53 protein-coding genes, 1 tRNA gene and 1 pseudogene (2 of these 55 cut by a window edge) are annotated in these 57,671 nt (G+C 45.0%); 6 read left to right on the plus strand and 49 right to left on the minus strand.

All coding sequences use genetic code 11. From position 1 onward, the window contains the following. The 4 genes from ACTHPM_RS14065 to ACTHPM_RS14080 form a co-directional block, all read right to left on the minus strand. Positions 1–1,460, minus strand: partial view of an Ig-like domain-containing protein gene (locus ACTHPM_RS14065; RefSeq protein WP_440395734.1) — the start only. Its footprint begins 3,049 nt before the window's first position; 1,460 of the gene's 4,509 nt are visible here — the first part of the coding sequence; it begins with the start codon at positions 1,458–1,460; its stop codon lies beyond the left edge, outside the window. Between the two features lie 52 nt (positions 1,461–1,512). Further along, entirely contained in the window at positions 1,513–2,382 is an 870-nt protein-coding gene (locus ACTHPM_RS14070; protein ID WP_440395733.1) for a carbohydrate ABC transporter permease, read from the minus strand. A gap of 19 nt (positions 2,383–2,401) precedes the next feature. Further along, complete coding sequence (locus ACTHPM_RS14075; RefSeq protein ID WP_440395732.1) at positions 2,402–3,301, minus strand: ABC transporter permease; 900 nt, start codon at positions 3,299–3,301, stop codon at positions 2,402–2,404. 84 nt (positions 3,302–3,385) lie between these two features. Beyond that, positions 3,386–4,948 (minus strand): extracellular solute-binding protein, encoded by a 1,563-nt coding sequence (locus ACTHPM_RS14080; protein ID WP_440395731.1) that lies wholly within the window; start codon positions 4,946–4,948, stop codon positions 3,386–3,388. 335 nt (positions 4,949–5,283) lie between these two features. On the opposite strand from ACTHPM_RS14080, the gene ACTHPM_RS14085 reads away from it, so the two are divergent. Then, positions 5,284–7,632: a helix-turn-helix domain-containing protein gene (locus ACTHPM_RS14085; RefSeq protein WP_440395730.1), complete on the plus strand. Its 2,349-nt coding sequence runs from the start codon at positions 5,284–5,286 to the stop codon at positions 7,630–7,632. An 84-nt stretch (positions 7,633–7,716) separates the two neighbouring features. Here the strand turns inward: ACTHPM_RS14085 and ACTHPM_RS14090 are convergent, their stop codons facing one another. The 7 genes from ACTHPM_RS14090 to ACTHPM_RS14120 all read right to left on the minus strand — a co-directional run bounded on the left by ACTHPM_RS14090 (position 7,717) and on the right by ACTHPM_RS14120 (position 18,571). After that, the gene (locus tag ACTHPM_RS14090) at positions 7,717–12,459 is read right to left on the minus strand and encodes a CehA/McbA family metallohydrolase (RefSeq protein WP_440395729.1); all 4,743 of its coding nucleotides are present in this window, start codon (positions 12,457–12,459) and stop codon (positions 7,717–7,719) included. A gap of 119 nt (positions 12,460–12,578) precedes the next feature. After that, positions 12,579–13,685, minus strand: coding sequence for an SGNH/GDSL hydrolase family protein (locus tag ACTHPM_RS14095; RefSeq protein ID WP_440395728.1), 1,107 nt, complete (start codon positions 13,683–13,685; stop codon positions 12,579–12,581). 45 nt (positions 13,686–13,730) lie between these two features. Next, positions 13,731–14,495 (minus strand): Cof-type HAD-IIB family hydrolase, encoded by a 765-nt coding sequence (locus ACTHPM_RS14100; RefSeq protein ID WP_440395727.1) that lies wholly within the window; start codon positions 14,493–14,495, stop codon positions 13,731–13,733. Beyond that, entirely contained in the window at positions 14,492–15,328 is an 837-nt protein-coding gene (locus tag ACTHPM_RS14105; protein WP_440395726.1) for a carbohydrate ABC transporter permease, read from the minus strand. Before ACTHPM_RS14105 ends, ACTHPM_RS14100 begins: the two co-directional genes overlap by 4 nt. A gap of 30 nt (positions 15,329–15,358) precedes the next feature. Further along, positions 15,359–16,318: a carbohydrate ABC transporter permease gene (locus ACTHPM_RS14110; RefSeq protein WP_440421575.1), complete on the minus strand. Its 960-nt coding sequence runs from the start codon at positions 16,316–16,318 to the stop codon at positions 15,359–15,361. A 111-nt stretch (positions 16,319–16,429) separates the two neighbouring features. After that, on the minus strand, positions 16,430–17,893 hold the full coding sequence (locus ACTHPM_RS14115) for an ABC transporter substrate-binding protein (RefSeq protein ID WP_440395724.1): 1,464 nt from the start codon (positions 17,891–17,893) through the stop codon (positions 16,430–16,432). Between the two features lie 168 nt (positions 17,894–18,061). Then, a complete protein-coding gene (locus ACTHPM_RS14120; protein WP_440421577.1) occupies positions 18,062–18,571 on the minus strand; it encodes a YdcF family protein in 510 nt (169 codons plus the stop codon). A gap of 407 nt (positions 18,572–18,978) precedes the next feature. On the opposite strand from ACTHPM_RS14120, the gene ACTHPM_RS14125 reads away from it, so the two are divergent. After that, positions 18,979–20,142, plus strand: coding sequence for an ROK family protein (locus tag ACTHPM_RS14125; RefSeq protein ID WP_440395722.1), 1,164 nt, complete (start codon positions 18,979–18,981; stop codon positions 20,140–20,142). Positions 20,143–20,310: 168 nt separating this feature from the next. Here ACTHPM_RS14125 and ACTHPM_RS14130 read toward each other — a convergent pair whose 3' ends face one another. The 7 genes from ACTHPM_RS14130 to ACTHPM_RS14160 form a co-directional block, all read right to left on the minus strand. Continuing rightward, positions 20,311–21,042: a HEAT repeat domain-containing protein gene (locus tag ACTHPM_RS14130; protein WP_440395721.1), complete on the minus strand. Its 732-nt coding sequence runs from the start codon at positions 21,040–21,042 to the stop codon at positions 20,311–20,313. A gap of 41 nt (positions 21,043–21,083) precedes the next feature. Then, positions 21,084–22,139 (minus strand): ankyrin repeat domain-containing protein, encoded by a 1,056-nt coding sequence (locus tag ACTHPM_RS14135; protein ID WP_440395720.1) that lies wholly within the window; start codon positions 22,137–22,139, stop codon positions 21,084–21,086. A gap of 364 nt (positions 22,140–22,503) precedes the next feature. Beyond that, a complete protein-coding gene (locus ACTHPM_RS14140; RefSeq protein ID WP_440396242.1) occupies positions 22,504–23,064 on the minus strand; it encodes a GNAT family N-acetyltransferase in 561 nt (186 codons plus the stop codon). A gap of 162 nt (positions 23,065–23,226) precedes the next feature. Next, positions 23,227–23,784, minus strand: a complete 558-nt coding sequence (locus ACTHPM_RS14145; protein WP_440396241.1) for an AAA family ATPase — start codon at positions 23,782–23,784, stop codon at positions 23,227–23,229. Positions 23,785–23,911: 127 nt separating this feature from the next. Further along, entirely contained in the window at positions 23,912–24,466 is a 555-nt protein-coding gene (locus tag ACTHPM_RS14150) for a GNAT family N-acetyltransferase (protein ID WP_440395719.1), read from the minus strand. A gap of 2 nt (positions 24,467–24,468) precedes the next feature. Further along, positions 24,469–25,068 (minus strand): class I SAM-dependent methyltransferase, encoded by a 600-nt coding sequence (locus ACTHPM_RS14155; RefSeq protein WP_440395718.1) that lies wholly within the window; start codon positions 25,066–25,068, stop codon positions 24,469–24,471. A 105-nt stretch (positions 25,069–25,173) separates the two neighbouring features. Further along, positions 25,174–25,641 (minus strand): VOC family protein, encoded by a 468-nt coding sequence (locus tag ACTHPM_RS14160; RefSeq protein ID WP_440395717.1) that lies wholly within the window; start codon positions 25,639–25,641, stop codon positions 25,174–25,176. 268 nt (positions 25,642–25,909) lie between these two features. Here ACTHPM_RS14160 and ACTHPM_RS14165 point away from each other — a divergent pair, with 268 nt between their 5' ends. Beyond that, positions 25,910–25,987, plus strand: a complete 78-nt coding sequence (locus ACTHPM_RS14165) for a putative holin-like toxin (RefSeq protein ID WP_440396240.1) — start codon at positions 25,910–25,912, stop codon at positions 25,985–25,987. A gap of 327 nt (positions 25,988–26,314) precedes the next feature. Here ACTHPM_RS14165 and ACTHPM_RS14170 read toward each other — a convergent pair whose 3' ends face one another. The 12 genes from ACTHPM_RS14170 to ACTHPM_RS14225 form a co-directional block, all read right to left on the minus strand. Further along, entirely contained in the window at positions 26,315–26,989 is a 675-nt protein-coding gene (locus ACTHPM_RS14170; RefSeq protein WP_440395716.1) for a DUF4085 family protein, read from the minus strand. A gap of 170 nt (positions 26,990–27,159) precedes the next feature. Then, a complete protein-coding gene (locus ACTHPM_RS14175; protein ID WP_440395715.1) occupies positions 27,160–27,786 on the minus strand; it encodes a metallophosphoesterase family protein in 627 nt (208 codons plus the stop codon). A 67-nt stretch (positions 27,787–27,853) separates the two neighbouring features. Continuing rightward, entirely contained in the window at positions 27,854–28,012 is a 159-nt protein-coding gene (locus tag ACTHPM_RS14180) for a hypothetical protein (protein ID WP_440395714.1), read from the minus strand. 153 nt (positions 28,013–28,165) lie between these two features. Next, positions 28,166–28,549, minus strand: coding sequence for a nuclear transport factor 2 family protein (locus tag ACTHPM_RS14185; protein WP_440395713.1), 384 nt, complete (start codon positions 28,547–28,549; stop codon positions 28,166–28,168). 229 nt (positions 28,550–28,778) lie between these two features. Next, positions 28,779–29,450 (minus strand): cysteine hydrolase family protein, encoded by a 672-nt coding sequence (locus ACTHPM_RS14190; protein WP_440395712.1) that lies wholly within the window; start codon positions 29,448–29,450, stop codon positions 28,779–28,781. A 463-nt stretch (positions 29,451–29,913) separates the two neighbouring features. After that, positions 29,914–30,375 carry a DIP1984 family protein gene (locus ACTHPM_RS14195; RefSeq protein ID WP_440395711.1) on the minus strand — a complete coding sequence of 154 codons (462 nt, stop codon included), beginning with the start codon at positions 30,373–30,375 and terminating at the stop codon, positions 29,914–29,916. Positions 30,376–30,804: 429 nt separating this feature from the next. Beyond that, positions 30,805–31,431: a hypothetical protein gene (locus ACTHPM_RS14200; RefSeq protein ID WP_440395710.1), complete on the minus strand. Its 627-nt coding sequence runs from the start codon at positions 31,429–31,431 to the stop codon at positions 30,805–30,807. Between the two features lie 131 nt (positions 31,432–31,562). Further along, positions 31,563–31,817 carry a DUF3997 domain-containing protein gene (locus ACTHPM_RS14205; RefSeq protein WP_440395709.1) on the minus strand — a complete coding sequence of 85 codons (255 nt, stop codon included), beginning with the start codon at positions 31,815–31,817 and terminating at the stop codon, positions 31,563–31,565. Positions 31,818–31,864: 47 nt separating this feature from the next. Further along, entirely contained in the window at positions 31,865–32,632 is a 768-nt protein-coding gene (locus ACTHPM_RS14210) for a nucleotidyltransferase domain-containing protein (protein WP_440395708.1), read from the minus strand. A gap of 434 nt (positions 32,633–33,066) precedes the next feature. Further along, positions 33,067–34,143 carry a hypothetical protein gene (locus ACTHPM_RS14215; RefSeq protein WP_440395707.1) on the minus strand — a complete coding sequence of 359 codons (1,077 nt, stop codon included), beginning with the start codon at positions 34,141–34,143 and terminating at the stop codon, positions 33,067–33,069. A gap of 342 nt (positions 34,144–34,485) precedes the next feature. Continuing rightward, positions 34,486–35,304, minus strand: coding sequence for a hypothetical protein (locus tag ACTHPM_RS14220; protein ID WP_440421579.1), 819 nt, complete (start codon positions 35,302–35,304; stop codon positions 34,486–34,488). 55 nt (positions 35,305–35,359) lie between these two features. Beyond that, positions 35,360–35,452 (minus strand) — tRNA-OTHER (locus tag ACTHPM_RS14225). A gap of 591 nt (positions 35,453–36,043) precedes the next feature. On the opposite strand from ACTHPM_RS14225, the gene ACTHPM_RS14230 reads away from it, so the two are divergent. Next, on the plus strand, positions 36,044–36,127 hold the full coding sequence (locus tag ACTHPM_RS14230) for a putative holin-like toxin (protein ID WP_220687457.1): 84 nt from the start codon (positions 36,044–36,046) through the stop codon (positions 36,125–36,127). A 330-nt stretch (positions 36,128–36,457) separates the two neighbouring features. On the opposite strand, the gene ACTHPM_RS14235 is transcribed toward ACTHPM_RS14230, so the two are convergent. The 14 genes and pseudogenes from ACTHPM_RS14235 to ACTHPM_RS14300 all read right to left on the minus strand — a co-directional run bounded on the left by ACTHPM_RS14235 (position 36,458) and on the right by ACTHPM_RS14300 (position 49,934). Continuing rightward, positions 36,458–37,027 (minus strand): DUF1643 domain-containing protein, encoded by a 570-nt coding sequence (locus ACTHPM_RS14235; RefSeq protein WP_440395705.1) that lies wholly within the window; start codon positions 37,025–37,027, stop codon positions 36,458–36,460. A gap of 190 nt (positions 37,028–37,217) precedes the next feature. Then, positions 37,218–37,589, minus strand: a complete 372-nt coding sequence (locus ACTHPM_RS14240; protein ID WP_440395704.1) for a hypothetical protein — start codon at positions 37,587–37,589, stop codon at positions 37,218–37,220. 240 nt (positions 37,590–37,829) lie between these two features. Next, positions 37,830–38,174, minus strand: a complete 345-nt coding sequence (locus tag ACTHPM_RS14245) for a hypothetical protein (RefSeq protein WP_440421581.1) — start codon at positions 38,172–38,174, stop codon at positions 37,830–37,832. A gap of 20 nt (positions 38,175–38,194) precedes the next feature. Further along, on the minus strand, positions 38,195–38,476 hold the full coding sequence (locus tag ACTHPM_RS14250; protein WP_440395702.1) for a hypothetical protein: 282 nt from the start codon (positions 38,474–38,476) through the stop codon (positions 38,195–38,197). A gap of 273 nt (positions 38,477–38,749) precedes the next feature. Beyond that, positions 38,750–39,775 (minus strand): phosphotransferase enzyme family protein, encoded by a 1,026-nt coding sequence (locus ACTHPM_RS14255; protein ID WP_440395701.1) that lies wholly within the window; start codon positions 39,773–39,775, stop codon positions 38,750–38,752. A gap of 214 nt (positions 39,776–39,989) precedes the next feature. Beyond that, positions 39,990–40,691 (minus strand): DUF2711 family protein, encoded by a 702-nt coding sequence (locus ACTHPM_RS14260; protein WP_440395700.1) that lies wholly within the window; start codon positions 40,689–40,691, stop codon positions 39,990–39,992. Between the two features lie 80 nt (positions 40,692–40,771). Next, a complete protein-coding gene (locus ACTHPM_RS14265) occupies positions 40,772–40,909 on the minus strand; it encodes a hypothetical protein (protein ID WP_440395699.1) in 138 nt (45 codons plus the stop codon). After that, entirely contained in the window at positions 40,906–41,736 is an 831-nt protein-coding gene (locus ACTHPM_RS14270; protein WP_440395698.1) for a metallophosphoesterase family protein, read from the minus strand. Before ACTHPM_RS14270 ends, ACTHPM_RS14265 begins: the two co-directional genes overlap by 4 nt. A 219-nt stretch (positions 41,737–41,955) precedes the next feature. Further along, positions 41,956–42,672, minus strand: a pseudogene (locus tag ACTHPM_RS14275) (class I SAM-dependent methyltransferase). Between the two features lie 196 nt (positions 42,673–42,868). Further along, a complete protein-coding gene (locus ACTHPM_RS14280) occupies positions 42,869–43,534 on the minus strand; it encodes a hypothetical protein (protein WP_440395697.1) in 666 nt (221 codons plus the stop codon). 1,521 nt (positions 43,535–45,055) lie between these two features. Beyond that, the gene (locus tag ACTHPM_RS14285; protein WP_440395696.1) at positions 45,056–46,138 is read right to left on the minus strand and encodes a tyrosine-type recombinase/integrase; all 1,083 of its coding nucleotides are present in this window, start codon (positions 46,136–46,138) and stop codon (positions 45,056–45,058) included. Between the two features lie 185 nt (positions 46,139–46,323). Next, on the minus strand, positions 46,324–47,865 hold the full coding sequence (locus ACTHPM_RS14290) for a stalk domain-containing protein (protein WP_440395695.1): 1,542 nt from the start codon (positions 47,863–47,865) through the stop codon (positions 46,324–46,326). Between the two features lie 320 nt (positions 47,866–48,185). Then, complete coding sequence (locus tag ACTHPM_RS14295) at positions 48,186–48,701, minus strand: N-acetyltransferase family protein (protein ID WP_440395694.1); 516 nt, start codon at positions 48,699–48,701, stop codon at positions 48,186–48,188. Between the two features lie 354 nt (positions 48,702–49,055). Then, positions 49,056–49,934 (minus strand): SDR family oxidoreductase, encoded by an 879-nt coding sequence (locus tag ACTHPM_RS14300; protein WP_440395693.1) that lies wholly within the window; start codon positions 49,932–49,934, stop codon positions 49,056–49,058. Positions 49,935–50,113: 179 nt separating this feature from the next. On the opposite strand from ACTHPM_RS14300, the gene ACTHPM_RS14305 reads away from it, so the two are divergent. Together ACTHPM_RS14305 and ACTHPM_RS14310 are read left to right on the plus strand one after the other, a co-directional pair. Next, entirely contained in the window at positions 50,114–50,848 is a 735-nt protein-coding gene (locus tag ACTHPM_RS14305; protein WP_440395692.1) for an MBL fold metallo-hydrolase, read from the plus strand. 83 nt (positions 50,849–50,931) lie between these two features. Further along, positions 50,932–52,023: a M24 family metallopeptidase gene (locus tag ACTHPM_RS14310; protein ID WP_440395691.1), complete on the plus strand. Its 1,092-nt coding sequence runs from the start codon at positions 50,932–50,934 to the stop codon at positions 52,021–52,023. 120 nt (positions 52,024–52,143) lie between these two features. Here ACTHPM_RS14310 and ACTHPM_RS14315 read toward each other — a convergent pair whose 3' ends face one another. The 5 genes from ACTHPM_RS14315 to cobU all read right to left on the minus strand — a co-directional run. Then, a complete protein-coding gene (locus ACTHPM_RS14315) occupies positions 52,144–52,845 on the minus strand; it encodes a queuosine precursor transporter (RefSeq protein ID WP_440395690.1) in 702 nt (233 codons plus the stop codon). A gap of 222 nt (positions 52,846–53,067) precedes the next feature. Beyond that, positions 53,068–54,462 carry an L-cystine transporter gene (locus ACTHPM_RS14320; protein ID WP_440395689.1) on the minus strand — a complete coding sequence of 465 codons (1,395 nt, stop codon included), beginning with the start codon at positions 54,460–54,462 and terminating at the stop codon, positions 53,068–53,070. Between the two features lie 416 nt (positions 54,463–54,878). Then, complete coding sequence (locus ACTHPM_RS14325) at positions 54,879–56,465, minus strand: cobyric acid synthase (RefSeq protein ID WP_440395688.1); 1,587 nt, start codon at positions 56,463–56,465, stop codon at positions 54,879–54,881. Positions 56,466–56,539: 74 nt separating this feature from the next. Beyond that, positions 56,540–57,346 carry an adenosylcobinamide-GDP ribazoletransferase gene (gene cobS / locus ACTHPM_RS14330; RefSeq protein ID WP_440395687.1) on the minus strand — a complete coding sequence of 269 codons (807 nt, stop codon included), beginning with the start codon at positions 57,344–57,346 and terminating at the stop codon, positions 56,540–56,542. Beyond that, positions 57,343–57,671, minus strand: partial view of a bifunctional adenosylcobinamide kinase/adenosylcobinamide-phosphate guanylyltransferase gene (cobU, locus tag ACTHPM_RS14335; RefSeq protein ID WP_440395686.1) — the 3' portion only. It continues 229 nt past the right edge of the window; 329 of the gene's 558 nt are visible here — the last part of the coding sequence; its start codon lies beyond the right edge, outside the window; the stop codon is at positions 57,343–57,345. The genes cobS and cobU overlap by 4 nt, the downstream gene beginning before the upstream one ends.

Consider the following 57,671-nt stretch of genomic DNA (forward strand, 5'->3'; position numbering starts at 1 on the left):
AGATGATCATTGCCAAAAATCAGCATTCCCGGATGGGGGGCGTCATGAATTTCGTTATGGGAAACCTTGTTCCCCGCACCGGTCAGGAAAATGCTGGGGTTATAAGCTTTATGGTAGTAGGCAAAATCATGGATATGGCTGTTCTCCACCACATTGTTTCCTGGCTCAAGCGTCTTCTTATCTCCGCCGTTCAGGATGACGCCCGTGCCTCCAATATGATGAATATGGGAATTGGTTACCGCATGATTCACCCCGTCCACTTTCGCGAAGTCGTTATACAGCCAGCGGCTCTGCGTATTGATCAATACGCCGCCATTGGAGAAATTACGTATTTCGCAGTGGTCCAATGTGACGCCGTCCCCGCCCATAATGACTGCGGCCGAGTCCCGGCCATTCTCCAGGATCAGATCCTCAAAGGTCACATGCGAAACATTGACCGCATGGATCATCGGGGTTTTGAGCATGGTTACCGTAATCTCAGGTTGATCGCCTTCAAAGGCGGCTGTAGGCATGAAATAAAGCACGCCCTGCTTCCGGTCGATGTAGTACTCGCCTGGCATATCGATCTCCTCAAGCAGGTTCTGTGCAAAGTGGAAGTCCGGATACCAGTTGGTAAACAGACCGCTCATTTCCCCGTAGGCCAAGGTGATCGTCTTTTGACTTGTATCAATGGATGCCACTTTGTTGAACGACCATTCCCAGCTGTACCCGAAAATACCATCGAGCCAAATGTCATCCGCTTCTTTCCAGAGATCGGGTCTTTCATAATTGTAGGCAAAGGTCCCTCCGCGTGTCTGGAGGTCCGGATCACTCCGGGTAGGTCCGGGATCAACGATTGTGCCCATCTGCACCGTTCCGTTGTTGGGCCAGCGGGCAAGGGTCATGCCCTGACCTTCGACATACAGCTCCATCGGAGGGACCTGGCTGACATCGTTGGCTTTGTAATAGCCATGCCGGCTCATGACACCGTAGTCGGTGATGCCTTGAGCTTTTAAGTCCGCCTGCAGCACCTTTGTTCTGGCCTCCGGACTGATGATCCGGTTCAGGACCTTTGTGTCTGTTACCGGCGTAAACCAGTCCCTTTGCAGCTCCAGACCCCCGCTTAAGCGCACACTTTCTCCCGGATAGGCCTGATAGGTGATCCGCTTATCCTCCGTGCCGGAATCCTGTCCCTCCAGCTGAAAGCTTTCGCTCCGGTGATAAGTACCGCCTCTCAAATAGACCGTAACGCCGCCGTCTGGCAGCCCGGAGCTTTTCTTCAACAGCCGGATCGCGTCCCTGGCCTTTTCCAATGTACGAAAAGGAGCCGCTTCCGTTCCGGCATTCGAGTCATCCCCATCATTTGAAATATAAAAGACAGCACCAGGGTTCTTGATATCCTCCGCATACGTTCCCGTAACTGGCAGACAACCCAGCAACAAGACGATGATCAATGAAACAATGATCCGTCTTCTCATCATCGTTAACCATCCCTCCCCATAAAGTTCAATTGAAAGTCCTGCAGCTTGATCACTACCCTTTCACAGACCCAATCATGGTTCCTTTTTCAAAATATTTAAGCAAGAACGGATACAACACGAGCACCGGCAAGGAGCTGACAATGACAGCCGCCATTTTTAAGCTCTCCGGAGCAGGCGGTGTTGTAAGCGTTGCCGTCGTAAACGGGTCGAGCTTGCTCTCAATGAGAATCTGGCGGACAACCTGCTGCAGCACGAATTTGGATGAATCGGTGACGTACAGCAAATTATCCATAAACGCATTAATGTGATAAACCAGATTCCAAAGCCCGATCGTCACAAGGGACGGAATCGAAAGCGGGAGCAGAATACGGAACAGAATCCGCAAATCCCTCGCCCCGTCGATGCGGGCCGCTTCGATCAGCGCATCCGGAACCGAACGGAAAAACGAGATCATCACCAGCACATGAAAAGCGTTGGCTGCTGACGGGAGCACATAGACCCACAGCGAGTTCAGGAGATGCAGCTCTTTGATTAACAAATATTGCGGCACAATTCCGCCATCGAAAATCATTGTGAACAGCAGCAGCATAATGAGTACACGCTTCATCGGAAGATCGGGACGGGAGAGCGGGTAAGCGGCGCAGACGGTAACCAGCAGTGTTAACGTCGTCCCCACGACCATCCGGAACAGCGTATTGGCATATCCGGTCCAGATTAAAGGATAGTCCAGGAGCTCGCGGTATGCCTGCCATTCGAAATCCCGGGGGTAAAAGTGAAATCCGCTTCGAAGCGCTTCTCCCCTTCCGCTGAAAGAGACGGATAAAACATGAATGAACGGATATACGACGATGAGTGCCAGGATCGACAATATAAGGTAGATCATGGCGGGTGCAATCAGGTCTTGCCATCTTCTTGTTTTCATGACTGTCTTCCTCCTGCCTTTACCATAGACCGCTCTCGCCACGGCTCAATTTGCGCACGGTCAGATTCGCTCCCAGAATCAGCAGAAGCCCAACCAGCGATTTAAACAAGCCTATGGCCGCCGTATAACTGTACTGGAACTGCTGCAGACCGACCCGGTAGACATAAGTATCGATGACGTCGCCGGTTTCATAATTGACCGGGTTGAGCAGATTGATGATTTGCTCGAAATTGGCGCTTAAGAATCCACCCAGACTCAGGATGAACATGATCGCGATGGTCGGCATAATGGATGGAATGTTAATACGAATAATTCGCTGCCAACGATTGGCTCCATCGATAACGGCCGATTCATGCAGCTCCGGGTTGATCGCCGCGAGCGCTGCAAAGTAGATGATCGAGCCCCAGCCGATATCCTTCAGGATGGAGGAAATAACCACAATCGGGCGGAAATATTCCTTTTTCCCCATAAAAAAGACGGGTTCTCCTCCAAACCACTTCACGATTTCCCCTACTACGCCGGATGTTGGAGAGAGAAAATAAATAATCAGTCCGGACATGATGACCCAGGATACGAAATGGGGCAAATACATGGTCGTCTGGATAAACCTTTGGAAATACCTGGAGCGGACCTCGTTCAGCAGGATCGCTAGAATGATCGGTGCAGGAAACGAAAAGATTAGCTGATACAGGTTCAGCAGCAGCGTATTTTTCAGCAGCCGGTAAAAGTCGCCATTCTGAAATATTTCCTGAAAATGCTGAAATCCAACCCACGGACTTCCCCATATACCATCGACTACCTTGAAATCCTTGAAGGCAATGATGACTCCGTATAAAGGGCCGTATTTAAATACGAAGAAGAACGCGAAGGCGAATAGAAATAGTAAGAGCAGCTCTCCGTGTTTTTTTATCGTTTTCATGTCGCACTTCCTTGTAAACCGAACCGCCAGGCATCCCGTAAAGGCTGATTCAGCCCTTACGGCTGCCTTGAGGCCAGGTTCAGGTTATTTTTTGAATTGGGCTTGGTACATTTCATTGGCTTCCTTCGTTAACTCGTCGCCGCCTTTGGCCTTCCACTCCGTGACGAATTTATCGAAATCATCCAGAGGAATTTCGCCGCTGATGATTTGGGCGAAGTATTTTTGCATGAGAGACGTCAGGTCCTGTTTGTATTTTCCGTCCGAAGGAAGCGCAGAGAACAGCAGCGCATCGGTCCATCTTGGAGCCGAGGAATACGTTTTGACGGCCTCATTCAGCTTCGGATCGGAATATTTGTCCCGGTAAGCCTGCGTCGTAATGTTACCGAAGGAGAACAGACGGATGCCAAGCTGATCACGCTGCTCCTGCTTTTCGAAGCCTGGCAGGAATTTCGTGGCCCCTGAAGTAGCGCCGCTCTCGACAAAATCCCATTGCGTTCCCTTTACGCCAAGGCTGGTTCTATTGATGGTTTCTTCATCACTGCTCTGTGCCTTTAAGATTTCGAACAGCTTCTCAAGCTTCTCTGGCTGGTCCTTTACCTTATTGCCGATGACCATGAAATTGCTCTTGATTCCCCAATCCCAGGAGCCGTCACCGCCAGGACCCTTCGGATTCTTGGCAAATGCCATTTTGGCATCCGGATTCAATGACTGCATTTCCTTGACGGTAGCCGATTCCGGCAGTGCGCCTTTACTGATCTGCTCTTCAATAACGCCAATCCGGTTGTTGTACAGCTTCTTCCGGTACGAATCCTGCGTGTCGGTGATGAATTCCGGATCGATGACGCCGTCCGCATACCATTTCCGCAGCTTCGCCAAGGCTTCCTTCGTTTCCGGCATGACCGATCCGTTTACGATCTGGCCATTCTTCTCCATCCACATGGTCGGCTCCACGCCGAATGCCCCGAAGATGGAATAGAACCCGGAAGACCACGTGGACGTCGCCGTTCCTGTCAAACCGTACGTATCTTTCACACCGTTGCCGTCCGGATCCTTTTGTGCAAAGGCATAAACCGCCTGCTCGAATTCATCCAGAGTCTCAGGTACTTTGTTGATGCCAACCTTATCAAGCCAATCCTTACGCCACAGCATCGCCAGATCATAGGGCTTCAAATCGATAAACATCGGGATGGCCCACAGCTCGTTATTGACGGTGACGGTTTGGAACAGCTCTTTCTTCTTCTCGATATCTGCGTAATACTCCGGCATTTTCTCCTTCAGCATGTTCTGGTCAATGCTCATTAACACGCCTTGATTTTGGTAAGCGATTACATTTGCAGGGTCACCGAGCATGAAGATATCCGGTACATCCCCGGAAGCGATACTGGCATCCGTTACCTTCACCGGTTTGATCTTTACATTAAACTTCTGCTCCAGCCATTTCTGTACCTCCGAGTCGTTTACGACACCGTCGGCCGCGAAATGAATGCCCCACGAGATTTCGATCGGCTTCGACTTCGTTTCCGTCGTTCCTCCCGTACTTGGACTTGGGCTTGAGGTTTCTGTCTTGGAATTGCAACCGCTAAGCAAGCTTGCCGCTAAACTAACGGTCAATAAGATGGCGCTTACAAATTTGATTCTTTTACTCAAAAGAACCTACCCCCTGTGATTGGATTGTTACTATAATGATTACTTGGATTCGGAAATCCGCCCCCTCATGACGACCCGGCCGGGTATTGGAAACGGCTTTTTCATACCTCAAACTTTAAGCTTACATCATGCCGATGCACAATCCTCTCATTGCATTTTTTTTATGTTTTTGGCTTTTATAGCGGTTTTGAGCCTCTTACGTTATTCCGTTTTTTGTATGTTTTTCAATTTCTATCTGTTCTAATTCCGTTTATGTGATATATAATGGACTGCACACGTCCTTTAAAACGTCTGATTTGTAAGCGCTGCCACATATGCAGTAAGGGGGGATTGCCGTGAGAGGACTTCTGGCTATGAAAAACAATTCCATGTTCGTTAAACTACTCTTATCCATGACCGCCATCACGTTGATCACCGTTGTTCTCATTTCTTCGGTCACCTACATGATTTCGGCTGATAACAGCGTTCGCAACTCGATCGGATCCAATGAATCCGTCCTGACTCAGCAGCAGGAACTGATTCAGAAGGAGCTGACTACCATCAGAAATGCGGCCAACAGTCTGCTTATGGCTCAATCCTACTTGTACCAGACCATCGGAGGCAAGCTCTCCGTCAGTTCCTTAATCGATTTAACCACGCTTGTAGAGGAACAAAAAAAGCTCAGCCCCTACATCGATTCCATTTATTTGTACTATGCTCCGCTTGAGCTTGTCCTGACATCGCGTCCGGAGGTAAAAACATCTCCAATCATGAGCTTTGCCGATCAGTCGTGGCTGGATAGCTTAAATCAAGAATCTGGATCCCGTACAGTGTGGATAACCGGACGAAAGAACGGTTTTTCCCCGGATCATCCTGCGACAACCCTGCTTCAAAAGATGCCGCTCATCGGCCATGTGAATGGCGCCATCGTCATCAATTTGAATCTGGATCGGCTCTTCGCCGACTACTTAAGTCATTACAAGAGCAAAAAAGGCACGATCATGGTGATCGGTCCGCAAGGTGAGCTTCTCTATTCCGATGCTCCGGATGGAGAAACGCTTCTTCGGCAATTGGATGCAGAACAGATTACACCTGACAGCGGCTACTATATCGGCGATTCCGACCAGATCGTAACCTACACGGCATCGAACATGACGGGCTGGCGATTCGTCGATATCACCGAGCGATCCGTCCTCCTGCAGGGCATGGACCGTATTAAGATTATCGTTTGGACCGTCGCCATCCTTTATATAACGGCTGCGGTTGTCATTTCCTATTATGTATCGAGAAGATTGTATCGCCCGCTTCAGAGCGTCATTTCCTATATCGTGAACTCGGAAGAATCTGACCGGCGCGATAAATCCGGCGTTCCAAGCCGTACGGACGAAGCCGGCTTTATCCGGCATTCATTCGAGCAGATGACACATCACCGCGATATCTTGATGAAAGAGAAACGGAAAGTGGATGAACTCCTCACCGGCAACCGTACGGCCATCAAGGAAAAGTATTTGAACGATTTAATCCAGGGAAACGGGCGGGAAGAACCGGCAAGCGGATCCGACCATGCGGCCGAGCTGCTTGGACTACAGCTTGATTTCAACCGTTTTGCCATCCTGACGATCGAACTGGAAGATCAACATCCGTTAAAGGGATCGGAGGATATATTCCACTCCCACCTGCTCCAGTATGGTCTGGTGGAAGAGCTTGGAGAAGATATCGACGGGGAAATCTTCGTCAAAGACAGCAGGCATACTGTCATCCTTCTCTCCATACAGCCGGATGCCGAAGATACCTTTCCGTTAGAGCAAGCCGCGAGCCTCAAGCAATATTTTCTCAGTCGTTACGGGATCTCAGTGACCATTGCCGTCAGCCGTGTTCACTCCGGGGAGCCCTCTGTGCGTACGGCTTACAATGAAACGCAGGAAGCTCTAAATATGAAGATATACATCGGTAAGGGCGAAATTCTGCCTTATTCCATCCTGGATGAGTGGACATCGGAAGAAGGCTCCTACTATTATCCTTATGAGCTTGAGACGAAGCTCCAGCAATCCCTTTTGCAGACGGATAAAGAGGAATGTACGGCAGTGATTCGGGCAATCACCCGGGAGGTGCTTGACCAAAGGCTGGGCAAAGCCAATATCCACCAGCTGTATGTGCAGCTAAGCGGCGAGCTGGTCAAGACACTCGTTCAGACCGGCGGTGAGGTGTCTGCTGTATTCGGTGAAGGTTCATCCTATACCGATGCTCTGGCCCGCGCGGAAACCGTGCAGGATATGGAGGCATGCGTCTTAACGATGTGCAGTAAAATCATTGACTACCACCGGGAGAAACGCTCCAAAATGACGGATGTGACGCTGCAGCTGGCAACGGAGTATATGGACAACAATTTCAACAATAATATTTCCGTGGATAGCGTGGCGGAGCATGTCAAACGCAGCACGTCCTATTTGGGGCGCATCTTCAAGGAATCGAGAGGCATGACCGTCAATGATTATCTCATTCAGCTTCGCATCAAGCGCGCCATGGAGCTGTTGAAGGAGACGGATGCTTCCGTGGAGGAGATTTGCCGGGAGATCGGCTACGCGAACGTCAGCTATTTCAACAAAATCTTTAAGGCCAGAACCGGACTTACGCCGGGCCAATTCCGCCACCAACAAGCCGCGGAGCAGCGCTTGGCCCAGGGAAAGGATCCCAAGACTTCCTGATTTGGATTAAAAAGCCCAAAGAGATGGTTATCCACTCTTTGGGCTTTATGTTGGTATAACCTTCGAAGCTCAAGCTTCACCTGACTACCTGGCTTCTTCGTTGCCTTCCGGTACCGATCGTAAAACAGGCCGTCTAGCAATATCGTCCCATCGCCAAATCGCGTTAAAGTCCCACACCAACCTCTCCGTATAAGTGGATGGAGTCTCTATTTCCGTTTGAGACAGGCCTAATCCTTTAAGGGTTGTTAACGCTCCTTCAGCAACCCCTTCCTTATTCACAACCATGCCGTCAAATGCGTAATTATTGCCGAGAGTGGCGGTGTGTCCTGCAAGAACCCGGCCCATCACCCGGTTCGCCATCGTTGGCGCCGTAACCGAAGGGTTCAGGGCAATGACATTTCTGACGACCGTATCATTGTATCCGTAGCCAGTCACTCCGCCTGCATTGCTTTTAAGCGCCCGAACGGTTCCGATTGCATACACATTTTCCGTTAAACTGCCTGAGTTTGTAATTCCGATGAGGCCGCCGGCCTGACTTACCTGAGCGGTGACATCCGCGGTAGAATAGCTGTTTCTTACGATGCCGTTGGAATAGCCGGCCAGACCTCCGACCGTGCTTGCGCCTTCAATGGAGCCCGATACATAGCTATTCTCTACCGTTCCGTTGTTCGTATTAACAAGTATGCCTATATTGCTCCCGCCAGTGACGCTGGCATCGATCACAGCAATGTTCTTAATCACTCCGCCATTGAGATGAAATAAGCCGCCATTTACGGATGTAAAATGCTTTAATGATTTATAATTTCCATCCAACGTGCCGAGGAAAGGCGTCCCTTTGAATAGGGGTTCGAACAACTGCCCTTCCAAATCAAGATCGTTGCCCAATATATAATTTTCATTCGGAAATTCTGGAATGGTCTTTAATTCGCTTATCGAACGGATGATATAGTACCCATCTTCGTTTTGTTCAAGCTTCGGTTTTGGAGTGCTGCCTTCGTTAATGGGTTCCAAATTACTTTGCAATAATGGACGCTTGGCATCTTCATTCCAGATCCAGACCGAATCAAAGTCCCAACCGAGGGTCTCTTTGAAAAATGATGGCTTCGTGAATGCTTCTGCACCCACCCCCTGGCCTTTCTCATTGTTGGGATCAGCAACTGTAACGTTCTCACTGCTGACAAACATATTTTTATCGGCGTAATTGTTCACTAAAGTCGCTGTCTCCCCAGCCAAGATCCTGCCGACAATTCGGTTCGATGCCGTACCTGTAACAATAGACGGATTTAATGCCATACTATTCTGAATAACCGTATTGTTATAACCGTACCCGCTGATGCCGCCAGCATTGGATTCTTCTGCTTGCACGGCTCCCGTGGCATAGACCTGTTCGGTTATGCTCCCCCGGTTCGTTATCCCGATCACACCGCCTGCTTGCTTTCCGCGAGCGCTGACACGAGCTGTTGAATAACTGTTTCTTACGGTACCGTTCGAGAACCCCACAAGCCCGCCAACGGTAGAATTGCCCCGAATAGCTCCGGTACTGTAGGCATTCTCCACCATTCCATCGTTCTGATCTACCAGGATCCCAATATTACTGCGTCGTACGTCGATGTCAGCATGGATGATCCCTACATTTCGAATTGTCCCTTGATTGACAGCAAAGAGACCCGCACCGCCCGAGGAGACAATAACGCCTGTAACCGTATGCCCTTGCCCGTCAAACGTACCCGTAAATGGAACACCATTCGCGCCAATGGCTTCAAAGAACAACCCGTTCCCGGCAATATCCCGCTCTAAAATAAAATGTTTGTCCGGGAATTCCTGCATTTTATGAAGTCCGCTGGCACTTTTGATTTGATATGGGTTCGCTTCCGAACCATCGCCCAGCATTCCGTCTTGAACGATTAGCGGGTCCGTCAACGGCTTTTGATCGATTGGATTATTCACCAATTTAACGATGACCGTATGTTCATCGCCAAATGCAAGCGGGGTATCCAATACGATGATTTGTTCACGTCCGAGATGTTCCAGCGTTGCTTCTTGCATAACCGTTTCGAGCAGCTGTTCACCGGTATCATCCCGCTTTTCCGCGATCACGGTGACACGTTCAAGCGAGCCCGGGTAATTCAGGACCCCAACGCCCTTCAAGACGTTATTTTCTACGATGGCGCTCGTTAGGCTCATATAATCTTGGGGTTGGTTTATCGAAAAAGAATCCATTTCAACACCGTCGCTGTTGTAAGCTTTCAACGTGAGCGATTGATCGTTTGATTCCAAAATAACCCCCGTCTGCTTATGTTCATCATAAACGATATGATCCCAGTCAAAGGATTGGTTATCGTAGAACGTCGGACCTGATGAACCCATAGTCACAAACGTCGTTCCTAATTTCATCGCTTCTTCCGATGTATCTTTTACACCTTTACGTATGGTCGTCCGTTTATACACATGATCATGACCGCCAATATACAAACTAACGCCAAGCCGTTCAAATGCTTGAGACAATTTCACTCTCATGATATCCATACCGGTCTCATCGCCAGATTGGCCGCCATAATAAGGATAATGCCCCATAACGATTTTCCACTTCTTGTCGGTTGCCCGCATATCTTTGTCCAGCCATGACAGCTGCTTGTCGAAATCCAGCACAGCATTCAGAACAGCAATATGCATATCGCCATGATCAAACGAGTAATTCGTTTCCCGGTAACTCCCCTCCCCGTTCTTCGGCAGGTTGAAAAACCCGGCGAACGGCCCGAGTTTCCGCTCCGTCGCAAGTTCACGGTCCCCGACCATATGAGCCGAAATCAGACCCAACTGGTTGTTGTAAATGTTGCTAAACACATCATTCCATGCAGACATATTACCGCCGTTTTCGACCAGGTCTCCGACTTGAATCACCGTCTGTCCGTTGGGATTTTTCTCCCGCAGAACGTCCAGCATATGGTTAAAGAGCTGGAAGCTTGCCGGATTTCGATCCGGAACTTCAAGATCCCCCATGACATACATAACGGATTCCTCTGAAGCTGGCGCGGTCCTGAAGCTATAACTGCTGCTCCAAGGCCCAGTCGGTGAAATCCCATACCGATAGTCATACGCAGTCCCTAATTCAAGGTCTGTGATATTCGCTTCATGAGCTGCAAGCACGCGATAATTACTTTTCGCAAACGTATCACCGTAGGCTGCTTGAAAATAAGAGACTTTTGCCTGTACCTCTTCAGCATGGTCCCATGTCGTCTCTGACACCGGTTTATACTGAACATACGACGTTTCTAATGCTTTATCCGTCACCAGATTGATTCCCACTTCATGTTCGTTTGCACCCACATTGACAATGGGTTGAAATTCATTCAAAATTTTATCGGCATCCAGCTTTTGCTGATCAACAAGTAATCGGATAAGTTCAACACGCGTGTTACCTTGAGCGTCGGTTGCCGCATATTTAATGTAATATTCCCCGTACATGTCTACCTTGAAATGCTGGTCCGTAACCGTTACTTCTCCCTTATCATTTAAGACGATGGCTTTCACCGGTAAAGATTGACCACGGTTATCCGTCGCCGAAGCGCTCAGCACTTCCACTTGATCCCCAAGCTTTAGGGTCGCCGGGTATTGTCCTTGAACGGTAATTTCAGGCGCATGCACGGTGCCCCTCGTTTCATCACCAATCCAAATGGGAGCACTTATGGCTTCTTCACCGTCTGCCTGGAAAGCTCGAACGAGAAAATAATCTCCATCGCTGCTGGCTAAGTTTACTTCCTTTTTGAATTGATTGCTGGCAATATGATGGTACTCTTGGACGACTTCACCGCTGTTCTTATAAACGACGACTTTATCCAAAGCATCGCTCGCATCAGGGTCATTGATCTGTATTTTAAGATTTATTTTCTTCGTATTGGCTGGAAGGATCGCCCCCATCATCTGGCCTTTTGCCGAAACCGCCATTTCTAAGTTGCGGTCAAATGATACATAGGTGTTATGGTTTCGCATGGCCTCGTAAAGACCTTCTCTGGTTAAATGATCCGCCCAAATACCGGTCACATGGGGTTGAACCATTCCCCAATTTCCTTTGTGTTCGTCTCCGCCAAACACTGGAGAGACATGCCAGCCCCGATCTAATGCCTTGGTATAGATGGCAAAATCATTGGAGGATTTGTATTCCATCGTATTGAGGTTTTTGTCAACGTCCCGGTTATAGTGTTTAAATTCATTGAAACTCCAATTCCCTGACGAGCGTGGATGATTAAATTGAGCAATCGCATGAGGGTCTTGGGCAAGTCTTGCGTAAAAGGTTGGCAAATCATATTTGATGTCGCTCCAGCCCCAAGTGCCATCCGCTCCCACTCCATGTGTTCTGGCAAACCAAGGGGCATTAAATAAGTTGATATGGCCCGATTCATCATACCAGGTCACCTCCGTACCAGGGAGCGTAATAAATTCGTTATCACGATTGTGAGCATCTGATTGCTCATGCAGCAACTTGTATTCATCGGAATAAGAGTCTTGAACATTCGTAATAAAATCACTGCCCGTACTGATGTCATACGTCACGTCGTGTTCCGTCACTGCATAAAAATCAAAGTCTGTATTAGCCTTCACAAAATTGTAAGCATCATTAGGGAGCAGTATCCCGTCACTGAGCGATGTATGGGTATGCATATGACCTTTATACAGCGAAGCTCCCAAGTACTTAGCTCTGTCTTTTTTTGAAGCACTTTTTTCTATATCCGAAGACGCAGATACATTGTTGCTGTAACAAAGACTAACAACCCCCGCAATGAAACAAGCCATCACAATAAAAGGCAGACTACTTCTTTGGCATTTCAATCCAAATCCTCTCCTTTTTCGGCTTCATTGATATTTCAGGTGTGATAAACCTGATAAACAAACAGCCCCTAAACCAAACCATGCAGTCTAAGGGCTGTTCATATCATCAATCTTGTTCATCACAGTTTTAACAACGGCTTAATGATCGGTGCAAGCGACTGTGCCATGCGCAAAAATCCGAGGTCCGTCGGATGTGTTCCGTCAACCGTGCAATCATGGATGAATTCATCGCCCAGCAGCTTAAAACCGTCAGCGAAATGAATATTGAGGTCCCCTTCTGCCCGCCTCTGTTCAACATTCTCGATCTGAATCCGCCTGCGGCGATCATTCAGCTCCCTTCTCTCCATATAGAACTGGTCTTCGGCAGTGCAAATCCTGGAGACGACTAATATAGGAACTTCGGGATGCCGCTCTCTCAAAATTTGGATGAACGCAGGCAGCGTGCGTGCGATGCTACCGGCCTCGCCCGTATTCCCTTCATAATCAAGAACGAAGAGAGCCGGATCCTCGATTTCCGACATGATCTGCGCGAGTTCCGGCTCTCCCTTGCCATTCCCCGAGAAGCCAAGATTGACAAACTCCACCGGAATCATACGGCTAAGAATATTCGTATAGGCCATACCCGGCCGGGAGGCACATCCTCCCTGCGTGATCGAAGTTCCATATATAATAACGGGTTTACCGCTTGCATAGGCAGGTGCAGCGCTGATGACAGCATCCTGATCTACACCAATCCACACCTCTTCTACCCCTTGGTAGAGCGGCATATTCAAAGTAACAGCTACATCTTTTTTCGTATCCCACTGATAGAACTGTGATTCATATTCACTTTCCGTCGGTTTGAATTTAGCCGTGGTGATATAGCTCTGCTCTCCCGGCTCTCCAAGATAGCAGTCAACCCCGCACTGCCCTGTCGCAGGCATATGGTACATATTAGCGGGTCCGGCAAGACGCACTCTGATGACCAGTCTTGAAGAATTGGTACGAAAGCGAATTTGCCCGCCCGCCGTACAATAAGCAAGCGTATCCACCGCAGGCGGCAAGACACCCCCGGAAGCCAAGGGCAGGCGTCTGTATATCCCATCCTGCGCAAGCCATGGGAAACCCGCAATGTGAAAGGGTGCTTCAAGCGGAGAATACCATTGTAACTGTTCGCCATGGGCTGTCTCCGTGTATGTCGTCCCGTCAATTTGATCCAAGTTTATCTCTTTCGATTGTACGTTCATCTCTTTTTACTCCCTCGCTATGATACTAGAATACCTTTGCTGCCTTCAGTCCAATTCAAATACATATTTCCGAATCGCTTGAGCAACGCCGTCCTCGTTGTTGGCAGCCGTGATGACGTCCGCTATGGATTTGATGTGCTCTTCCCCGTTAGCCATCGCCACGCCTAGACCTGCCGCTTTCAGCAGCTTCGCGTCATTATTGCTGTCTCCCATGGCAATCACATCGGACATAGACAAGCCCAGCAGCTTACAGACCTGGCGCACTCCGCTTTCCTTCGTAATGCCCAGCACTGAAATCTCCATATTGACTGGGGCAGAATGGGTAATCTCAAGCGTTCCCAAGCGAAGCAGCTCTTCCTTTATTTCCGCGAGCTTCCGCTGATCGTGGCTGCCGATGCCGAATTTCATCCAATCCCGCTCGAACATCTCCGGCGTCCAGTCCTTGTCACCTGTCAGGCTTTCCACACTGTAGCCCCAATACCACTCGCCATGTTCAGCAGCAATGGCATGAATGCGGCGGATCATGTCCCGAGGAATAAAGACGCGCTGATGAAGCCTGCCCGGTCCCTCCCACACTTCTGCGCCATTCAGCAGCACCATCGGGGAATCAAGCCCTAGCTCATCCCAGAAGCCCTTTGTATTCTGCAAGCCTCTTCCGGTGGAAAATATCACTTTGACGCCGTGCTCCACGGCAACTTGAAGCCACTTTTGGGTCTCTTCCGTAATCTGCTTGTCATCCGTCAGAAGCGTTCCGTCCAGATCCAATGCCATCAGCTTATATTTCGCCTTCATGGGCTGCACCGTATTCATCCCTTCACCGCTCCCATGGTCGCGCCTTCCATCAGAAGCTTTTGGAAGAAGACGTACATAATGATGGACGGCACCATCGCAATGGTTACACCGGCAAACAATGTGACCCAATCCGCAGTAAACTCCATTTGCTTATTGGCAGAATACATTTGCACCGCAATGGGATATTTCTTCGGATCGCTCAAATAGATAAACGGCGCTAAGAAATTGTTATAGAACCCTAGGAACTTAAATACGCCAACGGTAACGATTCCCGGTGTAGACAAAGGAACAATCACGCGCCAAAACTTCTGGAATAATGTAGCGCCATCCATCGTTGCGCTCTCCTCAAGCTCCATTGGCAGAGAGCTCATAAATCCTCCGAGCAGCATCAGATAGAACACGCTCTCACCCAAACTGGACAGGAGAATTAATCCGGTCAAGCTATTGGTCAAGCTCAGTTCCCTCATAATGACGTACTGGGGTACAAGCGCATTGATGCCGGGCAGGAACAGGGACAGCATAATCAAACCCCAAATCAGTTTTCTGCCTTTGAACTGCATTCGAGTCAGCGCATAGGCGTTAATTGTCGTGAAGAAAAGTCCAAGCACCAGACTTCCGCCAACATAATAAAGAGTATTGAGAAGCGATTGCCCAAAACCGTATTGATTCCAAGCCTTCGAATAATTCTGCCATCTCAGTTCCGCAGGCAGCGACCATATATCTTTAAAAAACTCAGGATTGCTTTTTAACGATTCGTAAATCACCCAGATTAAAGGAAATAATATAGTCAGCGACCAGGCATACAACACCACACGCCACACAATGTCCATTAACGTTCGTTTTTCCTTCAAGCGATATCCCTCCGGACCTTCATATGGAAACTAATACTCGTAGCCTTCGTTCGGCACAAATTTATCAATTAACAGCTTGGCTGATACTAAGATCACGAACAGAATCATACCGACGGCGGAAGCGTAGCCGTAATTCCGATATTCGATGCCAAACGCCAAGTTAAACATGTAGAGGCCAATGACGTCCGTTGACCCGAATGGCCCTCCATTCGTCATAATGAGGATGATTTCAAAGCCCTTCATGGTGCCGACGACGAGGAACAACGCACTGACGCGGATAATGGGCGTAACGAGCGGCATTGTAATTTTGAACAAGCGTGTCATATGTCCGGCTCCTTCAAGAATCGCCGCCTCGTACAATGACTTTGGAATCCCCAGCATCGCATTGGCAAAGATGATGACGTACAAGCCTACGCCGCCCCACACCCAAGCCGGGATGATGGCTGCAAGCGCGGTGTTTGCATTGCCCAACCAATAGAAATTCCCTGTGTCGATTCCGACGAACTTCAGCATCCCATTCAGCAAACCGTACGATCCGTCATAAATGAAAGCCCAGAGGAGAGCGACGACGACCGTCGACAAAACGTTCGGGAAGAAGAACAATACTTTCAATAATTTATTTTCTCTATACGTCTTATTGGTAATTAAATAGGCCAGGAGCAGGGAGATGATAATAACAAAGAAAGGCACAGTTATCATAAAAATCAAATTGTGGGTAAGCGCACGCCACACATATTTATCCTGAAATGCGGTAACGAAATTGGACAGCCCGACAAACTCCGCATCCGTAAACCCGTCCCAATTGAGCATCGAATAATAAACGGATAAAATGTTCGGAAACAGCGTAAAAAGCAAATAGCCTCCAAAGGTAGGCACGATGGCTATGAACAGAAATATCCACTTCTGCGTATTTGCTTTATCCAGACCCAAAAGCTTGTGCATCGAGGTCTTAGGGGTCTTCCGGGTCCTCACAACGGTAGAATCAGACACATGAGTCAACTCCTATCTCACTGGACGTGTATATCATTTTCAGTGTGAAGCCACTGGAATCTCACCAGTTAAACGGAAGAGCGGAGATGCATCCTCCCCGCTCCACACGTCTTATTTTTTCTTTTCCGCCTCTACAGCTTTCTTCAGCAGCTCTTCAGCTTGCTCCAGAATCGGCTTCGGATCCTGCATGCCCATGGCAAATTTCACGATATTCTCATCTAATAATTTTTCCGCTTGAGCAAGGTTCGGGTCTGAAATACTGATAGACCGGCTTGCTTTATACGTTTGTGCTTTGTTATCCGCAATGTACTTCAGAACAGATTGGGCGGAGCTGGAAAGATTGGCCGTTCTGGCAGGGTCCTCCGTCAAATCCTTGCGCATCGGCAAAGCGCCTGCTTTCTCAGCCGCAAATTGTTGATTCTCGAGCGTAACCATCCATGTGATCAATTCTTTGGCCCACTTCTTGTTCAGATCCGGCTTCGCTGCCCAGATATAGTTGAAGTTTGACGTTCCGCTTCGAATCCAGAGCTTCTGATCGGTGTTATCTCTGAAGGGAACTGCCATGTAGCCCCATTCAAAATCCTCAGGTGTTGCTTCCTTCATCTCGTTCTCGACATGAGTTCCTGTCGATACCATCGCCGCTTGCCCCTGAATAACCTGCATTTGCGATTGCGTATGGTTTAATGCCGGTAGTCCTTCCGCAAAATATCCTTGCTTTCCAAGCTCATAGATGCGCGTCCAGGTTTCTACCGTCTCTGGATTGGTGTATTGCGGCAGGCCATACGTTCTAAAATTTTCAATAAATTCATCGACATGGCCGTTGATATCAGCCAGCTCAAAATTTTTGGCTGTTCCGAAAGCCCAGTTATGATAGCTTGGATGAATACCCGGGAACGTTATGGGAGCAATGCCGTCCGCTTTAATGTCTGCCAGAAGCGCCTTAAATTCCTCCCACGTGTTCGGATTTTGGTTCCAGCCATGCTCTTCGAATAGCTTTTTGTTAAAGAACAGCCCGCCAAAGCTGCTCGCCGTAGTAAATTCGTACCTTTTCCCATTGATGAGCTGTGTTGACTCGTACATGCCGGGCATCATAAGATCCTTGACCTTTTTGTCCGGCACGTCCGGCAGGGGGTATTCCCAGATGTCATCCATCGGTTCAAGCTTGCCTGCTTCCGCGAGCCCGACAATCCCACCCGCCGGATCTGTATTGAACAGATCAAACATGTCCTTATCTTTGCCTGCCGAGATTTTGGTAGAAAGGATTGTCTTCATATCCGCTGAAGCCGTGATGTCTACTTTGACATTGGGATACTTCTCCGTGAACGATTTAACCGCATAATCGAACCACTCCCGGCCATACCCCCCTACAAAAAAGCCTACCTTTAGCGTTACTTTCTCATTCTTCGGCAATCCGTTCTCATAGACTTCTGCTTCTGAGGATACACCCGGCTTATCCGAACCCGCAGAAGTTGTACCTGAGCCAGCCTCATTCTTGCCGCTGTTTCCACCGCAACCCGCCAGCATCGTTAACGATAATACCGCCGCAACAATCATGGATCGTTTCATTTTAAACATATTTTCGCTCCCCACTAATTAATAAATAAATTGGATTAACTATTCAAGCATAACTGCGATTTGTTAATCAGCAATCAACCCAGCGTAAAAATCCTTAGCAAATAAGCACTGAATTCATCTGTTAATCCCTCGCATCTCTCTTACATGCAAACGCTTACACAATAAAGATTAATTAGCCAGGTCATTCATGACCCTCTCAATAATGGGAAGCGTTAATCGAAATGCCCGAATTTCCAAGAAGGTCAATTTAAGCTGGAATCCCACAATGCTCCTGAGGCTTCGATTCGCGCAGTAACCGCCTTTCATGCCAAGACGTTGCATAATATATTTCGTGCGGCGGACATGAAATAAATTCGTTATGACCATAAAAGAATTTAGCTGATACTGCTCCATCAACTGCTTGCTGTAGATCAAATTCTGGACCGTGTTTCTTGACTTTTCTTCTTTTAATACGCTTTCTGCCGGAACGCCCTTCTCAACCAGATACTTCTTCATCAGCTCCGCTTCCGAATGGCGTGAACCAACCGCTCCCCCCGATACAATGATATATTGGTGCCCATACTGCCGAAATCGTTTGTAAGCCTCATCGAGCCTTTCCTTAAGCAGAGGATGTATTTGGCCGTCTTTAGATACAAAGCCAAGCACAATGATCGCATCCGCCTTACCGGGTTTTAACATAACCGCATGCAGCCAGCATATGTAAGTCAGCACCGTCATCGCTGCTATTGCGATTATCCATCCATTCCATACCATTCATGACTCCTCTAGGCGTTCGGTTATTGTATTTAATCAAATCAGTTTACAAATATAATATCTTTTTTTATTATAAAGTCAATACAATCCATTAAATTTGTAAAGCAATAATTTTTCGTATTCATGGTCATATGCGGCGTAACCCTGCCATATATCGTAGTTTATTGGGATTTTCAAATGTAAGATAGTGGAGCCAACTGAACTTGCAACTTTAAATCGCCTCGTATTAGTGCTACACTTGAAGCAATTCTACGATCCTAATTTGTCAATTGTTTTGAATTGGGGTCATGTAAAATGTTGTTGGAAAGAGGATGCATATCGTGAGTGATTCAGTGAAACAAACAAGCCATATGTTATTAAAATCCATTAATCAGCAGAAGGTTCTTTACCTCATATATTCGGAGGGGACGATCTCCCGCGTAGAGCTTGCGGAAAAGACCGGACTAAGCAGACAAACCGTCACCAATATCGTGAATCGGCTGTTGGAGGATAAAACAATCGTGACAGGAGAACTTATCGACCTGGAGGCAGGCAGCGGAAGGAAAAGAGTCGGCCTTCGTATCAACAGCGGTCACTTTTATGCCATCGGGCTTGAGCTCGCCGGCAAATACATTCGCGGAAAGGTGTACAACCTTCGTCAGGAGGCTGTCGCATCTGCAGAACGCACGAGCGATAAATATGGTTCGATCGATGTGCTGATGCAGCTGCTGCATGAAGTGATCGATGAGCTGCTCACCCAAGTGCCAAAGGCCTCCAAAGTCAAAGGGATCGGAATCAGCATGCAGGGCCTGGTGGATTCTCAGCATGGCATTGTTCTGCGGACACCCGGCATAGGCGTGCATCGCCTGCCGCTCAAACAGCTGCTCGAAGATCAATACAACATCCCTGTGTATATCGAGAACGATGTCAATCTTCTCGCTGTCAACGAGAATATGAACGGCTCCTTGAAGGATTCCAATAACAATATCACCATTAAGTTTGATTATGGTACAGGCGGCGCGATCGTCCATAATAAGCAGATTATCGCGGGATCAAGCTTTGTTGCAGGTGAATTCGGGCATTATAAAGGCTTTTATGGAGAAGATGCCTATCCATGCCATTGCGGCAGATCCGGATGCTTAACCACGCTGGCTTCCAGCAGCGGACTTAGCGTTTCCATGAAATGCACACTGGAGGAATTCGCAGAAGGCATAAGAACAGGGGATCCCAGGTTCCTTCGTTTATACGAAAAAATTGTCGATGGCATCGCAATCGCCGTCACCAATATTATTACATTCATCAATCCGGACAGTCTGCTGATGACGGGCCGAGTCATTCCTGCCATCAGTCCCGAAATGTTCAACGAGATTAAATCGAGAGTGATACACCAGTTACCTGTGACCGTGAATAACGTACAATTGATCCAGCTTCATGACAAACCGGATGAAACCAAGCTTGCTGCCGGGTTAGTGATTAAACGTGCATTCGAAATACCGCTGGATACATTATCTCTTTAATACGATGATACAACCATCATAGAACGGTATGAGCACGGAGCTAACGCTTCACCATTTTCAGCACAGGTTAAACCGATCGTCCACTCGACTTATGACTTTAGCAAAGGCTGCCGTGCAGTTTTGCGTGGCAGCCTTGTGTTACTTCTAACATGATTCCTCCGTCTTTCCTCAATGGTTGTCTGTTGAATTCGCCATCTCAGTAAACTGTTTTTCCCTTATCCTTGCCAATGCTCTTTTAGCTGCCGATTTCCCATTATGCATTCCGCTAAGCGAAATCTCTAACAGCTTTTCTCTCGCAGGAATGTATCTATGAAATCCCATGATCTCACATGCTCTTTCTTGGACGTACAGATCCTCGTCATCCAGATATGGAATTAATGAATCAAGGCCGCTATTCGGTGTTAATGCCATGATTGAATATATATACTGGCAACGCAAATCATCGTCTATAGATTCGTTATCTTGTACCAAATGGTTCAACTCATCAATAGCATTCAAATCTTCTTCCGTCTGGCGACGATTTCTTTCGGTGTCTGAGGGATAGTCTTTCTTTAATTCCTCCCAGCCGACATCGGGATGAAGCTCGAGTGCTGCTATGAACGAGCTTATAGTTCTAAACCCTGGTGATATATCTGTTTCCTCATGACTGATGTAACTGATTCTATATTTGCATGCGCCTCGAAAATGTAAGCCTACGTAGTTGGAATGATCATCTGTCCATAAAGGAATCATATCCCGGTAAACCTCAATTTCAGACATATATTCCGTTGTCTCCATGATTTCATCACATTCCATGAATCTCAACAGGTACGTCTGATTCATCTGTTTATGTTTGTGATTCTCCAGCTCTTCTATTAACGCGGTCGGTAACGTGATGCTGAGTCTGTTCAAAAGTTCCATGAACATATGTCGCTCCCTTCACAAAACTTTGATTTTTCCATTTATCGCTTATAGTCAGGCTGTTCCAAAATCATAGGACTCGGATTGCTGAGCACCCAATGCACTGCCATTTCACACAATCTCGCCGGTTCATCTTGTCCATTTCCGCTGTGAAGCTTCTTCGCTAAGGTCCTTGCCTCCTCAAGTGAAGCGGGATTCAAAGGTGTTCCCAAGCTAAAAGAATGTACCAGACTATGGAGCATTTTACGAAACTCGTCATCCCAGTTTATCCCACTGTTACCCAAAATTTCGTAGGACACTTTACCCGTAATCCGGATGACTTCACCTTGTACGGTTTGTGCATGTCCTTTGGAAGGTACCAGTAAGCTCCAGAGTTCATCATGCTGCGCCTGCCACCCTTCCGTTGATACGGTTATGGAGGAGGCGCCGTCGTGTGTCTTTCGCTTCTCAACCGGAGTCACATCAAACAGCTCATAAAGACGTAAAAGCGCCTCATCGGTTTGGTTCACATATTGTTTATTAAAGCCTTCTCTGTGAAATTCAAAATCGTTTCCGATTCGCTTGATCGAATCCTTCATTGCAGGTGTTACCGCTGTTCCAGCACTAAGCAACATATCGGCAACTTCCGCCATGTTGACAATATCCGAATTTCTGCACTTGGCCAAGGCTTTTTCCAATGGAGTCTGCCCCATCTTATTTTTCGCGCTGATATTGGCGCCTCTAGTCACTAGCGCGTGAACGGCTTGGGGTTTAAAAGAACCGGCGGCGGCAAATAACGGTGTTTCATTTCGGTCATCCACAGCTTCCATATCTGCCCCCAAATCAAGCAGCAGCTCCGTATGACCACACCAACTCATTGCATGTTGGTGCAAAGGCGTTGCTCCGTAATTGTCTCTAGCATTGAGGTCAGCCCCCTGTTCCACAAGCCAGCGGATGAGTTCCTCCGGAACCTGGTAATAGCTCAAGGCTGTTGATTTGCTGTAACCGCCCTGGGCATCCAATTCACAACGGTCAAATACCTCTTTTAGCACCGCTATATCGCCTGCTTCAATAAGTTCATCAAAATTTTTCGGTAATGTTTTTTTCTTCTTGGCCATATGTGCTTTCTCTCCTTACGTCAGAGTTTATACCTATTCTTCAACACCATATAAACCCTATATTTTACCATATATTTAATTGTTGTAGTATTCATTGAAAGTAAGTTCAAGGGGCCGTTTTTCTTTAACTTCTCTTTTTGCTGTTCCTTAAAGTTCCTGGATTATATGTCGGATTAGAATTTGTTATGTCGGACTTTCTTTAGATATATAGCAAAAATAAAGTTTAAACAATAGTTTGCAGGAAATATGAAAAGAACAGACATTGAAACGTTAGTGTCTGTTCTTTCAATAATGGATCTATCCTTAAGTCTGACTGAGGGTTGAATGTGTAGCCTGAATCAGTTATTCAAATTACTTGGCGATTTTATGTTGTCTTGGCAAAAATCATTGTATCTCTTAACTTAGTTTCATCTGTTGATAGAGAGTCATTCTTTAATATTCCTTCTAATGTATACCCTAATCTTTCTGGAATTGCTTTGCTTTTAAAATTTAGAGAATCGCATCGAATTTCTATTCTTCTTGCTTTTAATTCTCTAATCGCAAAGTCAGTTATTCCTTGTACTGCTTCAGTCATTAAACCTTGTCCACTAAATCGAGTATGAATCCAATATCCAATTTCAAACTTTGGAATCGTCCAATTGGGGTTATGCAATCCTGAAGATCCTACAAATACGTTAGTTGCCTTATTAAAGATCAATAGCCTTAGGTCTTCTCTTTTGAGAAACTTCAGATGTGCTTCTCTTATGTTTTCTTCAATACCTTGCTCAGTCTGTTCATACCGAGCAAAGGGCAGCCACTCTCTCAATTCATTAATGGATTCTTGGATGCTTTCGAATACAACTTTTCCATCTCCAGGTTCAGGCATTCTAATGAGTAATCTGTCTGTTGTAAAGCGATGTGGAAAGTCCAACATGATCGGATTCATATAATCACTCCAATGGTTTAAAGTATTCTTTGGCTTTCGCTGATTTCCTATAAGTTCGGGTTTCTTCATTCAATTCAATTGGATCCCTCTTGACTAATATAAACTCTTGAATCATTCAATTCTCCTTTTCGCCTTCTTCAAATAACTTTCATCATAGTGTACTTACAAATTAAATCTTTCTTTAATCTGTTTTGCAGTTTCTTCAGCACTTAAATCCGTGTTATTTATCCTCAAATAATTCTGCATTTGTATTTCTCCTTCATGGGAGTTTAGTCTGTGTTTATCTGCGGTGTTTAATAAGTCTTTTTCGGACTGCTCAACATTTCTTTTGGTAGGTTTTTGATCGAGTCTAAAAGAAGTTGAATTGCGTTCTATTCTTGTAGTAATGTCTGCTTCCAATTCAACAAAATAGATCTCTGCCCCTCTGGATTCGAAAATATCACAGGTTTGTTTCACAAAATCCCAATCCCCTTGGAGATCAAATCCCCAGACATAGGTAAAAATCAGACCATATTGATCTGTACGAGAAAAGGATTCAAAAAACTCTTTTCGTAGAAGATCCGCCAGTCTCCAGGTTTCATTACCAAAACCGAAAAAAGGATGAAACAAATCAATTGACATGTGATTATGAAACAGCTTTAGATCCGTAATTTTAGTTAATTCATGACCAACCGTCATTTTACCAACCGCTTGGGGGCCGTATATCAATATGAACTTAATAATAATCGCTCCTCTCAATCACTTAACCGCGAATACGCGGGTCCGGCGGACTTAGCCAATACAGGATTGGCTGGCGCTGCCTCTCATTTTCCCGAAATCCCTCTGCTTAAATGATCTCCTGAACTACCTATAAAGAATGATTCAAGTCCTTATTAAATACTATTTCTTCTTCCTGTTTATAGCCTGCTTTCTCATATGTTTTTATTGCCTTTATATTGTTGAGTCCTGTAAGAATCTTTATATTCTTCACTCCGGCGTTTTTAAATATTTCTTCTAATCGTTCAATCATCATTACAGCCAAGCCGTTCTTCCGGGCAAAATCTTGTATGTACATCTCTGTAATTTCAGCCTGATCCTCCGGATAGCAGAACGATTTATAAATCTGTCCACATGCATATCTAACGACTTGATCTTCTAATACAGCAACTACAATTATTTCACTAGTATTTAATAGATCCGTTTCTACTTCTCCTATACTTCGTTGAACCCCGTTAAATAGATAATTTAATTGTACTAAAGACGGTATATCTTCCAGTACGGCTTTACGAACGAGCAATTTAGGCCCTAACAAAAAAGCGCCTCCCTCAAAAGGTATTGAGCATTTTATTAATCTAACGTTAATTCCGGTAACGTTCTTATATTCAGATATGATGCGCCACACTTCTCTCGAATCTATAATCAAGATTATTTCTCCCCAATGTAACAAAAATAATCTTCATCTTCTATACAGACATTCCTAAACTTATATTTTTTAGATAGTTCAATCAGCTTGTCATCACTGGGGATGGGATCGATTTTACCAACATGACCTATTGTTTCATGATGTTCTTTTAATTCATGTCTTGTTCGTGCATGTACAATTACAAACTTTCCGTTAGTCTTCAGATTGTTGTATGCGTTCAGAAATACCATGTCATAATTTTCAAAATGGGGAATGCTATCAAAGATCATCACAAAATCGAACCCATAATTCATACTAAATTCATCTTCGAAATCAGCACAAAATGATTCTGCATCTGGATATTTTGCCTTTAGCTCCCTAAGCATATTATTCGAAATATCAACTGCTACATATCTATGGAGATGTATATTGAAAGATTGGAGCCTTGAATAAATTATTCCAGTCCCCGCTGCTACATCGAGTAATGAATGTTCATCTGTAATATGAAGTCTCTTAACCAATCGGTCAACATACTTAATAGATTTTTCAGGAATCTGTTCATCCCAATCCGATGCCAACAAGTCAAAGTTCTTGATCTCTTCTTCTTTTCTTTTGTTATTCATGGCTTCCCCTCTTTTTAAAGGATTTATTGTGGTGTTCCTTATAACGTGCACGAACCCGAGAACTTAGCCCGCAGAGGCGGCCGCGACGCAGTTAAATTGTATTCACTATGGTTGCCATACTTCCATTATGTTACCATCCGGATCGCTAAACCATAAATTAGGTCCACCAGGTTTGACTTCTGAAATATCGGTTAAGATGTTCACCCCGTTTTCTTTTAATTGATCAGCAATTTCATAAATTCGAGGTGTTATGAAACAAAATGAAGGGTGTCGAACACCATTATCCAGGGTAAACCCAAGCGTTCCCGCTGATTTATCTACTTGCATTAACAGTAAAGCCGGAACAATTTGTCTTATTCCGGGGTCTGGCAAATCTCCATTTGTATCAGGAAATCTCATGATTGCTCTAGTCATACCAGGCTCTACAGCGTTATGGTTTGTTGGTTCGCAGCCAAGATTCTTTCTATACCATTGAACAGATGTGAATACATCTTTAACCGGAACATAAATACAAGTGATTCCTGTAATGTCCTCCAAACTCTCATTCAACATTTTCTCTTCAGATTTCTTCATGAATTCAATTCTCCTTTATTTATACTGAAATAAATTTGCTCATAAAGATCTTGCGGGAATTTCTTATAACGGTTCCGCATCTACGAAATGACCCGGCCTTAGATAGCTCTTATCATAGGCCGGGTCCTGTGTAGTCTGAGTTGTTTAGTGATGTTACTGCCTTCCCTGTATTTACATCCCATATACGCTTTAGATCTATATTGTTTTCTATGTATTCTAGTTACTAATAGTATTTTAACAAAATACCAAAAATTTTCTAGTAGAATAGATCAAAGGTTCACTTTCCTTAATGTTCATGTTCGGCATGTTCATTCTGGCATTGCTCACCTACATGAAAAAGAAATAGACCGCCCTCGCTAAGGTAACGGTCTATTTCCGACCCATCTTACGTGGCCGCCTGCTCTTTATGCAGTTATTGTGCTCAGGAGTCGTGTTTCAGCACGGCTCCTTATTTTTTCTTACCTCAGTATGACTCAATTTATAACGCTTTTATAGGATTTATAATTATTTTTTGTTTTATACAAGGTCTGTAGTGCTGACTGCAGTAACCGTCCGCTGAATCCCCCAGCCAATCACTTCATGCAGACCAAGGATCAGCACAGCCGAGTCGAAGCGTGAATATATTGTTAGCTGATTCCATGCCGTTCACTGAGTTCCCAACTCAACGCATCTGTTATTTCACTTCGAATATTTCTATACCACGTGCTCTTATTTTCATTTCATTAGTATCATAGATCTGTTTGATATTTACGCTATTATACAATAATAGTTGAATTTCAAATACATCCCGATCTAATAAAACTATTTCCTCGTATAAGCACTCATTGTCAATGAGACTTTCTCGGTATTCAAAAGATTCTACTTGAGTGAAAACAAATTGAAACACTTTATTCTCTACCGTATGAAGAACCATTTCTATAATATTCTCTTTAGATTTTAAACTTTTTATTGTTGCATCGTGTATTCTTATATCCCTACCCATTTTCTTCAAGTCTTCAGGAAGATCATTATAAATGGAGTCGTAGTACTGTTTATATTGATCACAAACACTTTTCCATTTCACATTCCATTGAGTTCTCCAGGAAGTTACCTTTTCTCTCATAGCTGCATCTGGTACATTGCAGTCCATAATACTTCTATCATCGATATATTTAAGTAGATTCTCAGGCAGGTACTTTATCATGTATGGTGAAATTAATTCGAATCTCTTTAATGATTCTTCATAATAATCCCTTCCCTCTTTAATGTACCACTCTATTTCCTGTTCCTGTTCTTCCTTCGTGTCGCTGAACACAAGACTTCCATATACTTGCATTTCCTCATAAAGTTCTTTTGTAAAATAGTTCATCGATTCACTCCATTTATCATATCAATGCGTGGTTTCAGATAACGTCTCTCGCATTCACGAACCCTGATCTGAGAGTGCAGCCCAGTTCTTGATCTGTTCTGTTATATACAATCCTTCTCGGAAAATTAAACAATTCAACTGCATTCCATATGCGCATCCGCCATCAATTCCTATCTTGTCTTACTAAACCAAATATCGGATGTCCCATGGATATCAATAGTTCTTGTATGTCCGAAAATAACTCTTTTGTTTAGATCTTCAAAAGGGTGTCGAATGAATTCATCCTTAATAAACATAAAATCATGTTCTGGCTGGTTCTTCCAATCTTTAAAATGGGGATTCAAGCCCGCATGAACATAAATGTGATCATGATCTTCGTGATATAAAGGTAATTGACTTAAGAAGTCGATGTGGTGACCAAAAAGAGTCTTAATTGTATCCTTCGCCTGGTTCAATATCTCATTAGAGATTTCATTATTCACGATATTAATATCACAATAACTTTGGAGGGTTTGTATTCCCCCATGTTCAATAAATTTAGATCTGATCCATGCGCTATCATTATTTATTAGATCAACGAATCGTTGGTCATGATTGCCTCGTAATGCAATGGCATGATGCAGACTTACTAATTCGATTACTTTATCAACGACTTCTTTACTATCAGGCCCTCTATCTACATAATCACCAAGCAAAATCAATTGATCATCTATCGAATTATATTCGATTAGATCCAACATCTGATTTAATGGATCGATGCATCCATGAATATCGCTAATCATAATTGTTCGCTTCATAGAACCTCCTAACATACATGTTTTTAAGATACATAATCTCTATACTTCTACATAGTCTCTTTTCATTTTATTTTTCCACAATGACTAATGATATGGAAACATTAGTTTCGCCAACTCCCATTGGTTTCTGACTTATTACTTTCCAACCATCCGATAATAAATTATTCAGCTCTTCTAAATTATTTTTCTTCTCTGTAAAGAACCAAACTATTATTGCTTTTTGCATTAAGTTTCTTCCTTTCTACTCAAAATAATTATTTTTAATATATATAGGTTTCGGAAATTTTATGATCTCCATCTTATAATATAGAGACATGAATGCATGGATATTACTTATTTGAGTCATAATCTTGGGGGATAAACAGCTTCAAGTTATTCATTAACTATAATCTTCGATCATTATTAGCTTTTCATCTTTCATCCGGAAAACAGATTTTCCTTTAAGTTTTATTGTGTCCCCAGCTTTCATTCCGTTAGGCAGGTCCGTTGCCAATGTTGCTTCATAATCAACCTCAATTTCTGCCTGATCATCATGGATTGTAATCTGCTTAATCGTTTGATGCCTTTGCGAAAAGACCTTCACCGATTGTTCAGCTAATGCACGAAATTTATCAAGTCCCTTTGTTTCAGTATCCACTACACCATTGGAAATGTTTCGAAATTCAATATTCTCATGCAAAAGTTTAGTCATTCCGTCAACATCCAAAGAATTATATGCATTTATGTAATTTCTGATCAGAGTTTGAATTTCAATTTCTTTCATCAAGTGTTTCCCTCTCCTTTTAAATTGAATTGTATTTAATGTATTGTCCTGATTTTAGCTACCGCTACCGTCTCGTTTTCACGAACCCGAGAACCTTAAGACTCCGGAGGATCTAGCCGCGATGCGGTTAGTCGGAGCGGATGTGTCCGGCTGAATTCACTTCTCAGCTGCTGAATCTAACCCACCGAATCTATACCTAACCCCTCAGCATCAACGCGCGGATATGTTGTTATATGCTGTTTGGTCCTCCTTCCAATGTGCTTGTAAATTGTCTTATGAGTTCCTCTGTTCTTGTTACTTTCACACCAATATTCTTCATTTCTTGAATGCCCTTATCATAAACGCCTGAGATTGCATCCTCAACCATAACCACCTTAAAGTCTCTCTCACTTGCTTGATACATACTTGTTCTTGGACAGTTCGGAAAATTGCATCCGATAAATATCAGAGTATCAATATGCTTCTCTCTTAAAAACATTTCTAAATTTGTTTGATAAAATGCGCCCCATCTTGGTTTATACATGACCCATTCATTATTTGAGATTAATTGCATTTTTCCTTGAAGGAGACCTTCGTCGTCTAACTGAATTGGATTCTTCGGGCCTATCATGTCAACTAAGTTTGCTCCCGTTGATCCTGGTGTTACCATTCGAACGCCTGTTTCAATTAAATCTCGCCGGCAGATATCAGCATTCGATCCGTCTTCTTTATATAATCGAATTACATGCAGAATCGGAATGTATCGACTTCTGCATGCATCTAATATTAGCTTCATGGTTGGTAATACATTAAATGTACCTGCAACTTCAGCAACAGATCCTGGCAGACTAAAATCATTCTGTGTATCAATGGTAATCACCGCACAATTATTATAGTTCGGGTATGTGTATTTACTCATCATGGACCCAATCCTCCCAAGATCTAATTTGCCCCATCTGCATACAACGTTGTTGTATTCACGAACCTCACTTGGCTTAAGGGTCGCATGCCCCGGGTCCGACGGACTTAACCAGTGCAGTTTGTACCGTCGGTTGTCTCCACTTCTCCGAAATCCCTCTGCCGGACCGAGGGGCGAATATAATGATGCGTTAGTATGTTGTTATATGCAGTTACAGCCACCATAAATAACCCGCACGTATTCGAATAACAAAGAAATCCCCGTTCCCACCCTCACCAATCCAATAAATCAGCATTTGGTAGTTACATTAACTTGTAAAGATTACTTCCATGCTAAAGCGCATTCTTGTAACATTACTGGGCTAATTTGTCATTAATACTAGACATGGCCCTGCGTCTAATCATGGAGGTCCAACTTACCCGTTGGCGGGTTATGCTCGCTTTTATTGGTTTGGTTACCTTCGTTGTTATTCGTCAATCAGTTCCGTAGTCCAGTTCATTTCTTGAATTTTAAAATCAAATTCTCTATATGTTTTTGATAATTGATCAACCTGATTTTGAATGGATACAACATCAATCGTTCTATAAAATTTAACTTCTGATCTACTAAATCTATCCTGTTTTATTGTTGCGTTCTCTAGTATCTCATTCAGAATATTGCGTTGCTGCATCAATTTATCCCGTTCTGCTAATGCATCGGATATCGATAGCTGATCATTAAAGAGAGTTAAGGCATTTGTTTTGTTAATCTTCCTGATCCAACCAGTCAATTCATTAATCGTTTGTTCTAATTCTGCAATTAATACATTTGGATCCTCAGCAGGTTGTTCGCCCTCTTGAACTTTAACAACTCTCTCTAATCGTTGCTTAATTTGAGCAATCTTTTTTTGACAATCAGCACGAAGCACCAGAGCCTCTGCAAGTTTCATCCTTTATTCCTCCCTCGAATTTCATTATATATTACCCATACAGGGTACTTCAGCTAACGTTCTAGCATTCACGAAAAACCCAGCCTTAGATAGCTCTTAACTTAAGCTGGGTCGTTAGTTGTCTGAGGTCCTCCAAGGATATTCATCTGAAAAACCAAAGTGCGATAGCTCTGAAGCGTGAATATGAAGTTATGTGAATACTTTGTATGGAGGAGGGTGAATCAATCCTAATGTTTTTGGTACCTCTTTCTAGAAAATTCAGTTTAGAGGCTTGGGTAAATTGTACTCATCGTAAAAGAAATACCAGGAACTAAGTATTTTTTAGATTCTTGGCAAGCCTGAATAGCAATTTCTTGCGCCTTCATAAACGTCTCCTTTGAAAAAGCTTTATTAAATGTTCGCGATAATTTCACCTAGGGATGTGGACTATTATTTTATTGATTCTGTGCCAGTTTGGCTATCCAATTCTTCATTGATGGTTTTATCGGCTATGACTTTTCCCTCGTCTGATATTGTGCTAATAATAAATTTCTTATCTTGATCTTTATCGATAAATACATACCATATTCTATAATCTTGATTACCATTAATGATGGTTGCCTTTATTTCGTTATTATTCACAAGATCCTTGACAACAATATTACTTACATTTGAATTCTTCAGAACGCCGAATAGCATAGGGAAAGGAGAAGATCCAAACTCAGTGTCATCTGTACCAGGGAAATATTGATAGGATAAATAGGTATCTATTTTGTTAGTATCTACTCCATTCGGATAACTTGGTATAGTATGTCCTCCACCATAACCCCATTTCCAGCCTCTACGTGTCTTTCTTACAAATTCCGCATTGATGCTTTGATTTTGCTTATAAAATACGATAATCCCATTCTCAACATCTACTTCAGCTAAGGATACTTTCATTCCGGTATTCGTTCTAGCTTGTTCTATAGCTTCCATTGGTGTTGGCTTTGAATCATCATTCCAATATCTATATAACAGAATTAAAAATACGAATGTGATACCAATTAACACCAAATATTTTATACTTACTTTCATTTAGTTCTCCTTAAAATTATTTTAGGAATTTCATCTACCGTTCTGGTATTCCTGACGTTCAAGCGGCTTGAATGCTATGTTATAGAATGTCAGCGCGAATTAATCTCTTCAATGATTTCTTTAGTACCATCTTATTTTACTACCATTACTTGCCCCCATTGTTTTGCTATTATATATTCTTCATTCCATGCGACTTGAACTAATTTGGCTGGAACAATTGGACTTCCCCATGAATGTGAAGATAATTGTGGAGAAATTGTTACTTGATGACCCGAAGTACGCACAACGGAAAAATTGCCCGGTAATTGTATATCATAGTCTCCTAATCCAGCACATCCTTGCAAAGTGATAAGAAGCAAAAATAGCAAATATGCTTTTGCTTTCATATATTGCACCCTCATTATTATGAATTTTCTATCACTTTTCATTGTTGTTAGCCGCGGGGATTTCTGGAAGCAGCCATTGTATTTAAGGCGTTCTCAAAATAGCTATATACTTCATCCGCAATTCCCAGAAACTCTTCAACAAGTACATGACTATCCAAGTAACAAGCATACAGATAATCAACTAAAGCGGGGTCAATCTCGCAATAATTTAATATGGCATTCTTCATCATAATAATGTCATCTTGCCATACACCTGTATCTTCCAAAACCAAAGAGTATAATGCACGAATTAATCTCTTAGAGTAACCTTTAATATATCTAGTTTTCAGTGTGCTATCACTAACATTAGAAAGTGAACTATGTACACGATCTACTTCCTTCTTGGTCTCTCTATTTAAGTCTATAATGAACTCTGGAGAAATCACTATCGGTGGTACTTTTTCACCAACGTCATCACCATATATGCAAACACATATTATTTTAATCCAAAAACCCCAATCATTGGGATTATTTAATACATCGTCCATCGAGCAAATTATCGTATCAATCTTAGTTACTAGTGGATATTCTTCCAACATCCTGTCTTTAATATTTGACAATCTTTCGTAATCAATATCTTGGGGATTTGCACATACAATTGTAAAGTCTGCATCTGACTTAAAAGGTTTAGCAGTTCCCTTTGGAATCGAGCCACACATATATATGCTATGAATCTTACCTTTAAATTCGATAAGTATATTATCGATATACTTATCAACAAAATCCTTATATTCATTTTGTATTACAATTCTATTTATAACTTTTTCTAATATCATATAGAGTCCTCCTAAACTAAGAACTTACGTCCCTTAATTAAACTCGTACCGTTTATTACTAACCCAAACCTTATATATCATAGTTCCATCTTTATATTCATTATCACAATGAACATCATGTCTATATTCATTTATAGACCCATTCATGCGCTTCTCGAGTGGTATCAAACTGTTTTTCTTCATCAAACCAAGTAATTGACTCTTCATCATCCTTTAAGAGACATCCATCAATCACTTCCTTCTTCATATGCCGTTTCCACATCTATGAAGCGACCCGGCCTTAGATAACTCTTATCTTAGGCCGGGTCGCGTGTTGTCTGAATTTACAACTATGAGATTACTTCTGACAACCAAGGAGCGTATGCCTTGTAGCATAGATGCATTGTTAAGTGATGTTACTCCCTTCACTGTCTGTAATGCTGTCTGCGGTAATTTTATCTTAAATCTTCATAATAGGAGTCTTGTTCAGAATACTCCATAAGATCTTCATAAAATTTCAAAAAAACTTGTTCGTAATATGGTTCACTAACTTTAACCTTTTCAATGAGTTCAGTGTTTTTTTCGGAATTACAAAAGAGACAATATGGATTGTGATCTAATGTCTCAACAAAGTCTGCTGTATAAATATACTCTTTTTCACATTCTTTACATTTTACAAGTTGAATAAAATATTCTTCTGAACTATTCTCTATTCTATTTGGAAATATATCTAACGTTATCATTTCGTTTAATAAACTAATAGCTTTCTTTAATATCTCCATATTAGGAAGAACAAGATCAATTATACTTGCGATATCATTAATGTTTTTACTCGATATAACTTGACTTTTAAAAAGATCACTTACATCGAAGTTGAAATCCTTTGTTAAGCTATCACTATGGATTATCGAATTTCTAATTGATTTAGCTTGTTGTAATGCTTTCTCAGCATCATACAGCTCAAATATTTGCTTAATATGAATTGTCATTTCATATTTTTTACTAATAGCATCTTTTAAATTTTTGGGGGTTAGTACTTTTAATTCCTTATTTAATTTCTTTTCAATATCTTTTCTCTCTTCTTCTGGTAAAGGAAGTTTTAATATTTGAATATACCCTTCCTCATTTATACTAGGGAAGCTAATGGTAGAATTTCCTTCAATAATTTTTTGTTTTATATCCCAACTGGAAATGAGTTCTGTATGTAGATATTCATTTAATGCAATAAATATATAGTCCCAACAAGCTATTAATCTAAAATAGAAATTCTCTAAGTGATAACATATCTTTTTTTCAGTCTTTCTGTTAAGAGGCAATGAATTACAAATACTTGCCGTAAGTGCCAAATCAATATTGTAATATTTCTTTATATCATGCAAAAATGTACATCCGTACATTAAATTAATGCTTTTATATTTTGTATCAACAGTATTTGTTATAATAAAGTTATATTTCTTCAAATTTCTCCTGATTTTTATTTTATCCATCCAATTGAAAGTAACATAGCTGAGGCTATTTTTTTCATATTCCATTCTGCTCCCTGCTTTCCACTATACATAAACAAAAAAGTACTAAAAGCGTCCTTATATTTTCTCGCAATGTCTTCTAGAGTTAGTTATTGTATTCCCCCCTTGTATTCCTTCCTTTTAAAGGAGTTTCAGTTAACGTTGGTGTATTCACGAAATGATCCAGACTTAGATAATTTACCTTAGGCAAGGTCATTTGTTGTCTAAGCTTCCTCCATGATTATACATCTGACAACCAAAGGGCAAGTGAATACTTTGTTATATGAAGTTCAGGACTTCTACGAGTAACCTACATAATAGATATTCAAAAATAGATATTCAAATAAACAAAACCAAGATTTCTCTTGGTTAAGTAAAATATTGTTTGGCATCACTATATGTCATATTTGAGTATTTAATAATTTCCGAATCACTTGGATCGAAAATAATACCATATTGTCTATATATATTAATTAACGTACGTTCCCTGGAGTTTTGGTCTTCAGACCAGATTTTATCTAGCTTGTGAAGAAAGTTGTCACTGAGATATTCAGACAATACTTCTTTATAAAACCTCTCATTATCTAGTTTTTGTAATAATTCACGATCTATGTTCTCGACAAGCTTAATTGCAGCTCTAATGAAGGACGTTATCTCTTTAAATTTTGGAACTTCGTTTTTATCAAAATTCTCCAAAGTAAGAGATATATCTAATCCTTGATAGTTGTCAATAAAGTACTGTTTATTTTGAATCAGGTTATTTTTCAGTTCATCGTTAATTGGAGTTCTCGCCAAGAAATGTACTAGTCTATTTCTCCAAGTGATTACTAAATCTATGAGGAACACTTCAGGGCAAGTCAGCTTTAAATTATTAATGAAAACATATAGTTTCTTATAAACGCTTTTATCCGCACTAGATAGTTGTGAAATAAAATCTTCATCTTGCAATAAATTCGGTTTCCTGTTGCATAATGAAAAATAGGTATCTATGCCATCCACGATCCAGGCCATAGTTGCTTTAATAGCGAAATGCCTACTTCTATTAACAGTGGAGTCTAAATCTTTGGGCTTCCAGGTTGTATGAAACTCATCACTTTTAGTAACTAACTTGTTTTTGACTCCATCGAGTCCAATTAATATCGTTATTAAATAATGATTATTTTGTCCTATCAAATCTTTAAATTTCAAGAATGCTTTACTTCTTATTTGCTTCAAAATAGGTCTCTCCATAAAAAAGAAATTATGCATCCGACACGAATTGAACGTGTATCTCCCACTTTGAGGGTACTAGAAAGTACTATAAAGGTGGGTGTCTTACCTGTTTGACCACAGATGCATGGGAACTATTAACAGAATAATGCAATATTTTTGTTATGTCTAGAGATTTAATGTCTTTCCCGAATTTCGTCTAACGTATGGTATTCCTGACGTTCAGGCAGCTTAAGCCCAAAGGGCGGCCGCGATGGGGTTAGGTGGTACAGATGTGTCCGTATGGATTGAAAGAGGAAATGGAGCCCTAAAAATTTTTAATCAAATTTTCCCAATATGATTTACATTTTAGCTTTTGATCGTAAAAGGGTTGAAGAAGCTATGAGTGATGTTATTCACATCCGCACCGACTAACCGCATCGCGGTCGCCCCAGCCTTAGATAGCTCTTATCTTAGGCTTGGTCATTTGTTGTCTGAGCTTCCCCATGATTATATATCTGACAACCAAGGGGCGATTGCCCGCAGCATAGATGCATTGTTAAGTGATGTTACTGCCTTCTCTGTGTATACATACTCATATTCGGTTTTGTTTCCTATGTATTCTAGATAATTATAGTATTTTAGTGGTATTTCATCATGTCTTATATGCTATAATTTTCTAGTACAATATACGGCTATAAGGGCGGTCGGCTAATCTCCCAGAAGGGAGGTGATGCCCATGGAGGTCAAAGATGCGCTTTCCTTAATGTTCATGTTCGGCATGTTCATTCTGGCATTGCTTACCTACATGAAAAAGAAATAGACCGCCCTGCCTAAGGAAACGGTCTATTCTGCGACCTGACTAGTGTGGCCGACTGCTCTTTATGCAGTTATTGTACTTTGGAGTCGTGTTAGCGCACGGCTCCTTACTTATTCTTACCTCAGTATATCTCATTTTATAACGCTTTTATAGATTTTTTTGTTGTTTTTATTTATATAAGGTTTGTAATGTTGTCTGCAGTAATTTCATTTAACGTTTCTGTATTCACGAACCCCGAAGGGGGTGTTTGCTGAAATTCCTCCCCGAAATCCACCCAGCAGACCAAGGCTCCAAAGGAGCCGCTGCTTGAATATTATGTTATGGGAAGTACCATTACTCCAAGGAATAGTCACTCAATATAAATTGGTTTATCCTACTTGGATGTCTCCCTATACGCCCTTCATTATCAATAAATCCTTTGATTTCTACATTCGTTTTCTTTAACAGGTTTCTTATGTATGCTTTTCTTTTGGTGTATTTTGATTTTTCAATTCCCCTTCCAATAATAATCAAGTCAGTATCTGATATAGAACCTTCAATATATTGATCATTTAATTCACCTACGGCCTCTGAATTATTTGATAAAGCAGATGGATCTGTTGAAATGAATGCATATAAGTTCACTATCCTAAGTGTCCCAAAATCATTATCTATGAGGAAATTCATCAATTTACAAACACTCACATCCGTTTTTAATTCATCTGCAAAGCTAGGGTTAATCATAATCACCGTCGCCTTCTTCTTCTCACCATTCCAGACTCTCTCAAGCAAATATCTGTACCTTTTATCTTTTGAAAAAATTACTTTTGATTGTATATTGGCTTCTTGAATTATTGTCATATAATTTTGTTCCTTTCTGTAAAATATCTTTAGTGGTATTTTCCATAACGTTATTGTGTTCACGATGTCCTACCACCTTAAGCCCGAAGGGCGGCCGAGATGCGGTTAGTCGGTGCGGATGTGTCCGCCTGAACCTGCTTCTTCAGCCAATCTCCTCGGGCGGACCGAGGAGCCACTAAGCTCAGATGCGTGGATATGATGTTATAAGATGTCCCCACCTTCTAAGAATAACTTACAAGTCGTTAAGACTTACTTATATTATTTCTATTTTTTTGGCTAATACCCATCCGTTAAAACCGTAAGAAGAACCAATTACACAATATTTATATTCGTTATTAATCAACAACTCTCTAAGTTCATCTAAACTTTCATAACTCACTGGCCAACAATATGGTTTTCTCTCTTCTAATATTTCTTTATTTCTCTTTAAAAAGGATTCTATCTCGTACATTTCAATATCAAATAGTACACTTCCATATAATTGGTTCTCGAATAAATGAGCCATGACATCATAGAACTTAATTTTCACTTCAGTTTCCTGCTCTGTCTCAGTATTAATCACAATATAACTATCTCTTAAATGAACTTCGTAAGAGATTACTACATTGTCATGAACCGATGTCATAAAGATCTTCTCCTTAATGCTCTTCTCGTGCGGGGATTTCTTATAACGTTGTTGCGTTCACGAATCCGAGAACCTTAAGGCGACGTAGTCGCCGGCTGCGCTTACGCAGTTAGGTTCGCAGGATTGTCCGCTGAATCTACTTTTTCGAAAATGCCCCTTGCGGACCGAGGGACAGCTAAAGCTGTTCAAATGCTTGAATGCTGTGTTATCAGAAGTCAATGACTTCTTCAAGTTACTAGATTATTCCATTGATTCCATTACGGATAGAGCATCTTCTTTTTGAATATTCCTTCCACTAATCTCGTATTGTAATGCCTTTCCATTGATGTCTTCTTCGATCCAGATCAATTGTTGGTTTTCTGCATTTGAAATATAAAATGCCTCAGTATCTCTTACATTTAGTTGCTCAATACTAGAGTCTCCGCCATCCGGCATTTGAATTCGACTTTTTGTTGTTCCGAAAATTTGGAACTTGTATGTTTCTTGGTTATTTTCATAAGTAATGCTGACACCAACAAGTTTATTATTAGGTTTAAGTTCTCTTACAACTATATTTTTTCCAGTTCTTTCGCTTTCCTCAACCATTTCATCGATTTCTTGCGATGTTAAATTTTCAAATCCATAATAAATTGAATACCACACATTACAGAATGAGTAGGAAACTGTGGTTGCCAAGGGGTTAATTTTTCTTTTAAGCTTTCTAAGCTTCCATCCCAACTTATTGCAGCATAATTTGTTTGTTGTGAAAATTTGTTATCTGCGGCATCAGCTATGTAGATAGCCTTCCCTTCGCCAGGTCTTAAATCAATAATTTCACTGATTATATCTTGCCGGGATTGAAAGTCAATCTTTCCTATAACATTCCCTTTTTTACTTTTGATTTCCATTACTTTCACTCCATTTCTCTTGAATTGCTTCCTTGACTAATGTTTTTCATTGATTTCTGATAACGTCTTACGCATTCACGAATCCGAGAGGCTTAAGCTGCCGTGGCGATCATACGAAGTGATCGCCTTGCCGGGTCGAAGACTTAGCCTCGCAGGTGTTGTCCGCTGAATCTGCTTCCCCGAAATGCCCCCAGCGGACCGAGGGAGCGGAAGCGACCGATGCATGAATGCGGTGTTATCAGGTGTTGGGGCCCCCTCGAGTTCACTAAACAACTATACTTCTTCGGGTTCTATAGGCTCTATCACTTCGAATAAGAATGACCTGTCATTTGTGTATTCTGTAATATATGCCAGAGCATATTTTTGTTCCTCGATTAAACTAGAAATTTCTCTAGTATCAGAGGAGTGATGACAATAGTTTTCAATCATAATCATGATGAAAAAACATTCTAGCTCGCGAATGTAATCCTTTCCTAGTTTGACTACGCTCTCATATCCTTGAATAAGCAACCATCGATGCTTAGGATAAAGCTCTAATAAGGCAGCTGCCATATCATACAAATAGTATCCAAACCCGCATCTTCCAAAATCAATTGGATATGGGAGTCCGTTGTTAAACACAACATTTCCGGAATGCAAATCCGCATGAATTAGACCATAATTTCGATCATCTCGTTGCATGCTGTCCAATTGATGCATGATCTTATCTATGGCTTTTTGATATAGCATCCATGATCCGACCGATAGAAACCGTGGATAATAACGTTCTAATTTGGTTACCTCTTTCCTGAAACTGGAGATCCCCCAGTGAGGTCGAACAAACTTATGTGGTACATCTAAACTTGCTGAAGTTTCATGTAGTTTTCCTATCATTACACCCATGCTAAATACATGACTATCTGTGAACTCTCCACTCCAACGTTCTCCCTCGACCCATTTCATCATTGTGACACAAGGTTTCCGATACCCTACCTCTGTTTCACATTCCAAAACATATGAGCCATTGCGACTTACAACCCCTTCAGGTACTATCAAGTCACCTATTTTCTTTAATTCATTAAGAAAAACAAGTTCCGAAATGATTTCTTCTTTGTTTACTCTTTCCGAATGAATGCGAAGTAAATAATTACCTGTTTTGTTGGTCTCTATTTTATATGTAATGGTATCCGACAATTGAATAAAACGAATACAACTCCATTCAATTTCATACTGTTGAATTGCCCATAGAGCAACATTTCTTGCTCGTGAGAGTAAATTTTCTCTTGTTTCGTCTGTATCAAAGTGGAAAAAGGGCTTCAAGACTTCACCTTCCCTGTTTTTAATATTGTTGCCCCAATTTCTGATAACGTTCCTGCATCCACGACGTCCCACCGACTTAAGGCTGCGTCAGCAGCCGGCCGCGATGCGGTTAGTCGGTGCGGATGTGTCCGCTGAATCTGCTTCCCTGCCGATCACTTCTTGCGGATCGAGGAGCCGTCAGGTTCCGATGTATGGATATGATGTTAGGCGAAGTTCAATTCTTCTTTCGAATACTCCAATAGATTTCAGTTTCCTCTCTACAATAAAATCCTTCGAGATTTGCATTTATAACAATCTCATCAATTATTTCTTTTGTGGAGCAAAGAAAAGAAAAATGGCTATCCCAATGTGTAGTAATTAAAATTGATTTATCAGGTGTAAACAAATTATGTCTACTAAGATTATCGCTTTGAATTATGTCATCAATATACTCCAGTTTTCTCTTCGTACAAAATTCATCACCTATCCATAACCAATCAAATCCAATTGATTGTACAGCTTTACAAATTCCATCAATAATAAGCTGAGGTAACATACCCTCAATTGGTTCTATTAAATTGTGTTTTTCACATGTTTCATTGATTAATTTGGCAGTTTCTTCATTGCATAGATGCTGCTTTAACCCTAAAACCCTAGTCCTTAAACCTATATCTAATTCCTCGAAATTTCTTATCAAAGAAAGATCTAGAAACTCTGACCAACTAACTGCTTCACAATTCTCGACTAATCTAAACTTGCCTGGATATGTAGATGGATTAAACTCTGAAGTATCTATTGAGATCGGTTTGATAAACGGATGAAAAAATATAAATACTTCATCAAAATGTCCTTGATAATATTTTAAAATAGGTACATCTTCTACCGCACAAACCGCAAACCTATCAGGTTCTGGTAATACTCGAATTTTTTCTTTCATTAATTTCTCACGTTCTTTCAGTTAATTGAATTTCGCCTAACGTTCCTGCATCCACGACGTCCCACCGACTTAAGGCTGCGTCAGCAGCCGGCCGCGATGCGGTTAGTCGGTGCGGATGTGTCCGCTGGATCAGCTTCCCTGCCGATCGCTTCTCGCGGACCGAGGAGCCACCAGGCTCCAATGCGTGGAATAATGTTAGGTGATGTATGACGCTTCATCGAAATACAGTCATGATCTTTTTGGGTAAGTTCATATTTTCGTCTGGATATCCCAATGCAGCATTAATAAATCTACAACCATAATTCATATAATCCATTCTTCTATGAATATGCCCTGAACACCATATTCGACCGTTAATGTCATTAAAAAACTCTTTCCCGTCAAAGTAATAATAACTATTCGACAAATCGCCTTTATAATTGTTAGCAATTGCTGACCAATCCGGCGAGACATGAGTCACTATTACATCTGTAGATGTTAGTACCTTTAGTAATTTGGATTTCTCCTCTTGAAACATATCCTTAACCAATCGAGGCTTTCCTTCAATTAATAATGAGTCATTTGATGTTGACTTCCAATTATCATAGATCTGATTCCAGTCCATATTCAGAACCTGTAATCCGTATTCAAAGTCATACCACATGCCACAACCACCATAAATAACATTATCCAATTCGATTTGAACCCCATCGAGAAAGTAAACTCCTGTTAACTCTTCAGCCATTAACTTCATTTCAATTGATCGCTTTATTGAATTATTTTTATATTTATTTTTCAATGATTTCGTAATTAAGTAATAATCGTGATTTCCTGGTACCAATACAATATATTTATAAAGCTTTTTTAGTTTTACTAGGAATTTGTGGTTTTGAATATTATAGTGACCTAAGTCTCCAGCAATCACTAATGTATTTGAAAGTTCTGATGGGAGAATATCGGTTATAAACCTATCTAGTTTTTTATCTTGCTTTAAATGATTGCTAGAGTTTTCTACCCAAAAATCAAGATGAATATCAGATATTAGATCGAAGCGTATTGTCTTCACCTCCCTTGTCATATTTCACCTAACGTTCCCCTATTCAAGAACCCGAGAACCTTAAGCCCCAAAGGGGCGGCCGCGACGCGGTTAGGTCCGCAGGGTTGTCCGCCTGATACACTTCTCGAAATGCCTCGGCGGACCAAGGGACGGCATAAGCCGTCCGGCCGCGTGAATACCTTGTTATGTGCTGTTTAAGCCATCCTCGTAATACAAACAAATCTGTTTCTATCCCTTTCTCCAAAGGGAAGTCCAAAGAAATGGAACACCAAATAGATTGCTGTTTTTATCCGTAGTTTCCATCATTCTCATTTCAATGCATTCAAAATAATCAGATAGTAAATATCGAATCTTCTCTTCAGTGAATGCTAGACCGCCTTTCATGGACTTCTCTTCATATACATCCCAGTCATTCATACTAAACTGAGGCCCTCCTATATCCCCAAAACCAGGCGCGAAGCAAGTTAATCCAAAATGACCGCCTGACTTTAATCCGTTTCGAATCATTTCTAGATATTGAATTCTTCGATGTGGTAGTAAGTGGTGCATGCAGCCAGAATCATAGATTAAGTCATATTCATTCTTCGGTTATAATTCAAATACGGATTGGCACTGAAAATTAATATCTAAGAATAATTCATTAGCTCTTTCCTTAGCCCAATCAATAGCAACTTGTGATATATCAACTGCATCTACTTCGAATCCGTGTAACTTAAGAAAAATAGCATTGCGACCTGGTCCACAACCGAGTTCCAAAGCTCTTCCCGGATTAATCATACCTGAATTCAAGTAATAATCGAGATTCTCGTCCGGTTTATTATGAAAAAATGGAACTGGTCTTTGCCGATCAGAATAAAACGGATCCCAAAATTGCTTAAAAGGTCGAAACTGAGAATCTAACATCGTGTACAGATCATCTTGATTTTTAATTGTTTTTTCCTTCATCGTACATCTTCCTCATAAATTAGATCTGCTTCAATTGCACATAACGTTCTCGTATTCATGACGCTCGACGAAGTCGAGTGTGTCCGGCTGCCACTGCTTCCCTGCCAACTACATCTGCCGGACCGAGGGGCGAATGCCCCGATGCGTGAACATGGTGTTATGTGATGCCAACGACATCCTCGAATTACTTATGGGTTTAACGTGAAGCAGTCATATACAAATTATATAAATTAGTACATTGGTCAAAACATTCCAGATATAAAATTCTGATTTCATCATTAGAGCATAACTTTAGATAACTTTCTGAATTTATGATCTCTTTGATGGGTAACATCTCAAGATAATATTCCGGGCTATTCTCCTTCATTAACATATCTTTATATCTACTAAGTACCTTTACATAAACATTATCGATAAGTCGATATTGACACTTACTGAGCTCCATCAGGAAGAATTTCTGTATTTCTCTCGCCAGAAACGAACCATTATTATAGGGAGGAGTACCGAAAAAGCAATTACTTACAGGAGACCTATACCAGTACTGACCTTTGTGCCAATGCTTTGTAACAATAAAAGAGTGCCACTTTCGAATTTCTTCATAACGAGATCCTAACACTTGATAGTGGCTTGAATACAGTCGCTCAGTGGATTGTGATAGTAAGTAATTGATTATTTCTTCATTAGTATTTAATTGTGTGACCTTGGTTATCGAACACCAGCAAATATAGTTATTATCTATTTTTCCCAATAGGCATACTTCTTCACCAGGGCTAACATATATCTCAAAATAAAAATCTTTATTGCTAATATCATAATTCGGCTTAACACTATTCTTTGTTGTAATAAGGTTGTATTCAATCATTATAATGACTCCTTTATCAGAGTTTTCGCTGGTTTCACATAACGTTGTTGTATCTACGAACCCTCACTACCTTAAAAGAGCGATAGCGACTGGCCGCGATGCGGTTAGGTAGTGCAGGGTTGTCTGCTGACTCCACTTCCCTGAAAATTCTCCGGCAGACCAAGGGGGCTTGACCCCCGCAGCGTAGATACGTTGTTATGCGATGCCCTTGTCCTCTATGATTAGCTTTCAAATAAAGGTATTGTCACTTCTATTAATTCGTTCTGGTTATCTAAATGCTTTAGCATGCTTTCTATATCTTCTATTCTAATTGTCTTCATAATAATCAAATGTTTTATACTTATTCCAGGTGGATTCATCAATTCATTTTCAAAATAGTTTGCAATTTTTTGTGGCGTCGTGATTAAACACCATCTCTTAGTGTCATCTTCAAAGGTTATAGTCACTTCTAAAAATTCAAAATCATTAACATTATCATCGATTTGTCACGTCTTCATAATTAATATTGGTTCCTCAATAGAAGTGAAATTATAGATGGGAACCCATATTCTTCTCCCATGATTCCCTACTATTCGGTATTTGTTCTCATCCTTATCGACTATTTCATATACTCTCCCTCGAGTTAGAGCATGTTCATACACGCCGATACTTGTACATTTAATTCTTTGAACTTTCATGAAATCACTTCCATTAAATTCTTTATAGATTCATTACATGGGTTTCGCATAACGTCTTTGTATTTACGAAATGACCCAGCCTTAGATAGCTCTTATCTTAGGCTTGGTCATTTGTTGTCTGAGCTTCCCCATGATTATACATCTGACAACCAAGGGGCGATTGCCCCGCAGCGTGAATAATTTGTTATGCGATGTACTTGGCTTCTCCGAGATTCTTACCTATTGTTTTTATTAATTTATTAATCATTTAAGTAATCTATTTTTTATTTTCATTCCTTGTTAAATTTGCAACTATTTTATTAATCATTAATTGATCAAATTAAATTATTACATGTTTTTTTGTATAAAAGAACCCCCCATTTTATTGGAGGGTTCTAGGTTATTCGCTTTGCCCCACATTGGCGGAATTTTGTGGCTTCTTGAACTGAATAGCAACATAAGGAGGCACTGCAGTAACTTCAATTCCGTCAAACCAACTCCAAATTTTGCTCATAAGCAACACTCCAATCCGCTTTATAGTGTTGAGGAAACCGTGGGGGTTTACCCTTTTGTTGAGCAAAACGAACAACCTATCAAGAATCATATCATATTTGTAAAATAACATAAATATGTAATTAATAAGCAGTTAGTCTAGATTTTTTTATTACTCTAGTTTAAAACTATAAATTGATTACCTAAGTAACGATTTAATTAATTCTTCATTATTTGACTCAAGTATTTCGCATAACTCCCATTCCACGAATGTCGCAAATCCACCTCCATCTCGGTCAAATGTGACATTCGCTTTTTTCTCTTACTGAGTATGTTATGCGAAGTTTCCATTTTATTCAATCTCTTTCATCTCTTACATCAGATCCAATGGGCTCTGGATTCGGCGGATATCCCTGATGCTCACATGCGTGTAGATCTCTGTCGTTTTGGAACTGGCATGGCCGAGCAGCTCCTGAATATAACGGATATCCGTTCCCGCTTCCAGCAGGTGCGTCGCAAAGGAATGCCTCAGGGTATGCACCGTCGCCGGCTTTTGAATTCCTGCAAGCAGCTTTGCTTTTTCAAATACGTGCTGAATGCTTCTGACCGTGATGGGCCGTCCCTCTGTTCCTCCTGGGAACAGCCAAACTCGGGGGCGCTCTGTCCGGATGTACTCCTCCAGAAGCTTATAAGCGGTTTGCGACAACAGCGTGTACCGGTCCTTTCTTCCTTTGGCCTGGCGAACATGGATGGTTCCCCGCTCTGCATCCAAATCCTGCACCCTCAATCGCACCGCCTCACTGATCCGCAGTCCCGCGGAGTAAATCAACGTTAACGCTGCTCGATGCTTGATGTTGCTAACGCTGCCAAGCAGCAGCGATACCTCTGTGGCCGACAGAACGGCAGGGAGCTTGTTCTCGCGTTTGGGCCTTGCCCACTCTTTCGGAAAATCGATACGCTTCTCCACATCCCTGAACCAGAATCGCAGCGCACTGATCGCTTGATTCACATAGGTGTGGGATAGCTCCAATTCGAGCTGCTCCAATATATACTTCCTCGCATCCGTCAGCAGCATGTTGTCGAGATGTACTCCGGTGTGATTCATGCATCTTTCCAAATGCCCTACATATGCTTTTTCCGTACTACGGCTGTAACCTCTCATTTTCAATGCGTCTGTACATTTCTTCCGCCAGCGTTGGCCTTGGGAAGAGCATCTCCTCAGCTGCGGGAAACGCTCCTGCACGGAAGCCTCTATCCAAACCGGAGTGTCGGCGAACATCTTTACGAACATATCGATGGTTTCCCCTGTGCAAGGAATGCTCCCCTGTATTCTATCCGGGTGCCACTTGCGTCCCTGCACGCTGCGTATACGCTCGATCCACTCCTTCTCAGGAGGCATAGTTACCCATAACATGCCCGCTGACGCTTCCTTTACTTCTATCTGTTTTCTGCTCATAATCCCCCTCCTTTTCACCCTTGAAGATGAGACACATCCACACACGTTTCCTAAAACGGTCACGATGCCCCTTCTCATTCGGACTAACCTAGTAAATAGAGATTTTTATAGCTCCATGCCCGCAAAAAAAGAGACGGCCTCTTGGCCGTCCCCAATACCTTTGGAAACATCATGCGCTCTATTTATTAGTCTCTTTCGATCGTTACGAGCTGCTCTGCCGCATCCCAGTGTCCCACTGCGCCCAGCGCTTTGGTGATAAAACGCATCGGTACGTAGGCGTAGCCGTCCAGGTTTTGCACCGGCAGGGCGAGCATTTCGCTCACGCCGTTGACGGTGGCCTGCTTCGAGCCCATTTTCAGGACGATCGTGGAGCCTGTCAGGTCATCGGTCAGCGTCATCGTTTTCGTCGCCTGATTCCATTCCAGCTTGGCATCCAGCTCATCGGCTACGTATTTGACAGGCACCATCATCACGTTCTTCACGATGACCGGTTCATAGCCCGGATCGTACAGCACGGTCGGATCTTCGTCCGTATACATGTAGAACGACTTGCGGGTAATCTCCAGGTCATCCTTTAGCAAACGGTACAGCTCGGACTGGCGGTCCAGATGGCGCAGCATCTCGCCTGGCGTCGGTTCGCCGGAACTCACGTCCCACACGCCTTTGGACGTATCCACCGGATGAATCGTTACCGGCTCATTGACCTTCCAGCTCTCGGCTTCGGAATGAACCTTCACCTGCTTGATCGGCAGATCCTCGCCCGCCGGCAGCTGCACGGTCAGGTCCATGTTCTGTTTGCGGATGTTCAGCTTGCTGTCGAGCATGAAGTCGAGGGAAAGCACGGTGTTTTTGCCCAGAACCTCGCTGAGCTCCGGCGATTCCTCGAACAGCCCTGCCACGTTCTTGTCATACTCCGGAAGCAGCCCATCCAGCGCAGACATCAGCTGATCCACAGCTTCGTTGATGTTCTGCTCGATCTCCGCTTTGTCCGGTGTCTCCGTTTCTTCTTCCGGAGCTCCGGCATAGGCTTCAAACAGCGGATAATACGCATCGTACAGACGGGTCATCAGCGCTTTCACGCCTTCCTTATCCTTGGATACGCTCGTCAGGAAGCCTTTGGCCAAGCCAACCAGCTCATCCCCGCGAAGGTCGATATGCAGCTTTTGCAGGGACAGCGATTCTCCGTTCACTTTCTCCGTCACCGGTGTGACCGAGATGGAAGGCGGATTCGGGGTATGCTTGAGCAGGAAGCCCAGCACGTCCTTATACATCTGAATCAAGCTTTCATTGCTCATGTCCATGCCGGGGATCATCATGCCCAGATCCATGTCTTCCAGCTCCAGCGGAACGGATACGGGCTGCGTCATGCCCTCAACCGACAGCGTCAGCGCCTTCTTGTCCATCGACAGATGGAAAGGAAGCTTCTTGCCCTGGAAGTTCACCGCTCCTTCGAGCGATGCCGTATTGGCATCCTGCATCATCACCTGATCCATCGTGACGGACAGCGAACTCAGCAGCTCAATGGCCTTCTTGTCGTCTTCATTCAGATTGCCCTCCACGGGCACCAGCTGCAGGGACATGGTCTGCTTGGACATGGATGACTTCACATCCAGCGTGCCGAGAGCAGCCTTGCTAACGTCTATGCCGCCAACGGACTGACAGCCTGCCAGTACCACCAGAAGCAGGGACAGCATCGCGGCCAGCCCCCATTTGAAACGCTTCTTCATTATTTTTCCTCCAATGTATTCATGATTATTTCCATATCCCGGAATTATCCCGGTTGAATATAGTATGCCAGCGCTTGTCTGTTCATGTAAATACAATTTTTCATGAATATGGAATCGCCTGTGGGATCAGGTATGCACCAAAAAGCCAACCCCCGCGCTGCCTGCAGCAAAACCCGAAGTTGGCTTATTCTTTTCACGTTCATGTATGAAAGCTCGTCTTCACCCGTGTAGACCAAATAAAGATTGCCTTGTCTTCCCTTGATCCAGGGTTCATTCCCGTTGTCAGAGCTGTCCACTCTTTAGCTCATCCGATCTAGCAACTAAGCGGATACCTCAACCTTCTTGCCCACGATCACCAGATCCCTCTCGATTCCATCCAGCTCCGCCACGCCCGGCAGAAAGCCCCAATCCTCAAAGCCGTACTTCCGCAGCAGCCCGAGGCTCGGATCGTTATGTCCGAAAACAAAGCCGACAAGGCGCTTGATTCCAAGGCCCGGACAGGCTTCAAACGCTTTTTCCAGCAAAATCCCGCCCACGCCCTTGCCGCGGCAAGCCTCCGATACATAGATGCTGATCTCCGCCGTCGCATTGTACGCCGCCCGTCCGTAAAAGGATTGGAAGCTCAGCCACGCCAGGATCTCTCCATCCGACTTCAGAACCCACAGCGGGCGGTGATGGCTGTTATGCTCTTCGAACCAGGGCTGTCGGCTTTCGGCCGTCACCGGCTCCAGATCCGCGGTTACCTTTCTGCCGGCAATCGTGGAATTATAAATGGCGACGATGGCGGCCAGATCCTCTGCCTTCGCGTCTTCGATCGTATAGTTATCCAGCTTCATGATGCGTTCATTCCCCCTGCGTTCATCCGATATGGTTTGTCTCTATTTTATAGGAAGAAAAGCGATTGCGCCATCGGTACAGCATGTCTTTCGAGCATGAGTCAGCTGATACGGCATGGCACCCATGTCCTCGAATCCATTCCGGCCCTACCCGGCAGCAGGTGCTGGACGGGGGCGGTTTTGCGTAGTCAGAATGTTCTGTACTGCTAAAGCAGTCAGCGTATGTTTTACACGGCTCGATCTTAGCAAGTAGATGATCGATATGCCGTCGATCAGCCCTTTACTCCTTAAGGCCCCTGGCGGAATCAAGATTCTTTTTCAATGCCATGATCTTCACCTCTCTTCATGAAAGGCTCACCGCACATCCCCGTCCCGCGATGCAGGGAATCCACCATCCACCAGCCCAACTTGCTCGCAGCTCCATGCCCACAGCCGCTTGGCGTCCTCCCTGTTGTCCGCTTTGGCCGACAGCTTCTGAGGCTTCTTCTTGTAAAAATATTGCCCGCTTACCTCCGCAAGCTCCGGCGCCGTGGCCAGATAGATGGCCGTATCCGCCCCCTGCTCGGGCGTCAGGAAGAATGGCCGTATCATCGCCATGACCCCTTTGCCAAATCCGGTATCGCGGTTAACGCCAATCTGCGTGCCGACAGCCCCCGGATGTACGCAGTTGGCGGTCACCTTCGTGCCGGCAAGGCGCGAAGCCAGCTCCTTCGTGAACAGGATGTTCGCGAGCTTCGACTGCGCATAGGCTTTGGCCGGATTGAATCCTCGCTTCAGGAACGGATCGTTAAAATGAATTTTGCCCGCCTTATAGGCACCCGAGGCGACGGTGACGACCCTTCCCTGCGAGGAAGCGCACAGCGGGTCCAGCAGCAAATTGGTCAGCAGAAAGTGTCCCAGATGATTGACCCCGAGGTCCATCTCGAAGCCGTCCGCCGTTTCCTGACGCTTGATCATGACCACGCCGGCATTGTTGAGAAGCACATCCAGCATGGGGTAATGCTCCGTAAATTCCTGTGCAAACGCGCGAATGCTGGACAATTTGCCCAAGTCGCAGAGCATCAGCCGGATCTGCTTCGATCCGCTTTGCCGGATGGCTGCAGCCAGCGCCTCCTGCCCCCGCTGCTCGTTACGGCATACCATGATCACCTCGGCCCCCTGCTTGGCCAGCGCGACCGTGGAAGCCAGCCCCATGCCCGAATTGGCTCCCGTCACTACCGCAATCTTAGCCATCTCTCATTCCTCCCGCCCTAAATTCCAATTCCTGGTTCCTATTTGTAATTAAACATGTCAGCGTCAGGAAATCAATTGTTTTATCGGCGTTTTTTTATTTTTGCCGCCTGCAGCCTTATAATAAAGAAGACAGTATCTACAACCAGAGGAGGTGCGCCGGATCTTTATCCGGATACCCTATGAAACTTGGACATCGAATCGCTTCAATGGAACTATATGCGCAGCCGGATGCTGCGGAGCCGGATTATCAGCCTGTGCTGCTGTGGGATGAGAGCGGCGCCACGCTGGTGGACACCGGCAATGTCGGGCAATTGGACCAGCTGACCCGCGCCGTACAGGAGGCCGGACTTCAGCTTTCCGATATCAAACGGATCATCATGACGCATCAGGATATTGACCATGTCGGCAATTTGGCCGCATTAACGAAAGCTTTTCCAGAAATCGAGGTCTGGGCGCATCCCGCTGACATTCCTTACATCACGGGCGCGAAGCGCATCATCAAAATGACGGACGAGCGGCTGTCCCGCATGCCGGAAACGGCAAGAAGCGCGATCCTAGCGCTGTTCGGCGAGTTGCCTTCGATCCGAATCTCGCGCGAACTGAAGGACGGGGAAACGCTCCCTATTCACGGAGGGATGCGCGTGATCCATACGCCCGGCCATACGCCGGGGCATATCTGCCTGTACCTGCCTGAGGAGAAGCTTTTGCTGGCCGCGGACGAGCTGCGCGTGGTGGACGGCGATCTGGCGGGTCCGGCGGAAGCCTTCACCCCGAATATGGAAGAAGCCGTGCAGAGCATGCACAAATTGACGAATCTGCCGCTGGACAGCATATTCTGCTACCATGGCGGCCTTTATGACCGGGAACCGGCGGTGCGAATCGCCGATCTGCTCTCCACTCTGGAGCAGCATTAATCTCCGGGCGGCCATTCAGTCCTGGCGCAGGAGTGTTATAATAAGCTTTATGGATGCATGAACTTGGAAAGGAAGACCTGAATATGAACAACCGTATGAAACAACTGGAACAATCGATGAACGACAAAGGACTCGACAGCCTGCTGGTGACCGATCCCAAGCATGTGTATTATTTGACCGGATTCGCGAGCGATCCGCATGAACGTTTTCTCGGCCTTCTGCTCGTGCAGGGCGAAGAGCCGCTGCTGATCGTGCCTGCGCTGGATGCCGAAGCGGCGAGCGCTGCCTCGAGCGTGAAGAACATCCTGACGCACAGCGACACGGATAATCCGTACCTGCTGCTGCAGGAGCAGTTCAAAGGCAGCATCGGAACGCTCGGCATCGAAAAGGAACAGCTGACCGTGGCGCGTTACGAAGAGCTGTCCGCCTCCGTATCCGCCAAGCAGTACGCCGACATCGGCCCGCTGCTCCGCAGCATGCGCGTCAACAAATCGCCTGAGGAGATCAAGCGCATGAAGCATGCGATGGAGCTCATCGAGGAAGTGCTGCGCCAGGGACTGAAGAGCGTGAAGGTCGGCGTCACCGAAATCGAGATCGTCGCCGAACTCGAATATTTAATGAAGAAACTCGGTGCACAGGGTCCATCCTTCGACACGATGGTGCTGTCCGGACCGAAAACCGCGCTGCCGCACGGAACGCCCGGAGACCGCAAGATCCAGCACGGCGACCTGCTCATGTTCGACATGGGTGTGTACGCAGACGGCTATGCCTCCGACATTACCCGTACCTTCGCGGTGGGCGACATCTCCCCGGAGCTGAAGAGCATCTATAACGCGGTGCTGGAAGCCAACCTCGCAGGCATTCAGGCGATCCAGCCTGGCGTCACCCTTGCTTCGGTGGACCAAGCGGCGCGCGCTGCCATCGACAAAGCAGGCTACGGCCCTTACTTCCTGCATCGCCTCGGCCACGGCCTCGGCATGGACGTTCATGAATATCCATCGGTGCACGGCAACAATACCGACCTGGTCCAACCGGGCATGGTATTTACCGTGGAGCCGGGCGTCTATGTGGCAGGGCTTGGCGGCGTCCGCATCGAGGACGATATTTTCGTGACCGAAAACGGCGTGGAAGTCCTCACCTCCTACCCGAAAGAGCTGATCACGCTCGAGGGCTGATTTATGATTCCGTCCAGGCGGATTCAACAAAAAAACCGGATGCTCATCCTCAGCGGATGCGGCTTCCGGTTTTTGCGTATGTGCAACCATATCATTTGATTCAGGTAATACCTACTTCATTTATTCCTTATCGTCATCGGCAAACTTGAAATCGCGGGCAATGTACAGGAACGGCGTCCCTACAGCGGTCAGCACGAACTTGATGACGTACGTCGTCAGGAACACTTCGAGCCAGATCGTCCAGGTGAACCCTTCCCTTCCGGCAAAGGCGATCACGCAGAAAATGAGCGTATCCACGAGCGAGCTGATCATCGTGCTGCCGTTGTTGCGGATCCAGAACTGATGACGCTTGCCGTAAAATTTGCGGATCCAGGTGTACAGCTTCACGTCCAGGAACTGGCTGACAAAATAGGCCGTCAAGCTTCCGAGCGCGAGCCGCGGCATCAGGCCGAAAATGCTCCGCAGCGCCTTCTGCATCTCGTCGTCGGCTCCCCCAAGCGGCGAGAAATAAAGAGCCATCTGCATCAGCACGGTCGTCATGACCAGGGTGAAGAAGCCGAACCAGACCGCCTTTTGCGCTTCCTTCCTGCCGTACTTCTCGTTCAGCAGGTCGCTTGTCATATACAAGCTGACGTACATCGTATTCCCGAGCGTCATGGCGATGCCGAAAATATCGATCGTTTTGGTCACCTGAATGTTGGCTACCACGGTCGCAACACCGATCCAGGCATACAAGCCCTTTTTGCCGAACAGACGGTAACACAGCAAATACAGCGAAAAATTCACGAGTACGTAAACGATACCCCATAGTAAGTTGAACATGATGTATCCTCCTAGTTTTGATTACGCGGGATGGTTGCGAACCGCGGTTTTCGATGCAGCTCCGCCGCTCAAAAACATGTTCTAATGTAACATAATCTTGTCCCCGTGGCTACGGTTTTTTTCCGGTGGTTAAGATTGCCGGACAGCTGCGGCTGGATAGCAAAAAGCCCCGGCATTCTGCCGGGGCTTTCCTCTCTTGTATGCATGCGTCAGCACGCAATCTTAAGCGTGTGCCGCGCTATCGAGATCCACATTATTGTTGAAGACGTCGTGGTCGTTCTCTTTCAGCACCTTACTCGATACGAGCCCTGCCACCATGGAGTCGTTGACGTTCAGCGCCGTACGGCCCATGTCGATCAGCGGTTCGACCGAGATCAGAAGACCGGCGAGTGCGACCGGAAGGTTCATTGTCGACAGGACGATCAGGGAAGCGAAGGTTGCTCCCCCACCAACGCCCGCAACGCCGAAGGAACTGATGACCACGATCAGGATCAGCTTCACGATGAAGCTCCAGCTCAGCGGATCGATGCCGACCGTCGGCGCGATCATGCAGGCGAGCATGGCCGGATAGATGCCGGCGCAGCCATTCTGGCCGATCGTAGCCCCAAAGGTCGCGGACAGGTTGGCAATCCCGTCGGATACGCCCAGCTTCTTCGTCTGCGTCTCCACGTTCAGCGGAATCGTAGCAGCGCTCGAACGGGACGTGAACGCAAAGGTCAGCGTCGGGAACACCTTTCTTACGTACTGGATCGGATTGAACCCGAACAGCGCGATGATGACCAGGTGGATGATGAACATGATGATCAAGGCCACGTACGATGCTCCCACGAACTTGATCAGCTTCAGGATTTCATCCACGTTGGTGGTCGCCACCGTTTTGGTGATCAAGGCCAAGATGCCGTATGGCGTCAGCCTGAGCACGAGCGTGACGATCCTAAGCACGACGGCGTAAACAGCTTCAACCATTTTCCGGAAGGTTGCGGCCTGCTCCGGCTTCTTGCGGTCGATTCCGAGAACCGCCACCCCGATGAACGCGGAGAAAATGACGACGGCCAGCGTGGAAGAGCGGCGTGCGCCCGTCATGTCGGCAAAAGGATTCGTCGGCACGAATTCCAGAATCTGCTGCGGAATTGTCTTATCCTCAACATCTCCCAATCTCTCCTCGAGCTTCTGGCCCTGCGCATTTTCGCGGTCGCCCGCTTTAATGTCAATGGCTTTCAGGTTAAAGCTGAGGCTCACGGCGATACTCACGGCGGCTGCAATCGCCACGGTCACCAGCAGCACCGCAATGATCGATCCGCTCATCTTGCCGAGATTCTGTCTACCTTTCAAATTCATGATAGCGGAGATGATCGACACCATAATGAGCGGCACGACCACCATCTGCAGCAGGCCGACATAGCCGTAGCCCGCCAGGTTGAACCAATCGGTCGACTTCGCAATGACGGCAGAGTCAACACCGAAAATCAGCTGCAAGACGACGCCGAACACAACCCCGAGTCCAAGTCCGGCAAACACGCGTTTTGTGAACGAAACATGCTTCTTCTGCATCCAAAGCAGCAGTCCGATGAGAGCGAGCATGACGATCACATTGACGATAACCCATAATGTATTCATCTACTTTTGTGCACCCCTTTTATGGTAAGGCTTCCGCGAGATCCTCCGTCCGCACACGGATGTCCGCATTGCCTGATTAACCAATAGTTATGTGCCCGGGCCAGGATTTAAACCTTGCCAAATGTCAAGCTTTTCATATCCGGTCCGAAACTGTTTCTTATATTAGCACAATTCATAGTATTTGGATAGGATTAATTTTATAACTTTTTTTGCCTAAAAAAATAAGCCATCCCCCGAATTTCTTCTGGATGACTTACTCCTGTTTTTACCCATTTTGCTAAAATATAACCCATTTTATAACATGAACCGAAGTTTATCCTTGTCTCACCTTAACCTTGATTCCATCCGGAATACAGGCGATGTGCTTTCCCATTCTTGCGTACCCTTGATAAAAAACACCCGGACCTGTTCGGAATCTAACGGCTGATGCCGAGCAGCTTGTAGATTTCGTCCATCCGGAGATGCTGCCTTACCGTTTCCGCCACGCGGTTGAACTCGCTCTCCTTGCGTTCTTTAACCGAAAGGGCATGATCTGCAAGAGGGAGTCCTTTGGCTTTGCGGATGGCATTAAGCCATCCCGTTCGAAAAGCATCATTGTGGAAAATGCCGTGCAGGTACGTGCCCCACACGCGGCCGCCCTTGGCGCCGCAGCCCTCCGGTTTGAAATCGCCGCTGGCCTCCTCACGAATGTGAAACAGCGGGTATGCGCCCTCTTTCGCGGCCTCCATCATGCGGGTGCTGCCCATATGAATTTCATAGCCTTCAATCGGCACCCGAACCGAAGGGTCAAGCCCTTCAAGTCGTACCGGGCACGAAGCCTGCAGCGTACCGCTGACGCGGACGGTTCTTTTGTCCTCAGCAAAAAGCGTCTCAAGCGGCAGGTACCCAAGCCCCTCCGCCTCAGCGGGAATAGCGTTCTCCATGCCATGCGGATCGCCAAGGGTTCTGCCCAGCATCTGATAGCCCCCGCATATGCCGACCAATTGGGTAACTCCGGACTGCATGGCCCGGGAGATTGCAGACTCAAAGCCCTGTTCCCTGAGATGGTTCAGGTCTCCGATCGTATTCTTCGTTCCCGGCAAAATAACGACGTCCGGCGTTCCGAGATCCGCCGGCCGGCTGACGAAACGCACAGATACCCCTGGCTCCTCCATGAGCGGGTCGAAATCCGTGAAGTTCGAGATGCGCGGACTGCGGATCACCGCGATATCGATGTCTGCGGCTACCGCAGCCGGGGCAGATGCCGCTTCCAGAACGACCGAGTCTTCCGCTTCCAGGCGCAAATCATGCATGTACGGCAGCACGCCCAGCACCGGGATGCCTGTCCGCTTCTCCAGCCAATCCAGTCCGGGCTGCAGCAGTGCCAGATCGCCGCGGAACTTGTTGATGATAAACCCTTTGACCCGCTGGCGCTCATGCGGCTCCAGCAGTTCCAGCGTACCGACAAGAAAGGCAAAGACGCCCCCGCGGTCGATGTCCGCGACCAGCACGACCGGCGCGTCCGCCCAGCCGGCCAGATTCATGTTCACGATATCGCGGTCCTTCAGATTGATCTCGGCCGGGCTCCCCGCACCTTCCATCACGACGATGTCATAGGCGGAACGGAGGCGTCCCAGCGCTTCCATCACCGTCTCTTTGGCGGTCGGCAAATAGCGGCTCCGGTAATCCGATGCGCTCATGTTCGCGAGCGGCCGGCCGTGAACCACGATCTGGGAATGCATGTCTCCCGTCGGCTTGATCAGAATCGGATTCATATCCGTTGTAGCCGCAATTCCGCAGGCTTCCGCCTGCATGCCCTGGGCTCTGCCAATTTCCTTGCCGTCCTCGGTGACATAGGAATTCAGGGCCATATTTTGCGATTTAAACGGAGCCGTCCGGAAGCCATCCTGCATGAAAATACGGCAAAGCGCGGCTGTGATGACGCTTTTGCCCACATCCGATGCGGTGCCCTGCAGCATCAGCACAGCCGCGCTTCCGGCGCTCCCCTGCTCGATCTTGTTCATGATGGGTATTCCCCCTTTGTTTAAAACAGCAATTCTGGCTGAATGTACTGACGGTGATGCTAATGACGAGACCTTTAACGATGCAGAATGATGACAAGCACCAGCAGCAACACCGTTTCGATGCCCTCGTTCAGCGCGCCGTAAGTGTCGCCGGTCAGGCCGCCGAGCTTGCGGGTCATCCGGCGCGCCGCCCAGACTCCGGCAGCCCAAGCCGCTAGCGGCAGCAGCAGCCATGACAAACCCGCCCGCAGCAGGCTGAAGTCGCCGATGCCCAGCAGCGGAAACAAGGCCGCGGCCGCAGCGGTCAGCATGGCAGCCCCCGGCACGGCCGCCAGGCTGTGGCGCTTTTGCATGCCGTTGAAATTCTGCCCGGCAAGGCCCTCCTTGCCCCTGGCCATCGGCCAGGACGCCATCGCGTGCACCATGAACCAGCGGCTCCAGATCGGCGGCAGCAGCAAGAGCAGCGGCGGCAGTCCTCCGGTCAACAGGGAGTAGACCAGCGATGTTTTCAGCAGCAGGAGCAGCACGCAGGCCAGCACGCCCATCGCGCCGACCCGGCTATCCTTCATAATCTCCAGCATCTTCTCCCGGGACCGGTAGCTGAGCAGCCCGTCGGCGGTATCCATCCAGCCGTCCAGATGCAAGCCCCCGGTCAACGCGACCCAGAGCGCAACAATCACTACCGCCGCAGGCAGCGGCGGCAGCAGATACGATGCCGCAGCGGCACCGCACCAGACAGCCGCGCCGATGGCAGCCCCCACCAGCGGATAGAAGCGCGTGCTCTGCCGGAACAGCTCCGGCGTGTAATCCAGCTGCGCTTTGACAGGGAAACGGGAAAGAAATTGAAAAGCGGCGGCAAGCGCCTGCGTTCCTTGTCTCATAGCCGGTACTCCCTGCTCTTCAGCTCGATCGGGATTCCCACGGTCACGAGAAACACCTGGCTGCTGACGCGGGCCACCGATTGATTCAAGATGCCGGCATAATCGCGGAACAGCCGCCCCAGCGCATACTCCGGTACGATCCCGTCCCCGACCTCGTTCGTCACCAGCACAAGCGTACCCGGATAGGTCCGGATCTGCTCGACCAGCGTATCAATCGCCTCACGGATGCGCTTCTCCATATCTTGTTGTCCTTCGGCTTCCAATATCACGTTCGACAGCCATAACGTCAGACAGTCCACCAGCACCGCCGGCGACTCTGCCTCTG

This window comes from Paenibacillus sp. SAFN-054 (assembly GCF_051966755.1).
Classification (GTDB): domain Bacteria; phylum Bacillota; class Bacilli; order Paenibacillales; family Paenibacillaceae; genus Paenibacillus_AQ.

Excerpts from the sequence above, each read along its gene's own strand:
- ACTHPM_RS14070 (WP_440395733.1), bottom strand. The coding sequence starts at position 2,382 with ATGAAAACAAGAAGATGGCAAGACCTGATTGCACCCGCCATGATCTAC.
- ACTHPM_RS14075 (WP_440395732.1), bottom strand. The coding sequence starts at position 3,301 with ATGAAAACGATAAAAAAACACGGAGAGCTGCTCTTACTATTTCTATTC.
- ACTHPM_RS14095 (WP_440395728.1), bottom strand. The coding sequence starts at position 13,685 with ATGAACGTACAATCGAAAGAGATAAACTTGGATCAAATTGACGGGACG.
- ACTHPM_RS14100 (WP_440395727.1), bottom strand. The coding sequence starts at position 14,495 with ATGAATACGGTGCAGCCCATGAAGGCGAAATATAAGCTGATGGCATTG.
- ACTHPM_RS14115 (WP_440395724.1), bottom strand. The coding sequence starts at position 17,893 with ATGTTTAAAATGAAACGATCCATGATTGTTGCGGCGGTATTATCGTTA.
- ACTHPM_RS14120 (WP_440421577.1), bottom strand. The coding sequence starts at position 18,571 with ATGTTAAAACCCGGTAAGGCGGATGCGATCATTGTGCTTGGCTTTGTA.
- ACTHPM_RS14130 (WP_440395721.1), bottom strand. The coding sequence starts at position 21,042 with ATGGAACTTTTGAACAGACTCAGCATCACGTTACCGACCGCGTTAATA.
- ACTHPM_RS14135 (WP_440395720.1), bottom strand. The coding sequence starts at position 22,139 with ATGGCCAAGAAGAAAAAAACATTACCGAAAAATTTTGATGAACTTATT.
- ACTHPM_RS14140 (WP_440396242.1), bottom strand. The coding sequence starts at position 23,064 with ATGAATCCGATCATGTTGGACTTTCCACATCGCTTTACAACAGACAGA.
- ACTHPM_RS14155 (WP_440395718.1), bottom strand. The coding sequence starts at position 25,068 with ATGAATAACAAAAGAAAAGAAGAAGAGATCAAGAACTTTGACTTGTTG.
- ACTHPM_RS14160 (WP_440395717.1), bottom strand. The coding sequence starts at position 25,641 with ATGAAGAAATCTGAAGAGAAAATGTTGAATGAGAGTTTGGAGGACATT.
- ACTHPM_RS14170 (WP_440395716.1), bottom strand. The coding sequence starts at position 26,989 with ATGAACTATTTTACAAAAGAACTTTATGAGGAAATGCAAGTATATGGA.
- ACTHPM_RS14175 (WP_440395715.1), bottom strand. The coding sequence starts at position 27,786 with ATGAAGCGAACAATTATGATTAGCGATATTCATGGATGCATCGATCCA.
- ACTHPM_RS14180 (WP_440395714.1), bottom strand. The coding sequence starts at position 28,012 with ATGCAAAAAGCAATAATAGTTTGGTTCTTTACAGAGAAGAAAAATAAT.
- ACTHPM_RS14185 (WP_440395713.1), bottom strand. The coding sequence starts at position 28,549 with ATGAAAGAAATTGAAATTCAAACTCTGATCAGAAATTACATAAATGCA.
- ACTHPM_RS14190 (WP_440395712.1), bottom strand. The coding sequence starts at position 29,450 with ATGATGAGTAAATACACATACCCGAACTATAATAATTGTGCGGTGATT.
- ACTHPM_RS14195 (WP_440395711.1), bottom strand. The coding sequence starts at position 30,375 with ATGAAACTTGCAGAGGCTCTGGTGCTTCGTGCTGATTGTCAAAAAAAG.
- ACTHPM_RS14200 (WP_440395710.1), bottom strand. The coding sequence starts at position 31,431 with ATGAAAGTAAGTATAAAATATTTGGTGTTAATTGGTATCACATTCGTA.
- ACTHPM_RS14205 (WP_440395709.1), bottom strand. The coding sequence starts at position 31,817 with ATGAAAGCAAAAGCATATTTGCTATTTTTGCTTCTTATCACTTTGCAA.
- ACTHPM_RS14210 (WP_440395708.1), bottom strand. The coding sequence starts at position 32,632 with ATGATATTAGAAAAAGTTATAAATAGAATTGTAATACAAAATGAATAT.
- ACTHPM_RS14215 (WP_440395707.1), bottom strand. The coding sequence starts at position 34,143 with ATGGAATATGAAAAAAATAGCCTCAGCTATGTTACTTTCAATTGGATG.
- ACTHPM_RS14230 (WP_220687457.1), top strand. The coding sequence starts at position 36,044 with ATGGAGGTCAAAGATGCGCTTTCCTTAATGTTCATGTTCGGCATGTTC.
- ACTHPM_RS14240 (WP_440395704.1), bottom strand. The coding sequence starts at position 37,589 with ATGACATCGGTTCATGACAATGTAGTAATCTCTTACGAAGTTCATTTA.
- ACTHPM_RS14245 (WP_440421581.1), bottom strand. The coding sequence starts at position 38,174 with ATGGTTGAGGAAAGCGAAAGAACTGGAAAAAATATAGTTGTAAGAGAA.
- ACTHPM_RS14250 (WP_440395702.1), bottom strand. The coding sequence starts at position 38,476 with ATGGAAATCAAAAGTAAAAAAGGGAATGTTATAGGAAAGATTGACTTT.
- ACTHPM_RS14260 (WP_440395700.1), bottom strand. The coding sequence starts at position 40,691 with ATGAAAGAAAAAATTCGAGTATTACCAGAACCTGATAGGTTTGCGGTT.
- ACTHPM_RS14265 (WP_440395699.1), bottom strand. The coding sequence starts at position 40,909 with ATGAAGCGTCATACATCACCTAACATTATTCCACGCATTGGAGCCTGG.
- ACTHPM_RS14280 (WP_440395697.1), bottom strand. The coding sequence starts at position 43,534 with ATGATTGAATACAACCTTATTACAACAAAGAATAGTGTTAAGCCGAAT.
- ACTHPM_RS14285 (WP_440395696.1), bottom strand. The coding sequence starts at position 46,138 with ATGAGCAGAAAACAGATAGAAGTAAAGGAAGCGTCAGCGGGCATGTTA.
- ACTHPM_RS14290 (WP_440395695.1), bottom strand. The coding sequence starts at position 47,865 with ATGAAGAAGCGTTTCAAATGGGGGCTGGCCGCGATGCTGTCCCTGCTT.
- ACTHPM_RS14295 (WP_440395694.1), bottom strand. The coding sequence starts at position 48,701 with ATGAAGCTGGATAACTATACGATCGAAGACGCGAAGGCAGAGGATCTG.
- ACTHPM_RS14300 (WP_440395693.1), bottom strand. The coding sequence starts at position 49,934 with ATGGCTAAGATTGCGGTAGTGACGGGAGCCAATTCGGGCATGGGGCTG.
- ACTHPM_RS14305 (WP_440395692.1), top strand. The coding sequence starts at position 50,114 with ATGAAACTTGGACATCGAATCGCTTCAATGGAACTATATGCGCAGCCG.
- ACTHPM_RS14310 (WP_440395691.1), top strand. The coding sequence starts at position 50,932 with ATGAACAACCGTATGAAACAACTGGAACAATCGATGAACGACAAAGGA.
- ACTHPM_RS14315 (WP_440395690.1), bottom strand. The coding sequence starts at position 52,845 with ATGTTCAACTTACTATGGGGTATCGTTTACGTACTCGTGAATTTTTCG.
- ACTHPM_RS14320 (WP_440395689.1), bottom strand. The coding sequence starts at position 54,462 with ATGAATACATTATGGGTTATCGTCAATGTGATCGTCATGCTCGCTCTC.
- ACTHPM_RS14325 (WP_440395688.1), bottom strand. The coding sequence starts at position 56,465 with ATGAACAAGATCGAGCAGGGGAGCGCCGGAAGCGCGGCTGTGCTGATG.
- cobS (WP_440395687.1), bottom strand. The coding sequence starts at position 57,346 with ATGAGACAAGGAACGCAGGCGCTTGCCGCCGCTTTTCAATTTCTTTCC.